This is a genomic window from Methylobacterium sp. HJ2 (assembly GCF_056431005.1).
Map to the genome: position 1 here is coordinate 1 of NZ_JBWJYM010000015.1, position 52,867 is coordinate 52,867.

The window sequence follows — 52,867 nt, forward strand, 5'->3', positions numbered from 1 at the left end:
GTCCGTGAACGCGTAGTAGGGCGCGGCGAGTTCCTCCAGCCAGAAGCCGGTCTTGCGGCCGGTGTCGCCGAGGCGGTCGTGCGAGGTCAGGACGATCAGGATCTTCATCGGGGGTCTCCGGGGCGTGTCTGGGTCTGCCGTTCGCACGCTCGCGCGGGGGGCGGTCGTGGCGGCACGCCACCCCGTCCGTGGAGCGCTCGACGATCCTCTCGCGCACGCGCGCGAATTCGGTTCGGGGCCACCATCGATCGCGCCCCGAGGCCCTCCCGCCGCATCGCGACCCGCTGCGGCGGGCATGCCCCGACGACGTCTCCCCGGTCGCTGCGGTTGCCGTCATCGCCCCCCGGTGCCGATCGAGCCCGGCCCCGGGTCGGCATGGCATCCTCAGGGATGCTGCGGCAGCGGGCCCTTGCCCGCCTGGGCCAGGCCCTTGCCCGCCTGGGCCAAGCTGTTGCCCGCCTGGGCATCGAACTCGTCCCGCAGATACGGCGCCGTGCGACTCTCCCGCGCCTGGGCCACGATCTCGGGACGGCCGGCCGCCACCACGGTGCCGCCCAGGCTTCCGGCGCCGGGCCCCACGTCGATGACGTGATCAGCCGCAGCGACGACGCGCATGTCGTGCTCGACCATGACGACCGTGTTGCCCGCATCGACCAGGCCGTTGAGCTGGGCCATGAGGCGATCCACGTCGGTCGGGTGCAATCCTGTCGTCGGCTCGTCGAGGACATAGAGCGTGCCCCCGCGCTGCCCCCTCTGCAATTCGGTCGCGAGCTTGATGCGCTGGGCCTCCCCGCCGGAGAGTTCGGTCGCCGGCTGGCCGAGGCGCAGGTAGCCGAGGCCGAGATCCCGCAGCACGGCGAGCGGCCGCAGTACGGAGGGCTCGTCCGCGAAGGCCGCGCAGGCGCGCTCGACGGTCAGCCCGAGCACGTCCGCGATGGTCAGCCCGTTCCAGGTGACCTCCAGCGTCGCCGGCGCGTAGCGGGAGCCGTGGCAGGTCGGGCAGGGGGCGTAGACGCTCGGCATGAACAGGAGTTCGACGCTGACGAAGCCCTCGCCCTCGCAGGCCGGGCAGCGGCCCTTCGCGACGTTGAAGGAGAAGCGGCCGGCATCGTAGCGGCGTCGGCGTGCCTCGGGCGTGGCGGCGAACAGTTTGCGCACGGCGTCGAACAGGCCGGTATAGGTCGCGAGGTTCGAGCGGGGCGTGCGCCCGATCGGTTTCTGATCGACCTTCACCAAGCGACGAATCGCGTCCATGCCGCCGACGATGCGCCCCTCAGTCGGGCCCGGCGCATCGTCGTGGGGATCCTCCGGCTCGTCTCCGGTGTCGACGGGCCTGCCGAGGCGGTCGCCGACGAGTTCCAGCAAGGCCTGGCTGACGAGGCTCGACTTGCCGGAGCCGGAGATGCCGGTCACGGCGGTGAGACAGCCCAGCGGGAACGAGGCCGACACGCCGCGCAGGTTGTTGCGGACGATCCCCTCCAGGTGCAGCCATCCCGAGGGCTCGCGCCGCAGGCACCGCGGCGGTTCGGCGAGTCCGAACAGGTGCAGGCGCGTGCGCGACGCCTCCACCGCGCGCAGGCCCTCCGGCGGGCCGCTGTAGAGCACAGTGCCCCCGTGCTCGCCCGCATCCGGGCCGACATCGACCAGCCAGCCGGCGCGACGCATCGTGCCGAGGTCGTGCTCGACGACGAACAGCGAATTGCCCGCCGCGAGCAGCCCGGCGAGGGCGTCGTGCATGGCATCCCCGTCGGCGGGGTGCAGACCCGCCGTCGGCTCGTCGAGCACGTAGGCCACGCCGAAGAGTTGGGAGCGGAGCTGGGTGGCCAGGCGCAGGCGCTGCAATTCGCCCGACGACAGGGTCGTGGTCACCCGGTCCAGGGGCAGGTAGCCGAGGCCCAGATCCGTGAGCGTCCCGATGCGGTCGATGAGATCGGCGGCGATGCGCTGGGCGGCGAGCCGCTTCTCGATCGAGAGGTTCGGCGTCGCGCGCACGTCCGGCGCGCCGGCATGGGCCGACGCCCCGGAAGCGGCCCGCCGCGCCCGATCCCGCCGGCCCACTTCGCGATCGAGCGTCCCGGGATCGGCGGTCTCGCCGGTGCCGTCATCGGGCAGCCGGTCCTCGGCGACCGGCCGCAACACCGCGGCGAGGTCGGAGAGCGGCAGGCGCGACATGTCGCCGATATCGAGACCCGCGAAGGTGACCGAGAGCGCCTCGGGCTTCAGGCGCTTGCCGTGGCAGACGGGGCAGTCCTCGCTGACGAGGTAGCGCGCCGCCCGCCGACGCATGAGGGCGCTCTGCGAATGGGTGAAGGTGCCGAGCACGTGGCGGCGGGCGCTCGTGAACGTCCCCATGTAGCTCGGCTCCAGGCGACGCTTGCGGGCGGCCCGCGTCTGCTCCGGGGAGAGCCCGGCATAGACCGGCTCCTGCGGCTGGTCGTCCGTGAACAGGATCCAGTCCCGGAGTGCTCGCGGCAGGTCCTTCCAGGGCGTGTCGACGTCGACCCCCCGGCTCACCAGGATGTCCCGCAGGTTCTGCCCGCCCCAGGCCTGCGGCCAGGCCGCGACGGCGCGCTCGCGGATCGTCAGCGACGGGTCGGGCACCATGGACGCTTCCGTGGCCCGGTAGATCCGTCCGAGCCCGCCGCAGGATGGGCAGGCGCCCTGGGGCGTGTTGGGCGAGAAATCCTCCGCGTAGAGCATCGGCTGGCCCGGCGGGTAGGTGCCGGCGCGCGAGTACATCAGCCGCACGAGGCTCGACAGGGTGGTGACGCTGCCGACCGAGGAGCGGGCGCTGGGCGTGCCGCGCTGCTGCTGGAGGGCGACGGCCGGGGGAAGGCCCTCGATGGCGTCGACGTCGGGCACGCCGACCTGGTCGATCATCCGCCGCGCGTAGGGGGCGACCGACTCGAAGTAGCGACGCTGGGCCTCGGCATAGAGCGTGCCGAAGGCGAGGGAGGACTTGCCGGAGCCGGAGACCCCCGTGAACACCACGAGGGTGTCGCGCGGCAGCTCCACGTCGACGTCGCGCAGGTTGTGCTCCCTGGCGCCCGTCACCGTGACATAGCCCGGCCGTCCCGCGCCTGATCGCGTCATCCCGACCAGGTCTCTGGGCTTCGGCTGGTCCATGACACCTCCTCTCGACGGGCCCTCTCCCGCCGGACACCCGATCGGATTGCGCCCCGTCAGGAGATCCGGGAGCGCGGCTGCTCCTTGCTGCCCTCCTGTCGGATCGCTCCTCCGGACGACGGCCGACGCGGCGTGGCCGGAGCGCGGGGGGCCCGGATCCGCATCGTGTGGCCGACATCCGCCTGCCGCCGCTCCGGCCGGGCGACACCCCCGTGAGGCACAACCGCGCTTGCCCACAGGGTCGCCAGCCGCGTCGACGGAACGGCGCGCACCGGCCCTACCTGCCGCCCCACGCCCCGACGTCAACCCGATCGGCAACGCCGTCGCGACGCCGCAGGCCCGTTCCGTTGCCGACGACCCAATCCGAGCGGCCACAGCTCCGATGCGACGGGCCGGAGTTCAGACGTCTGCGGGCCCGGCGACCGGATCCCGGCGACCGGATCAGGCGGACGAAGCCACCCGGGGGCGGCCCCGCCGCACGCTCGGGCACGGTCAGGCGGCCGGAACGCGCTTGGACACCGCGGCGAGGGGCGGGGCGTGTTTCAGGTCGGGGGGCGTTTTGAAGTCCCGAGCCGCACCGCGGGACGCCTTGACGCCACGCGGAAAGCCGCTGCGATCCCGATAGGAGCGTCGACGCCCCGCCCCCCGGCTGTGCCGCGCCGTGGTGGCCTGGGCGTCCATCAGGTCGATTGCGGTGATGCCGAGCAGCAGAGCCAGTGCGACCACGACATTGTCGCGCTTCGGGTTGTCCGACCGCAGCGCCGTCATCACGGTCGCGATGTCGAGGCCGTCGCCGGCAACCCGGCTCCAGAGCCCGAGCGTCTTGTCGACCGACAGCGAGAGGACGCCGCTGCCGATCTCGCGCGCGCCGTAGGCGCGCACCAGGGCCTCCTTGCCCTCCATGCCGAGCGCCGCCGTGATGCGCCGGGGTGCCAGGAGTTGGGTGAGACCCAGGCCGATGCTGAACCAGCCGAGCCCCTTGGCGAGGCTGTCCGGGATGCCGCGCGAACTCGGCCCGGACTGTAGGACCTTCGGATCGCCCTCGGACCGCGCGATGTTCGAGAGGCTCGTCATGTTCATCATGCTCCCTCCGCAAAGTGTCAGGGTTTGAGAACGACCTTGATGCAGCTGTCCTGCTTGTCCCGGAACATCCGGTACATCTCGGGACCCTTCTCGAGCGGGACCTCGTGCGTGATGACGAAGGAGGGGTCGATCTGCTCCTCCTCGATCCGGCGCAGGAGATCGCCTGTCCAGCGCTGAACGTGGGTCTGGCCCATACGGAACGTCAGGCCCTTGTTCATCGCCGCGCCCATCGGGATCTTGTCCGCGAGGCCGCCATAGACCCCCGGGATCGAGATCAGGCCGCCCGGCCGGCACACGTAGATCATCTCCCGCAGCACGTGCGGCCGGTCGTTCTCGGCCAGGACGATCTGCTTGGCCCGGTCGTAGACCGTGTCCGGCATGGTGGGGCTGACATGGCTTTCCATGCCGATGCAGTCGATGCACTTCTCGGGACCCTCGCCGCTCGTCAGCTCGTTCAGGCGCTCGACGACGTTCTCCTCAGTGAAGTTGATGGTGACGGCACCGCCCGCCTCGGCCATCTCCAGCCGCTCCGGCAGGTGGTCGATGGCGACGACCTGCTCGGCGCCCAGGAGCACGGCCGAGCGGATCGTCATCTGGCCGACCGGTCCGCACCCCCAGATCGCCACGGTGTCCGTGGGCTGGATGTCGGCCTGTACGGCCGCCTGCCACCCGGTCGGGAAGATGTCCGAGAGGAAAAGCAGCTTCTCGTCGGGGATGCCCTCGGGCACCTTCTGGACGGTCGCATCGGCGAACGGCACCCGCAGGTACTCGGCCTGGCCGCCCGGGTAGCCGCCGGTGAGATGCGAGTAGCCGAACAGGCCCGCGGTGGTGTGCCCGAAGACCTTGTCGGCAAGGTACTTCTTGCGGTTGCTCCGCTGGCAGACGGAGAAGTAGCCGCGTTTGCACTGATCGCACTCGCCGCAGACGATGGTGAACGGGACCACGACGCGGTCGCCCGTCTTCAGCGTGCCGTTGAGCCCGCGCCCGGTCTCGACGACCTCTCCCATGGTCTCGTGACCCAGGACGTCGCCGGGGAGCATGGCGGGAATGAAGTTGTGAAAGAGGTGCAGGTCCGAGCCGCAGATCGCGCAGCTCGTGACTTTGACAATGACGTCGCGTCCGTCCTCGATCGCCGGATCGGTGACGGTGTCGCAGCGGATATCCTCTTTCCCGTGCCAGACCAGGGCGCGCATGCCTTTCTCCCGTTGATTGAGTGCGGAACGCCTCGACAGACCCGCAGAACCCGTTCGATCCGGACCATCCGAGGACGTACGGACCGAGGTTCCGTCCGAAGAATTCAAGCTTCCATGGGATTTCGCCCAAAATAGATCCCGTTAAGTCCTCAATCCGTTCAATAACGATGCAGATATCTCCATCGATCGTCTGGTGAATTCATCGTCCGGCAATCAAGGCGGAGCGAGCGCAGCCGCCGGTCCTGGCTGGTCATCCGCCCCTCATCGTTCAGGGGCGCGAGGCAGCGAGAACAGGGTGTCCGATCTGCCGTCGCCGTTTCGATCACCGCCGTCCCTGTGACGAGCGTGGAAAGACGCGGTCCATCTTCGAATAGGCTCCGCGTAATCTTGAGCGGGCCGTGTTCCTGGCCAGGATTTACGGCTCCTGTGGTCGCCGGATCGGCAAAATACTGGAAATGCTCTGGCCGACTTAGGTACGAACCGAGACGACCGACACCCGTTTCCCGCGGACGAATCCTTAGGACACCTCCGGTGCGCGCCTCTTTCTCAGGCCCGGACAGGACCTGCGCCGCTGGCGAGCGGGATACCGGAGGAGGCCTAGGGACATGCCCGGATCCCCCGGCGCGACGCGCGACGTCACCTTCGCGCCGACGAGGGTGGCCGGGCTGCCCGCCGGATGGGAGATCCGCCGTGAGTGATGTGCTTTCGCAGGACGACCGCGACGCCTGCGCGCGCGCGGCCTTCGCCGAGATCGAGGCCGTGCTCGATCGTCGCTGTCCCGAGATGAAGGGCGTCTTCTGGACCGCCGTCGATCGGTACTATCGGGCGAACGCCCCACCCGGTGAACAGCCTCAAGCGTCGGCGGAGCCGAGGCGGGACATGCGGGGATCCGCACGCGTGGAGGGATCCGCACGCGGTTGACAGGGATCGTCCTAAGGACATGTCCCCGGAACGGCCACCGCAGCGGGCCGGTTCGCGATAGGAGCGGCGCCCGTCGGGCCCGGAGCTTCGCGGACGGCTCATCCATGCTGGCGGCCTTTGAACGCGCGTCGGGCGCCATCGTGATGGCCGTAATCCTCCTCGACGTGTTCCTCACCGTCCTCTACGCCCGCATCGGCACCGGGCTGATCGCCGAGCGCGCCGCACATCTCACCTGGATCGCTCTGCGCCACGTCGCGGAGGCGGTTCCCGCGCGTCGCGGCCCGGTGTTGTCCCTCTGCGGCCCGATCATCCTTCTGCTCTACGTCCTGCTCTGGGCCATCGGTCTGACGCTCGGCGCCGGGCTGATCATCCATCCCAGCCTCGGCACGGGCGTCCAGGCGAGCAACGGCCCGACACCCACGGACTTCGTCGCCGCGCTCTATGCCGGGGGCAGCAGCATGGCCCTCGTCGGCGCTAGCGACTTCAAGCCGACGACCGAGGCCTACCGGCTCTGCTATCTCGTGAACTCGCTGATCGGGATGTCGGTGACCTCGTTGGTCCTGACCTACGTCATGCAAGTCTACGGCGCCCTTCGGCAGCGCAACGCACTCGGATTGCAGCTCTACGTCCTCTCCGGGGAAACCGCGGATGCGGGCGCGTTGCTGGCGCGGCTGGGGCCTCGCGGGCAGTTCAGCGCCGGCTACAGCCATCTCGTCACGCTGGCCGACGAGATCGCCGCGATGAAGGAGACCCACCACTTCTACCCGGTGCTGTTCTATTTCCGCTTCCGGCAGCCGTACTATTCGGTCTCGGCTCAGGCGCACCTCATCCTCGATACCGTGTCGCTGATCCGCAGCACGCTCACGGGTGCGGAGACGGCCTGGCTCAAGGACGCCGCCGCGGTCGAGGCACTCTGGCGCGTGGCGCTGAAGCTGGTCGTCACGCTCGAAACGGCCTTCCTGCCGGGCGACGCGTCGGCGGCGGCGGCCGATCCCGAAGAGCGGCAGAGGTGGCGGGCCCATTGGCAGCGGGCGGCGTCCCGGCTCGCCGAGCAGGGGGTCGCGGTCGCGCAGGCGGAAACCGGGGAGCCCGCCTACCTCGACCTGCGCGCGCGCTGGTCGCCGCACATCGCGCGACTCGCTCCTGCGATGGCCTATCGGAGCGCGGACATCGACCCCCACGGATCGGAGGACCCCTAAGGGACAAGCCGGATGTGCCGGTGTCGCGCCGTCGGGAGAATGAGGCGACCATTCTGGAGGAAGCCCATGGCGATACTCGCCTCAATGACCATGACGGATCCCGCCGCATCCGGGGCCATTCGGGTGCCGCGGCATTCGGACTGGATGCCGGAAGCGCCGAGCGCCGCCTGTGCGCTGACGCGGAAGCTCGATGGCTTCGTCGCGCTGACGCATCAGGATCGCGCGGCACTCGAGGGTCTGATCGTCTACGTTCGGCCGTTCGAGCGGCATACCGTCCTGATCGAGCAGGACGGCTTGGCCGACCACGCGATCATCGTGTTCTCCGGGTTCGTGGCCCGTTACAAGCGCCGCGCGTCCGGTCAACGTCAGATCGTGGCCTACCTGATCCCTGGCGATCTCTGCGACCGTGGCGCCCTCCACGGCTACCCGCTCGACCACGCGATGGAGGCGCTCACCCATTGCCGGATCGCCAAGGTTCCGCGCGCGGCCTACCTCGATCTGCTCGGTCGGCATCCCCGCATCGCCCTGGCCTTGCAGCATGCGCGGTTCGCCGAAGAGGCGACAGCCCGCGAGTGGCTGGTCAGCATCGGCATGCGCTCGGGTCTCGAGCGCACGGCGCATCTCCTGTGCGAATTGCTGGAACGTCTGGGGGCGATCGGCCAAGTCACCGACGGCCAGTACGGCCTGCCGCTGACGCAGATGGATCTCGCCGACACGCTCGGACTCTCGACCGTGCACGTCAACCGGGTGCTGCAGGCCCTGCGGCGCGACGGGCTGATCGCGCTGCGCGGACGCCGCCTGCAGATCCTCGCACCGCAGCAGCTGCGCCAGCTCGCGGAGTTCGAGTCCGGCTACCTCTGATGCCGGGCGGGCTTTCCGGCTGGCCGAGGTGGCCAGGTCCCGGGTTCCGGCCACGGGCGGCCTGCACATCGCCCCCGGATGGGCGCATGCCGGCTGTGGCCGCAATCGGCACCACCGTGTCGTGCGAGAGGGTGAAGGGGCAGCCTGCCGAGCCCGTCGAGGATCCTGCGCCGCCTCGCTCCGACCAGGGCCGGAGGGCGGCCTATGCGTCGAGCCGACGGGCGGGCTGCACGCCCGCCGCCGCCGCGATGAGGATGGCTTCCGGTAAGGTGCGCGCACCGAGCGCCTCCATGACCCGAGCGCGGTGGATCTCCACCGTACGCGGGCTCAGCCCCAGGGTTCGCCCGATGGTCTTGTTGGTGCCGCCGGCCAGCAAACCCTCCAGCACCTCGCGCTCCCGCGCGGACAACGCCGCGATCCGGTCGCGGGCTTCATCGCGCCCGCGCGCTTGATCGGCCTCGGCATGGATCTCGGCCAGCGCCGTCCGGACGGCGAACAGCAGCGCCTCCGGCGTCCAGGGCTCTTCGAGGAAGTCGACCGCTCCCGCCTTTGGCGCGGACCCCGAAGGCGACCTCGCCCCGGCTCGCACCGGTCGCCACCACGGGCAGGTGCGCGCGTGCGGCCTTCAAGGCGCTCGCTGCGACCAAGTCGCCGGGCTCCTTGACCTGGAGTACGACGCAGCCCGGCATCAGCGAGCCCGCCACGACGAGGAAGGCCTCGCTGCTCGCGAAGGCCTGCGCCTCGTAGCCTGCGGCCTGCAGAACTCCGACGAGGCTTCGCCGGGCGTCGTCTCCGGCGGCGATCACATAGGCGCGCAGGCCCGTCTCGGTGGTGACGTCCTGCGCGATCCCGCCGACCAGTCGGATGTGGCCGTCGATCGGGGGAATCGGGAACAAGGTGTCGCGAATGCGGCGCACGGCGCGGTCCGCGGCGCGCAGGATGCGGTACTCCAGGACCAGGGTCTCGCCGCTGCCGACCCGCTCCAGCGCCCGTGCGGCGGCATCGCGGTCCTCCGGATGGACGCTGGCGAGCCAGCCCGCGACATCCGGCATATCCTCGATGGGCATGCCCCAGACCTGCGCGAAGGCCGGGCTGAGATAATCGAGCCGCCCACTCTGCAAGTCGGCGAGCCAGAGCACGTTCGTCGAGTGCTCGGCGAAGCGCCGGAAGCGCTCCTCACTCTCGCGCAGGGCGACCTCGGCGCGCTTTTCCCGATCGATGTCCTGCACCACCACGATGGCGCCGTTGATCTCGTGGTCGACGTTGTGAAACGGAGCGGCGCTCACGCGCGTCCAGCACTCGCGGCCATCCGGGTGGGTGAAGATAAAGTCGACGCCCGGAACGACGGTCTCACCCCGCAGGCCCCGGGCTCCGGGATAATCCGCCGCGTTCAGCCGTCGCCCGTCCGGCGTGTAGGCCCTCCAGCGCTCACTCGCCCCCGACTCCGCGGAGGGGATCCGTTCGAGCGCGTAGTGATCGAGCACTTGGTTTGCCAGCGCGATGGTGCCGTCCGGATTGACGAGGCCGACTCCGATCGGCAGCTGCGCCAGCGTCGCTGAAAGCCGGTGCTCGCTCTCGCGCAGCGCGGCCTCGGCGCGCATCTGCGCGGTGATCTCGACCACGACGCCGACGAAAGACACCGGCCGACCGTCCTCGAAGCCGGTCCGGCCATGGGTCGAGACCCAGCGCACGACACCGTCGCGGATGCCGATGACGCGGTACTTGATGTGGTAGACGCCGTCGCCGGCCGGGTCCGTACAGCCTGCGACGGCCGCCTCCACCCGCGAGCGGTCGTCCGGGTGAATGGCGGAGCGCCAGACCTGTTCGTCGACCGGCGCCTCGGGTGGCAGGCCCCACAGCGCCTTCAGATGGGCGCCCCAGTCGAGCGCGCCGCTTTGCGGATCCCAGGAATAGGCCGAGAGACCGACGAGATCGATGGCGGCCTGAAGCCGGGTCTCACTCGCGCGCAGCCGTGCCTCGGACTGCTTGCGGGCCGAGATGTCCGTCCCGATCATCGCCGCGCCAATGAACATCCGCGCGTCATCGTAGAGGGCGAAGGCCCGCCACAGGACCGTCATTCCGGCGCCGCCGCTGAAATGCCGGAACCGTACCTCCGCCTCCCAGTACCCGTCTCGCAGCAGGGCCGGCAGCGCGACGTCGTGGATGGCGTCTTGGTCGACGGCCTGGAAGAAGTCCGCCACCGCGAGGCCCGCGATGTCTTCGTCAGGCTGGAGCCCGACCATGCTGCGTCCGGCCGCGTTCAGGAAAACCGGTCTGAGCTCGGTATCCACGATACCGATGAACACCCGTGACTGCCGGATAACAGCCGCGAACAATTCATCGAGCTGAGGCGCTCGTACAGGTTCAGAATAATCTCGCAGGCCGTCAATGCTCGGGCCAAATCGAGCCCGTCTATCGGCGTTGCTGGGAGATCCATCCTGGCACATTCACGCTTGGCTTTCTTCAGCTACGGTTGGGCACCGGTTCTGAAGTCCGGGAGGTGGCGTCCTCGGTTGACGATCATACATCGTCAAGCGGCGATATGATCTTCCATTTTTGGGAAAGATACAAACTATGTCAGTGTGTTGCGCTCAATATGGTTGTGGTCAATCGGATACGTATTGCCGCGCTGGGAACAAGTATTGAATTCCGATCGGATCGAACGAGAGAGGATCGAGCAAGACGTCCATCGCTGCGGCGCGCGGGCGCGCGATGATCAGCCCGGCCGACGGGCCTGGGCGGGTCGTGCGGGGCATGGCAGCCGCCTTCCCTCCCGGTCCCGGGCTGGGCCCCGGGGGATCGGGCCGGCCCCCATGCGCGAGCACGCTCGGTTGATGGACGCGCCTCCTCGACCGACCACGCTCGTTGGCCTGCGGGCGAGCCGAGCGGCCTCGCGTCGAGGCTGTGGGGAGCCGTACGGCTGCGAGGACCGCGCTGGCACCGGCAGCGCCGGCCGAGAGGCGCTCCTCAGAAAAGCGGGAACAGCTACAACGTGCGGTCCGTTGCTTGGTGCCACTTCTAGGAGTCACCCTGCATGGACGTTTGGCAGCTCATCGCGCGCGATCACGAGAACATCGCCCAGCTTATCCGCGAGATCCCCTATGCCCTGAACGGCTCGGGCGTGATCCGCAGCCGGGAGCGCATGCTGAGCGACCTCATGGACGAACTCGAGCTGCACGCGATCGGGCTCGATGCCAGCCTCTATGCTCCGCTCAGCCGGGATAGCAGGACGCGGCCGCTCATCGAGGACCTGCACTGCGAGCACGCGGAATTCACGCGCCAGCTCAAGGGCTTGGCACGCTATCGGCGGACGGGTTCGGCCGGCTGGCTGAACACCTTCGAGGATGTCACCTTCCTCATCGACCAACACCTGCACCGCCATGCCCACGAGCTGATCCCGGCCGCCCGCTCGCGGTTCTCGCCGCAGGAGGCCGAGAACGCCATGCGGGCCTTCATCCGGGCGAAGACCAGGGCGTTCCAGGCGCGGCGGCGGAGCGGCACGGTGAGCGGCCTCCTGTCGGACGACACCGGCCGCACGGCCCTGATCGCTGCCGTGTTGGGTGGCGCCGGCTACCTGGCTTGGCGCACAGGGCTCTTCGGCAACGCGAAGCCCCGAGGGGGCCGAGCGGCCGTCAGCCGATCCGGGAGCGAGACGCAGGTCGAGCGCCGCGAGCGTCGGCTCGATGAGGCCGTTGCGGATACGTTCCCGGCGAGCGACCCGATCTCCCCGGGACGATTCACGAAATAGCGGCCCGCGCCGGGCGGGAGCGGGGTGCTGGCGCCCGTCCGGGGCGCGCCGTCGAGGAGGCCCTCCGCCAGTGGCTGCCTCGCCCTCGGGCGGGGCGGCTGCCGGCACCGGGCGGGGGGCCGGCAACGAGGGAGGGCGCCGAACCCTCTCGAGCCTCAAAGATTTTCTCGCCCGCAGGCGTGAATCCGGCGGTTCTATCTCGGATGGCCTCGGTGGCAGACCGGATTAATCCCGATGGCGTGGCTGTAACAGACTGGGCATTAGAAAAATAGCCGGCGGATTAATCCGCCTCACTGTTTGTCGGCGGTCCAATCTGCTTGTGGAACGCTTTCTTCCTGCGGCGAATTTCTTCCGAGAAGTTCCTCAGGAGACGCGCAATGCGCCAGACGCTCACAGCCCTCACTCTGCTCACCCTGCTCGGCCTCAGCCCGGCCGCCGCACAGACCACCGTGACCAGCAAGCCCGCACCCGATGCAGCCACGAGCGAGACCTCAGGCGGCCAGAAGGCCGTCACCCGCCCGAACACCGATCGGCCGGACGCCAGCAACCCGAGCACCACGGGCACCGCCTCGCAGGCCAAGCTGGAGGAAGGCTCCAACAGCTTCACCGAGGCGCAGATCCGTCATCGCCTGGATGAGGCCGGCTACAAGGACGCCAAGGACCTCAAGAAGGACGACAAGGGCATCTGGCGGGGCACCGCGATGATGAACGGCAAGGCCGTGCCTGTCGGCGTGGACTTCAAGGGCAACGTCGCCGCGCAGTGAGCGGCAGCCGCACGCCCGACATCGAGACGAACCGTCAGGAGGCCATCATGGCACAGCAAACCATCACCGCCCTGTTCGACCGCTACGAGGATGCCAGCGAGGCCGTCGCGAAGCTCGAGGCGGGGGGCATCCCGCATTCCGACATCAGCATCGTCAGCAACAACGAAGGCGACCGCCATGCGGGCCGCCTGGGCTCCGGGGACCACCCGCATGCCAAGCACGGTGCCGAGACCGGCGCGGGCACCGGGGCGACGCTCGGCACGCTGGCGGGCGGCGCAGCGGGTCTGCTCGCCGGCCTCGGTCTTCTGGCTATTCCGGGCGTCGGCCCCGTGGTTGCCGCCGGTTGGCTCGTCAGTGCCGTCACGGGCGCGGGGATCGGCGCGGCAGCGGGCGGGCTGGCCGGGGGGCTGGCGGGCGCCGGCATGAGCGAGGGCGATGCCCACGCCTATTCGGAGGGAGTGCGCCGGGGCGGGACGCTCGTGACGGTGCGCGCCGACAGCGCCCGGGCGCCCATGGTCATGGATGCCCTGGAGCAGCACGGCTCGATCGATATGGACGAGCGGACACAGGGTTGGCGTTCGGAGGGCTGGACGGCGCCGACGGCCACCAGCACCACCGAGCTCCAGCCTCCGGTCTCCGGCACCGGCCTGTCGACGGCCGGGATGGTGGAGGGGCGCAACCGTGTGCGTGCCTATCCGAGCGCCGAGAACATGCCGTAGGGCTCCCACGCCCGCACCTGGGCCGGCGGCCCGTTTCGGGCTCGCCGGCCACGGGTTGCCGGTGGATGGCGGGCCGGGAGGACCGGGCGCCGAGCCGAGGTCGGCTCGACCCCTCGAAATCCTCGTGCGGCTGAGGCCGCAGGGCGCGCCTCATGCCCGAGCACGAATCCGGACCCGACGCCAGCGGCTGAACGCCTCCGTGCCGCATCTCTGCGTCCGCCATTCATCGCGCCAACGGATTCAGCCCCCGCTTTCGGCCGCGGGCCTGAAGCACGCGAAAGCTTTCATCGGGAAATCTGCCCGGCTTGCGGATGGAAACGCTGTGCTTCCGCATCGGCTGACGGAGATCGAATACCGCGATTTTTCACCGACATCCGTAATGGCCGCAGCGTGCCCGACACCGACGGCCCGCAGCTGCCAGACCACGCGCAGGCTATTTGGCGGGATTAAAGTACAAGCGCTGATCGTTGCACAGCTAGACCGAAAGCGGGCGGAGTGCGCGATGGCAGCGCGATTTGGCATCACGGGCACCGGACCATCCGGTGATGCCTCGGAAACTCGCCGCCATCCCGCAAGCGCCATCGTGCTGGCCATGAAATGGGAAGAACTTGGCTACCGCCACGTGCAGATCACAGATTCTCGCGGGCGCGCCTATACGATCTCCGCGTTCCGACAGCGCTTCCTGCAATCCAAGACCAACGCGCCGGCGTAGCCTCAGCCGCCGCGGAAATGTCCCCGATCCGGTAGGCCGGCTGCAGGCCGAGGCCCGTCAGCGCCGCCCCCTCGCGCACCCCCGAGCCCTGGACCGATGCCGCCCGCACGGCATCGCACGGCCCTGCCGCCCGGCCCGGGGATGATGCCGGAATTCGATATCGGCTTCGGGGCCGAGGCGGAGGGCGCGGCCAACGAATTTGGCGCCCAAGGCGCAGGCGCGAAACGGTGCCGGGCCGCGCCCAATCCGGCGGATCGACAGCCCCGGCGATGCGCGTCGGATCACGAACGTCGTCAGCGACACCTGGGCGGGGCTCCTCCTGACCGTTGGGGCGGAGTCTTTCGCTGGGTCGCACGCACGGCGCGGTCCCGTCTTCGATTCAGGGACGAATTTTTCTTAACATATGTGACGCATTTTCGCTCATGAACCAGAACGTGCATCACGCTGGTCTATGCAATCGGACATGCCGATGATCGCCACGCCCCGCAAACTTCCGAGCTTGTCCCTGGCAGCGCGGGTCGCGCTCACGGGCAGCCTGTTCGTCCTGCTGGCGACCCTCCTCGTGGGCGGCTCCATCCTCTTCGAAGCGCGCACGATCATGCAGGCTCGAGCGGCGGACGTGCTGGACAGCAACCTGCGCCTGTTCAAGGCGACGCTGGTGCCGGCAGGCGAGGCCGCATCCTACACCATCCAGGACGGGCAGCTGCGCGTCGGTCGGAAGGCGATCACCGAGACCGAGACTGCGGTCGATCAGGTCGCCCAGGTCACGGGCGGAACCGCGACCGTCTTCCGCGGGGACGTCCGGGTCGCGACCTCCGTGCGCAAGCCCGATGGCAGCCGTGCGGTCGGCACCAAGCTCGCTGCGGGGCCGGTCTACGATGCCGTCCTCGGGGCAGGGCGAAGCTATCGCGGTGAGGCCGACATTCTGGGCACGCCCTACCTGACGCTCTACGAGCCGATCCGGGATAGCTCCGGGGCGGTGATCGGCGTGCTGTATGTCGGCCTGAAGCGGGCTGATGTTCTGGCCGGGCTCGACCGGATCACCCAGCAAGCCGCGCTGGTCGGCGGCGTGACGATCCTCGCCGCCCTGTCGTTCCTCTGGCTCGGCGTCCGGCGTGCCCTGCGCCCGCTCGACGACCTGCGCACCGCGATGCGCCGTCTGGCCGAGGGTGATCTGGCCGCTCCGGTCCCGAGCCTCGGGCGCCAGGACGAGATCGGTGGGATGGCGTCCGCCGTCCAGATCTTCAAGGACACTCAGATCCGGGCGAGGGCGCTGGAGGAGGAGACGGCCTTCGCCCGCGCCTCGACCGAAGAGCAGCGCAAGCGCGCCATGCGCGACATGGCGGACGGGTTCGAACGGGCGGTGGGCGGCATTGTCGGCCAAGTCTCGGCCTCGGCGAACGAGCTGCAGGCGACGGCGGGAATCATGACGACGACAGCCGACGAGACCACCAGCCAATCCACCACCGTCGCGGCCGCCGCAGCGGACGCCGCTTCCCACGTCGAGACCGTAGCGGCCTCGGCCGAGGAGCTGGGCGTCTCCGTCCAGGAGATCGGCCGACAGGTCTCGAATTCGGCCGACCTCGCGCAGTGCGCCGTCCGGGAGATCGATCGCACCGGCACCCTGGTGCAGGACCTCAGCGGCGCCGTGGCCAAGATCGGGGATGTCATCGGCCTGATCTCCTCGATCGCGGCGCAGACCAACCTGCTCGCGCTCAACGCCACCATCGAGGCGGCGCGGGCGGGCGAGGCCGGCCGCGGCTTCGCCGTGGTGGCCAGCGAGGTCAAGGAGCTCGCCAGCCAGACGGCGCGGGCGACCGAGGAGATTTCCGGTCAGATCGGCCGGATCCAGGGCTCGACGGGCCAGGCGGTGAGCGCCATCGAGGCGATCGCGACGCGCATCCAGGAGATCAGCGGGGTGGCCAACGCCATCGCGGTCGCGGTCGAGGAGCAGGGCGCGGCCACCCAGGAGATCGTCCGCGGCGTGGCCGAGGCCTCGAAGGGTACGGCGGAGGTGACGCGCAATGTCGGGGGCGTGGCGCGAGCGTCCGAGGCGACCGGCGCGGCGGCAGGCCGCGTTCTGTCCTCGGCCTCGGAGCTCTCGCATCAGTCCGGCCACTTGACCGCCGAGGTCGCTCGCTTTCTTGCCACGGTGCGCGCGGCCTGACGATCAGCCATCGTTCGTCGGACACGGTCCGGGACGGGTCCCGGCGCTCGTTGCGATTGTCCCACGCAGGGTCAGTCCCTCGCGCCGGGATCGCATCGCGGGAACGGGCGCTGCGAGAGCGTCATCGGCAAGCTGCGCGACGCGTGCCTGCGCCAGCCGATCCTCGCCTCCCTGGAAATTTCGAAGGTCGTGTTCGGGCTATGTCGGAACACGGACAGCGGCGTCAGACCCTGAGGCGGTTACGCCCTTCCGACCGGCATGCTCTCGCAAAGCATCGTGTTGTCTAATCCTTCTCCGGCGCGGTTGTGGGGGCGGCCAAGGCGCCTGCTCCGCCACCGAACTGCGCTCCCGCCTGGAACGGGATCCCCTCCGGGACCAGAGGAAGCGCCGATGCCCCCGCATCGCCAGCGCCGATCTCCGCTTCGACCGCGCGCATCAGTTCCGCAAAGCCGAAGGGCTTCCGAATGAGACGCGTGCCGGGCGGCAGCTCGCGGCGCAGGTCGACGGCGGTTCCGGCCGTGAGGATGATGCCGAGGGAGGGCCATCGGGCGCGCACGCGGTGGGACAGATGGATGCCGCTATCACCGCCCGGCAGGGTGCGTGCCGTGATCATCAGGCGCACCGCGGCAGGGCCATCCAGAGCCGCCAGGGCTTCGGCGACCGTGCGGGCTTCGACGGTATCGAAGCCGGCGTCCGACAGCATGTCGGCAGTCACCATGCGCACGAGTTCATCTCCGTCTACGATGAGGACGGCGGCAGGTTGGCTGCCGAGGCTCACGGTCCATTCTCCTGATCTCGACGCCGCAGCCATTCGGCTTCCTCAATGGCCGCTAGGCCATCGGTGGGTGTGTGAACGTCCAGACACAATGCGTTACACGCAGCGGTTGCGGGCACAATGCGGTACCCAGGAGATAACAGTTAGGTGGCCGTGCTCCGCATATTGTGATCGCGCGCGTTCGGCGCACGCATTGCCCGCCGTCCGACGTAAGAATTCAGCTCTTTCCGAAGATAGTCTGGATACCGGTCCCGTATTGCCGGAAACAAAGTTTGCCTGAGGACATGGGGTGAGCAGAGACAGTCCTCATGCGTGTCATCTGGCGAATACAAACACTACTATGAGAATAAAATAAAATATTATTATGCAGATGAAAGATTTTTGCACCAATTAATCTTGGCATAAATTTAATATATGGTTCATAAATAGATTCGAAATATCGAATTGATCCATCATTTTAGAGTGATTGCTCGGATTTGATGCTGTTGCGCTGCAGACGGTGACGCTGGGTTGGTCGGGACGAAGAGTGAGAGTGGTGTATCGCGGATCCTGCGCTGTGAGCTGAGGTGACCGGGACAACGCCCCTCCATCCCCGTGTGAGGCTTATGACCGGAGGAGGGGATGGGATGACCGCGGCGGCTCCGCCGCTCCCCGGTGGTCCGGGTCGAGCCCAGGCGGGTCCCGTGTCACGGCAGGCCAGGATATCGGCCCGCTTGCGGGCCAGCGGCTCGACCCGCTTGCGAGCGCAACGCTGGTCGCGCCTCGTCCCCGTTCTGGTCGATCGCCGGCCCTGGCGGAAGGAATCGACGTCATCCTGAATCCGTCAAGGCCGACATGGCCATCGAATGCGACCATCCGTGTCCGCCCAGATAATTCGAGGCGATCTGAATTTTATGCCGACATCCCATAAAGTCGGCGCTGTGCTCCCGCTGTTAGATGTTGTCTTTTGCCGACTGCTTGGAGCACGCGTCGTAGACTTCAGAGATCATCAGATTGGAATGCGCTGTCATGTTGCCGGCGTCGTCCATGCAAACCCGCACATCTTTGCGTAACGATGTCTCCGGCTCGGATTTTGCCAATCGCTCGAGCAACTGGCCTTTGTCGGAGGATGTTGCTGTGCTCCAGGCTTGCATAGTGTCAGCCACGTCCAGTGCGAGGGCGGACGTCGCCAAGAGGAGGGAAACTATCCCGGCACAGATCAAGCGCATCGGCAGACTCCTCTCCAGAGTAAAGCAACGGCCTGCCTGTTCGCGCCGCCGGACGTGAATTTAGGCGTCGTGCTCGGCTAGGAAGGGGGCGTGCCTTGAGTCATAACCGCACAGCGCCGAAGCTCGGTGTGGCCACATAGTGTGCGACGTGGGCGGACGATACCGAACGGTGACATCCCAATTCCTGGCCGGGATCGTTGGCGCCTGCATCGTCGGGAGTTTGTGCTGCGGCCAGACCTCCGCCCAGCAACCGACACCCCCCGCTGAACCCTCCCTCGACGCCGTGATCGAGGATCTCGTAACGGCCAACCACATCCTCGCCGACCAGGGTGTGGTGGATGGCTTCGGACATGTCAGCGTCCGACATCCCACGAGACCTGACCACTTCCTGATGTCGCGCTCTCTGGCGCCCGCCCTGGTTCAACGCGATGACATCCTAGAGTTCAACCAGGACGGCGAGCCGGTTGATGCGAAAGGCCGGCCGGTCTTCCTCGAACGCTTCATTCACAGCGCTCTCTATACGGCGCGCCCGGATGTCCGATCGGTGGTCCATACCCACTCGCCGGCCGTGATCCCCTTCAGCGTCAGCCGGGTGCCGATGCGGGCGACCTTCCACCTCGCGGCCTTCCTGAGCTTCGGGGTTCCGGTCTTCGAGATCCGCGAGGCGGCCGGGATCACGGACCTTTTAGTCCGCAACGATCAACTCGGCCGTGCGCTGGCGACGGCAATGGGTGAGCACTCGGTCGCCCTCATGCGCGGGCACGGCGACGTCGTCGTAGGGCCCACGATACCGATGGCTGTGTTCCGCGCGGTCTACACCGAGGTCAACGCGCGGATCCAAGCGCAGGCGATCGCTCTGGGGAGCGCGGTGACCTACCTGGAACCGGAAGAAGGGCGGCAGGCCAGCAGAGCCGTCGACCAGATCCACCTGCGTGCCTGGGATCTGTGGAAGCGCAAGGTATCCGATCCGCCTCGCTGACCGCGATCCGACCCGATCGCGTCGGCCGATCGGAATCCTCAGGTCAAAGATTTTTCGGCTCGCTGGGCAGCTTGATAGAGTGTGGGTCTGGTCTTTCGACGCTCGAAACTTCTGGCTGGACGCATGACTGCAGCGCACGGGGCCGGCGATTAACGCCAGTGCTCATCCCTGCAGGATGACGCCGCTGTCGGAATGACGGTTTGGCTGGACTCTGGACCGGACGGCGATGACGGCGGCCGGAGCGACGGCTGAGGCGTCATGCAGGTGCGTTGAGAGCGGCCAATCTCGGGTGCCCCTGGCCCTCCGGCGGTTTCTCGACCGTTCCGCCGTCCGAGACGGCAGGGTGGCCGGTGCGATGCGTGGGGCCCGCTTAGCCGGCAAGGGGCCCGGACTCCGTCTCCCGCCTCATCGGCACATCGCATCGAATGCGGAAGGCGGCGGTCCGTACGGCACCGATTGATTTGTACAATCTGCGCGCGAAACGCTACGCTTCGACACCAGAGCACGACCGCGAGTCGTGCCGGGTCGGGAGGAACGCACGATGGGATGTGCGAGCAGGAGCGCCCTCGGTGGCGCTCCATGCTGGTCTGCATTCGTTGCGCCGGCCGGTTCCGAGACAGCGGTGTCGGGCGATGAGGGTGCGGCGACGCTGGCCGGGTGCGTGCGGGTCGTGGCGGCCGCGACCGTGCCGGACACCGCCATCGGCCTGAACGCCGAGCCCCCACGGAGGGTGACCACGATCTCCGTCGGCGAGACGCCTCTGGGCCGGACGATGTCGCCGGACGGTACCTACCGCGCGGTGCCGGCCACCGACGGCTCGAACAAGGCCATCGCCTCGCCCCTCGACCATGGCCCGCACAGGTTCCACCGCGTCGCAGGCCACGCGCCGGCCCAGGTCGCGAAGGGCCCGGTTGGGCCCTGGTGCCACGGCATCGCCTGGAGCCCCGACAGCCGCGCGCTGGTGCACGGGGCATGATCCGAGCCCGAGTTCCTGTCCATCGCCTGCGAAGGCGGGTCGCTGACGCCGACGGGCACCCTCTGGATGATTCATGGCCCTGCGGGCATCCGCCCCGCGGAACCCTGAGCCGGGACGACGAGGCAGGCTGGAGACGATGGATGGGTGGATCGAGGGTGAGAGGCCGCTGGGCACGGGCACTGCGTGCGTCCCTGGGCCGGGCGATGCTCGCCGCACTTCTGTGCGGGGTACCGGCGGCCTGGGCGCACGGTCCTGACGCGCCCCCGCACCAAGTCTACCAGATCGGCGACCTGCCGCTGGAGAACGGCGGGACGATCAAGGATTTCGCGATCTCCTACGTCACGCACGGTACGCTGAACGCGGACAGGTCCAACGCGATCCTCATGGTCACGGCGATCGGCGGCAACCACCACCGGATCGACTTCCTGATCGGACCGGGCAAGGCGCTCGACACGAACCGGTACTTCATCGTCGCCACCGACGCGATCGGCAACGGCCTCACCACCAGCCCGAGCACGAGCGCGAGCCAGCACGGCACGGCTTTCCCGCACTTCACGATCCGCGACATGGTCCAGAGCGAGAAGCTGCTGCTCGATCACCTCGGTCTCACGCATCTCGTGGCGGTGGCCGGCGCCTCGATGGGCGGCATGCAGGCGCTGCAATGGGGCGTGAGCCACCCGGACGCCATGGACGCGCTCGTGGCGCTGACGCCGATGGCCCGCACCGCGCCGTGGTCGATCGCGGTCAACGAGGCGACCCGCAAGGCGCTGATGCTCGACCCCACCTTCAAGGACGGTGCCTACGACCGGCAGCCCGAGATGGGCTGGCGCCTGCGGGCCGACATCCTGCAAGTGCTCGCCGCCCGCACGCCGGACGCCCTGCGGGCGATCGCTCCGGTGCCGCTCGACATCCTGCCCTGGATGAAGGGCCAGGAGGACGCCGTGCTGAAGACCGGCTTCGACGCTAACGATTGGATCGCGCAGACCTGGGCCTACGACCGGCACAATATCGGCGATACGCCGGGCTTTTCCGGCGACCACCTGAAGGCGCTGGCCGCGATCAGGGCGCGGACGCTGATCGTCACCGGCGGCAATCTCGACCTCTACAATCCCGTCGAGGAGGCACGCGAGGCTGGCGCCGCCATCCCGCAGGCGCGCGTCGTCGCCGTCCCGTCCGTCCAGGGCCACACCACGGCCAGCGCGGCGAAGGCTGCGGACGTGGACTTCATGAACCACACCATCCGCGAGTTTCTCGATAGCGTCGCCCTGCGCGGCCGCTGAGAAAGGCAGAGTGAGGCCGATGACCACGAGGACGCGAAACCTGATCGGCGCGGCGATGGCGGTCGCGCTCTTCGCCGCCCCGGCCGCGGCGCAGCAAGCCGCCCCGCTGCAAGTGCCGGCCAAGGTTGTGCCGGTGCCTGCCGACGTCAGTCCGCAGATGGCCAAGATCATCGGCCAGCCCCTGCGCACGAACTGGGACATTCATCCGAAGGACGGCGCGGCGTGGAAGCCCGTCGCCGAGGCCGGCGCGGAGGCCCTGAAGAAGCTCGTGCCCGGCATGATCGAACGCCTTCACGTCACGGTCGAGCGCACGACCATCGACGGGGTGCGCGCCTTCATCGTGACGCCCGACACGATACGGCCGGAGAACCGCGACCGCGTCCTCGTTCATGTCCACGGCGGCTGCTACGTGCTCAATCCCGGCGAGGCCGGCCTGCCGGAGGCGCTGTTCATGGCCGGCATCGGCGGCTTCCGGGTGATCTCGGTCGATTACCGCATGCCGCCGGAGGCGGTCTATCCGGCCGCCCACGACGACGCCATGACGGTCTGGAAGTCCGTGACCAAGACGACGGACCCGCGGAAGACGGCGATCTTCGGCACGTCGGCCGGCGGCGCGCTGACGCTGGCGATGGTCATGCGGGCGAAGGCGGAGGGGCTGCCGCTGCCCGCCGCGATCGCGCCGGGCACGCCGATGTCGGACACGACGAAGGTCGGCGACAGCTTCGTGACGAACGCGATGCTCGACAACGTGCTCGTCTCGCCGGACGGGTTCTGCGACGACGGCGCCAAGGTCTACGCGGACGGCCACGACCTCAAGGACCCGATGCTCTCGCCCGTCTACGGCGACTTCAAGGGGTTTCCGCCCACCATCCTGACCACCGGTACCCGCGACCTGCTGCTCTCGAACACCGTGCGCGTGCACCGCCGCCTCCGCGAGGCGGGTGTCGAAGCCTTTCTCCAGGTGGGCGAAGGCCAGTCCCACGCTCAGTACATCCGCGACGACACCGCGCCCGAGACCAGGGCCGTGTTCGAGGAAATCGCAGGCTTCTTCGACAGGCATCTGGCGCGTTAGGCCGCGCGGCGGGGCAGGGGCCCACGCACAAGAGAGGGAGGTTGTTCTCATGAGCCGGCGCACGACTCTGCTGGGTGTTCTTCTGCCGATCCTCCTGTTCGGAATGGCCGCGCAGGCGCAAACCGTCACGAAGGAGGATCAGCAGATCGACGGCGCCGATCCCGGCATCCGCCTGTTCGTGCGCATGAAGATGGTCGAGGGCAACACGCGCTTCACCGACGACAACCTCGTCGTGTTCGTGCACGGCGCGACCACCCCGTCCACTCCGGATTTCGACCTCTCCTACAAGGACTATTCCTGGGCCGACCGGCTCGCCCGGCTGGGCTACGTCGTCTACATGTTCGACAAGCGCAACTACGGCTTCTCGTCCCGCGAGCCGGCGATGGACAGGCCCGCGACCGAGAACCGGCCGGTGACGCGCTCCTACCTGGCCGTGCGCGACATCGAATCGGTGGTCGACTACGTGCGCAAGCGCCACGGCGTATCGAAGGTCACGCTGATCGGCTGGTCGTGGGGTGCCATGACGACCGGCTACTTCGCATCGCTGCATAGCGAGAAGCTTCGCCGGATCGTGCTCTACGCGCCGGCCTACGCGTTCGCCCAGCACACCAATCTCGGGGCGGGCACGTCCCTGCAAAACAAGCGCCGGCCCCTCGAATTCAACTACGCGCTCGGCGCCTACCGCCTCGGCACGGCCGCAGCCAACACCGCGCGGTGGGACGGTGAGATCCCGGTCGAGAACAAGGCCGAGTATCGGGAGCAGGGCGTCGTCGATGCCTTCAACACCGAGATGCTGGCGACCGATCCGGCGAGCGGAAGCCGCACCCCGCCGAGCTTGCGCGCGCCGAACGGTGTCCTGGAGGACAGCTTCATGCAGGCCACCGGCCGGCGCATGTGGAATGCCTCCTCGATCTACGTACCCACGCTCGTCATCGCCGGGCAGTACGACACGTGGTCGTACCCCGAGGACCGCGAGGGGCTGATGCGCGACCTCACCAATGCACCGCTCAAGAAGACCGTGCTGATCCCGGACGCGACGCACTTCGTTCTGTTCGAGAAGAATCGCGAGGTGTTCTTCCAGGCGATCGAGGACTTTCTGAAAACGCCCGTCGACGGGACGCCGAGGCCGTGAGCGCCCGCGCCGTTTCGTCGGGGCGCCTCGCGCCGTCAGGGCGGCGCTTCCGGTCGGCCCGTGAGCCCGCATCCGCCTGACCCCGCAACCGATCATCGGTCACACGGCCGTCGCTCACAGTCACGGCGCATCGCGCGCATGGACGCTTCGGAGGGGTAGGTTTCTGCCGGTCCGCTCTCGAGCGCCGACCTTCGCGAGCGGACGTTCGACCTTCGGTCGGCTCCAACCGACGGCGGTCCGTTCGGCTCGGGACCGCTCCGCCGCAGATGCGCTCGATTCGTGCGGCTTCCCGTGAGCCGTCGATGGCTTGCAGGACTGAGCGGACGGGACCTTTTGCAAGGCTCGGGACTTATGTGCCGATGACCGACCCAGTTGATCCCGCGACGCCTTACGCCCTCGTCGTTGACGACGACGGCCTCATCCGCATGGATGCGATGGACATCCTGCGCGATGCCGGGTTCCGTACCTTCGAAGCCAGCGACGGCGATCAGGCCATGGTGCTGCTCGCGCGGGAGCAGGCCGTGATCGTCCTGCTTTTCACCGACGTCCAGATGCCCGGCACCCGCGACGGCTTCGCCGTGGCCCGCGAGACCGCGCGACGATGGCCCCACATCTCCATCGTCGTCGCCTCCGGCCGGGCACATCCGGGACCCGACGATATGCCCGAGGGCGCGCTCTTTATTGGCAAGCCGTTCACCGCCGAAATGGTACACGACCATCTCAAGGAAATCCTGCCCGACGGACGCAAGCCCGCCCCGTTGCGCGACATGGCTTGACCGGCTGGCCCCGCGGCCTGTCGGATACCTTTGCCGGTGTTCCGCATTATTGGAGGGTTGAAGGTCGGGTGTCGGCCGGGATCCTCGGGACGACGCGGAACGCATGGACGCGAGCACGGAAGACCCGGGACCGCCGGTAGACCTCACCTCGTGCGACCGGGAGCCGATACATGTGCTCGGCGCGGTGCAGCCGTTCGGCTTCCTGCTCGGCGTATCGCCGGACTGGATCGTGGTGCGCGCCAGCGCCAACGCCCAGGAATGGCTCGGACGTCCCCCGGAGGACCTGCTCGGGCTTCCCCTCGATACCCTCATCGACCGGGAAGCCATCCACCTGTTGCGCGGCCACCTGCAGACCCTGCGCGGCCCCGACGCCGTGGATAGGGTTTTCGGGCTCCGCCTCATGCCGGACAGGCCCGTCTTCGACATCGCCCTGCACGTGTCCGGAGGCGCCATCGTCATCGAGGCCGAGCCCAGCGCGCCCGAGCACCTCAGCGCCGGCAACCTCGTGCGCAACATGGTCTCCCGCCTGCAGCAAACCGTGCAGTTCGAGCCGCTCTGCCGCGAGGCCGCGCGGCAGATGCGCGCGCTCACAGGCTTCGACCGGGTCATGGTTTACCGCTTCGCACGCGACGGCTCGGGCGAGGTCATCGCCGAGGCCGTGCGCTCGGGTCTCGACCGGTACCTCGGCCTGCACTACCCCGCCTCGGACATACCCAAACAGGCGCGTGCGCTTTACGAGCGCAACTGGCTGCGCATCATCGCCGACGTCGACGCCCCAGCCATACCGGTGGTCCCGACGCGCGACCCGGCGGGCGAGCCCCTCGACCTGTCGCTCTCGACCCTGCGCACGGTGTCGCCGATCCACATCGAATACCTGCGCAACATGGGCGTGGCCGCCTCGCTGTCGGTCTCCATCCTGCGCGACGGCCGGCTCTGGGGCCTATTCGCCTGCCACCACACCGAGCCCCGCCACATCTCGTTGGAGCGCCGCACCGCGGCCGAGCTGTTCGGGCAGATGTTCTCCTGGATCCTGGAGAGCCGAGAGCGCGAGGTCATCGCCGCCCAGGAGGCGCTGGCGCGCGAGACGCACAACCGTCTGATGAGCGCCATGGCCTCGGGCGGCACCGGTTTGGGGGCGCTGGCGGATTTCGCCGACGAGCTCTCCAGCATCGTGGCCTGCGACGGGCTGGGCCTGTGGGTCGACGGCGAGGTCACCCTACAAGGCATGACGCCCACGCGCGAGGAGTTCACCGGCCTCGTGCGCTTCCTCAACCGCACGGCGGCGAGCCGGGTCTACGCCACGGACGAGATCGGACGTTTCCACGAGCCTGGCCGCGACTTCACCGAGCGGGCGGCCGGGATGCTGGCCGTGCCCGTGTCGCGTACGCCGCGGGACTTCCTGGTGTTCTTCCGCAAGGAGGTGGCGCGCACAGTGACGTGGGCGGGTAATCCGGAAAAGCCCGCGAGCCTCGGCCCGAACGGCATCCGCCTGACCCCGCGTAAGAGCTTCGAGGCGTGGGGCGAGATCGTGCACGGCCGGTCGCTCCCTTGGTCGGAGGCGGAAGCCCGCACCGCGGAGGCGCTGCGGGTCACGCTGCTCGAGGTGATCCTCCGGCTGAGCGACACGGCCGAGCGCGAGCGCAAGGAGGCGCAGGAGCGGCAGGAGCTCCTCATCGCCGAGCTGAACCACCGGGTGCGCAACATCCTCAACCTGATCCGCGGCGTGGTCACCCAGAGCCGCGCCAGCGCGGGGGAGGGGGAGGACTTCACGACCGTGATCGGCGACCGGATCCAGGCACTGGCTCGGGCTCACGACCAAGTCACCTCCGCCAATTGGGGCCCGGGATCTCTCGCCGAGCTCCTCACCGTCGAGGCCGCGGCCTATCTCGGCGCGAAGTCGGACCGCGTCGTCCTCGACGGCGTGGACGTCCTGCTGGAACCGCAGGCCTTCACCACGATGGCGCTCGTCGTGCACGAGTTGGTGACGAACTCGGCGAAGTACGGCGCACTCAGCGACAGCGGCGGCCGGGTCGACGTGCGCTGGGAGCGGGACGGCTTCGACAGCCTCGTCGTGCATTGGACCGAGACGGGCGGCCCCGCCGTCAAGGCTCCGACCCGGCGCGGCTTCGGCTCGACCATCATCGAGCGCTCCGTGCCCTATGAGCTGAAGGGCGAGGCCGAGGTGCGTTACGCGCTGACCGGCCTGACCGCGCGGTTTTCGATCCCGGCCGCCTTCGTCCGCGCCGCGCCACCGCGGGCGGTGCGGGTCGTCCAGCCCGAAGCGATCCCGTCCCTGTCGTTCGGCGGGACCGTGCTGGTGGTCGAGGACAACATGATCATCGCCCTGGAGGCCGAGGAGGCGCTTACCGCGCTCGGTGCCGAGGCGGTCGACATGGCGGCCTCGGTTCGGGAGGCCCTCCGGGTGATCGACGCGTCGCCGCCGGACCGAGCGCTCCTCGATGTGAACCTCGGGTCGGAGACGAGCGTCGCCGTTGCCCGTCGCTTGGCGGAACTCGGCATCCCGTTCGCGTTCGCGACCGGCTACGGCGAGAGCTTCCAGGTCCCAACCGATCTCGGCGACGTGCCGGTGATCAAGAAGCCCTACGGGGCGGACAGCTTGCGGCAGGCCTTCGGCCGTCCCCGCGCCCACGGGATCCGCCCTTGAGCAGGCGGAAGCCGCGCGAGCCGTACAACATCGCCGGTAGGGCGTCGCGCTGCGGTATGCGGCGGCGGTGGGCGCCGTCACGATCCGCACGGCCGCGCGGGAATCCCGCGTCGGGTCGGTTGCGAGAGGGCCGGACGGGGTGGGTTTCGGCCGGTCGGCTCTGGAGGATCGGCGGTGCAGACTGGGACGTTCGCCTGATCCGCCTCAGGAGCCTCGGCAGGCGGAACCGGCTAGCGCCTTCATCGACATCTCAGGCTTGCAGACGGGCGGTGGGCTTCCTGACCTCGTAATCGCGCATGCCCGGTCCCGGTCCCCTGATCGCAAGACCGCCTGCATCTCCGAGAGCCTGGATACGACCGAACAGAATGACGTCGCTGACGACCTGACCGGGTGGGTCAACCTCGACGGTCAGATGTTGCAAGGTGCGCCCGATGACGCTTGCCGCGACCTCCCAGTCTCGTGTGACTTGGGAGATGATCACGGCGTCGAAGTGCGTCAGTGGGGCCGACACCAAGCGGCCGTCGCGCACGATGCGCAGCGGTGCATCCTCGCGCCTCAAGGCCGCCCACGCAGCAGCGGCAGCGTCGCCCTCGGCCCTGGAGAAGGTGCGTCGCTTGTGCCTCAGGCCAGACGCGACGATGTCTTCGCAGCGCATGATCCCGAGCGACCACGGCCTCCGGACGCCGTCGCGCGTGACGAAGTCGAGAGCCGTGGCGTCGACGATGTCGAAGGGGCGGCCATGCATCCGGAACGCGAATTCGAGAAAACTGGCGTGTTCGGTCGCGTCGCTCATGCAGACCCAGTAGACCGGATGCACGCGGGCCGATGTGGCTTCCATCCAGGGCTCTTCCGCCTCGCGCTGGTCGGCGTAGGGATCGGGTCGCAGGACGGCCCTCAGCCACGCGTGGCGAACATCCGGGTCAGGCGGATTGATGGGGCCGACATCCAAGGTGCCCGAGAGCCCGATGACCCGCGCGTCGTCGCCCTGCGACCGGAGAGCGTCACGAAGGGTGTCCGCCCTGCTCACGCCCCACGCCACGTGGACGATTTCGGCCTCACCGGGCATCTGTGATCCCCATTCGCCGCATCGTGGTCAGGGCGGCCGGAAGCTTTGTCACCACTCGACGTGGCTGCAATGTGATCCTGCTGGGCTGCTGTGTCTCGTTCGGTCACAGCACCCCGACGGGATCGTGATCCCTCCTCGCAAAGCGTCGGTTCCGCGTCCGGTCTCCGGCGAGGGGGAAGACGAGCGTGGGCGACCATGTCGGCGCGCTCTGGGGCCGTCTGCTTTTCCCGCGGCTCTTCTCTAAAAGCAGGCCGGCGGCTTTCGGCCAGCCTCAGTCATCGATCGGCGCATGCTGAAACGTCTCGGATCGGTGGATCTCTGCCGGCCCGCGGTGAATCGAAGTCGCGAGAATGCGGACGTCGCCGTCGCGCCCGCTCTGCGCCCTGAGCAGAGGCGCCGAATGCCCACGCGGAGGGTTGTTTGGTGAGGTAAGGCGTTCCAGCCGCCACGGATCGGCGAGCGGCTGGCGCCGAAAGATGGAGGCAGCAAGCTGTTTACGAATAAATTTCACCTTCCGTCATGAATTAAGGCGCACAACCCTCGGCGGTCGAGGATCGTTCAAGATGTTCAAGCGGCTCGCGGACCGCGTTTCATTGCGGCGGCAGATCAGTCTGCTTGCCGGCACCATCGGTCTTGCCATTGTTGGGGTGACCACGATCGGATCTGCTCTACTGGCGCGCGGGCAGGCTACCGATATGGCCCATGCCGCGCTCCTCCAGGTTGCCCAGTCGATGGCCGATCGGCTCGATCAGGACATGGCCGAGCGCCTGCGGGAAATCCGTAACGTCGGGGCGCTTGAGCTGCTGCAGCCCCACTGGATGGAGAACACCGGCAGCCTGCGCAAAGTGCTCGAGACCATGCAGAGGACGCTGCCGGATTACGCCTGGATCGGGTTTGCCGATCGCGACGCACGGGTGCGCGCCGCAACCGGCCGGGTTCTCGAAGAGGCGAGCGTCAGCCAGCGGCCATGGTTCAACAACGGCCTTCGGAAGGCCACGGTCGAGGACGTCCACGCCGCACCTCTGCTGGGATCCAAGCTTCCTCCCTACGGCGACGGCACGCCGTTCCGGTTTGTGGATGTGGCGGTCCCGGTCGATGATGCGTCGGGCCAGAGCGTCGGTGTCCTCGGAGCGCACCTCAGCTGGCGCTGGGCCGATGTCGTTCGGCGCGAGGTGCTGTCGTCTCGCAGGCCCGAACTGAAGGAGGAGGTCGTCGTCCTCGATCGCGCCGGCCGGGTCCTGCTCGGATCCGACCTCGAAGCCACGCCGTACACGGCCGCAGACCTCGCCTCCGGGCATTTCATCGTCCGGAGCGCTGAGGGGGATCGGCTCGCCGCGGTCGCCGCCACGCGCGGGCGCGGCGATTACCCGGGCCTGGGCTGGATCGTCGTCGCTCTCCAGCCCGTCGACACTGCGCTGGCGGGCGCGAACCGTCTGACCGGCCTGATCCTCCTGCTCGGGCTTGTCACGGCTGTCCTCGGCGTCGGCGCGATCTGGTGGGTCGCCGCGCAGCTGACACGGCCGTTGGCGCAGCTCACCGAGGCCGTCGACCGCATCGGCCGTGAACCGGATGCGCGGATGACCCGCCATGTCCACGGCTCGCCCGAAGTTCTGCGGCTGTCGGCCTCGGTCCGATCGCTGCTGAGGCGCATCGGCAGCGTCGAGGCGGATGCACGCCACATCGAGGCTGAGGCTTCGAGTGCGGTCCACGCCGCGGAGGATCGCGTCCGGCGTTTGGGCGCCGATCTCCATGCCATGCAGGTTCTGGCCGACACAGACGCGCTGACCGGCCTGCTCAACCGGCGTGCGTTCCTGCCATTGGCCACCGATGCGATGAGCTACTTCAAGCGCTATCGGCGCGCGATCTGCATCCTGATGATCGATATCGATCACTTCAAGCGCGTCAATGATCTCTACGGGCACGCCGCGGGCGACGAGATCATCCGTCAGGTCGGACACATCATCAGCGACGCGATCCGGACAACTGACAAGGTGGCCCGGTTCGGTGGCGAGGAATTCGTGGTCCTGCTTCGCGAGACCGATCTACAAGGGGCGGCCATATTCGCGGACCGAATCCGCCAGACGGTGGCCAACACCGTGTTCGAACCCGACGGTCAGTGCCTCAAGGCGACGATCAGCATCGGCATGGCCGAGGCTGATGTCACAGACCGTGACATCGACCACACGATCGAACGGGCCGACCGCGCGCTCTATGCGGCCAAGTCGGGCGGACGCAACTGCGTGCGATCGTTCGCGGCGTCCGTATCGGTGGATCTGCGAGCGGCTGCCTAGCACGGCGACGATCGGGGGGACGGGCCGGGCCGAAGGACAAACCAGACAATGAGCGTTTGCCCATGCTAGCTCTCATTCTCGACGACGACGAGATGAACAACCTGCTGATGGTCACCGCCTTGCGGCCCATCAGGGGGTGCCTGCCGCACGACTTCACCAGTCCGGCAGAGGCGCTTGCCTTTGCCCGGACGCACGCGTCCGAGATCGGTGTCGTGATCACCGACTACGAGATGCCCGGCATGAATGGGATCGCGTTCATCTGCGCGGTCCGACGCATTCCCGAGCTCCGGAATGTTCCCATCGTCATGGTCACAAGCCGTGACCAGCGCAGCCTGCGCCAGGAGGCCCTGGAAGCTGGCGCGACCGACTTCCTGCCAAAGCCCATGGACGCGGACGAGGTCCGGGCGCGTGTCGCCAATCTGCTCGCCCTCTCGCAGGCGCATCGGGCCCTGCGGGACCAGGCTGCGCAGCTCGCCCGCGAGGTCGCGGCCGCAGTCGCCCTCGTGGAAGAGCGTGAGCGCGAGATCGTCTCCACGCTGATGCGCGCCGCCGAGAACCGTGACGAGGACACCGGCGACCACATTGCCCGGGTTTCTGCCTACACAAGCCTGATCGCGGAAGCGCTGGGTCTCGACCCGGCCGAATGCCGGCTGATGGGGCTGGCCGCGACGATGCACGATGTCGGCAAGATCGCCGTTCCGGATGCCATCCTGCTCAAGCCGGGGCCCCTCACGCCCGGAGAGCGCCAGGAGATGGAGCGCCATGCCGAGCGCGGCTACCGCATCCTGGGTGGGAGCGCCTCACCGGTCATGCGTTTGGCCGCCGAGATCGCTGCCAGCCACCACGAGCGTTGGGATGGGACCGGATACCCGAACCATCTCAAGGGTGAGGCGATCCCCTTGGCGGGACGGATCGTTGCGGTGGCGGACGTCTTCGATGCGCTCACGACCGAGCGCCCGTACAAGCAAGCCTGGCTGCCGGAGCGCGCCCGGGCTCACATGGCCGAGAATGCCGGTGCTCACTTCGACCCCCGCGTCGTGGAAGCGTTCCTCAGTCGCTGGGACCAGATCGAGACCTTCCTGGATGCCGGACACCAGCAGCGGCAGGTGCCCCACGCAGCTTGAATGGGCAAACCCGCGTGCCGGGTGCTTCCGTGACGGCTCACCGGTTCTCTTGCGGAACGTCAGCGTTCGAGCGAGACGCTCAAGCAAGCACATTCGTGATGAATAAATCTATGACGGGCATAACAATTTATCCTGAAGCTTGGATACGAGCTCGGCGACGCGATACGGTTTCTGTATAAGATCGAAATTGCTGACATCCTGCTCGTCCTTGATATACCCGGAGGCAAGGAGCACATAGATGTTCGGCCATTTCTGTCTGACGACATTGCCTAAATCGATGCCGTTCAAAGAACCCGGCATGTTCACATCGCTGAACAGGAGTGTGACGCCCGGCTCCTGCTCGAGAATCTGGAGGGCTTCACCTGCGTCACCGGCTTGACGGACTTCAAACCCCAGGGTCTCCAGGGCCGCGACTGCCGTCCGGCGTACGTGCTCGTCATCCTCGACGACGAGAATGATCCGGCCACCACCCTGCAGGGTTTCGAAAGGATCCGTGAGCGGTAATTCGCCGCGATCACGGTCTTGCTTCTCGGCCGCCGGCAGGGAGAGCGTGATGCTGGTGCCCTGCCCGATCACGCTCTCAGCCGCGATCGAGCCTCCGCTTTGTTGAACGAAGCCATGCACCATGCTGAGGCCGAGGCCCGTACCCTTGCCCGCCTCCTTGGTCGTGAAGAAGGGCTCGAAGACCCGGGCCAAGACGGAGGGCGGCATTCCGGTCCCCGTGTCCGAGACTGTAATGGCGACGAGCCTGTCCGCCGAACTCTTTCCGGCGGTGGCATCCGGGGTTCCGACGTGGTCGCGGAGCCGGACCGATATGGTCAGGGTGCCGCCTTCCGGCATGGCATCGCGGGCATTGACGGCGAGGTTGATCAGGGCCGCCTCCAACTGGGCATGGTCGACGCAGATTGTCGGAAGCGCTTCGTCCATCGCCAGCGACAGGCTGACACGCTCGCCCAAGGTCCGCTTCAGCAGCTTCACCAGCCCGGGCATGAAGACGGTGAAATCCAGGGCCGAGGGCTGCAGGGGCGAACGCCGCGAGAAGGTCAGCAGCCGGCTCGTGAGTTCGACGCAGCGTTGCGCGCCCTCGATCGCGTTCTCGACGCGTTGTCGGGCCTTCTCGTCGGCCCGAACCGAGCCCTGCAGCAGATCGAGGTTGCCGATCACGATGCTCAACATGTTGTTGAAGTCGTGCGCGATGCCGCCGGTGAGCCGCCCGACGGCCTCCAGCTTCGAGGCATGCAGCAGGCTGAGCTCCAACTCCTTGCGTTCGGTCACATCAAACCACATGCCGAACACATCCGAGTCCGTGCCGTCGTTGCTGCGGTTGACGACGATCTGATCGAGAATGTGCCGCTCGGTCCCGTCGGCATGACGCCAGCGGTATTCCAGCGCTGCCGTGCCGGTCTCGGCGACCGACTGGAGCGCGTCGAGAACGGGGCCCCGGTCCTCGGCATTCAGCTGCGCCTGCCAGAGGCCCGGCTCCAGGAAGGCTCGCCGGGGAAAGCCGGTGATGCGCTCGATGCTGTCACTCGTAAACTGCAAGACGCGGTCACTGTCATCCAGCGAGGCTGTGTAGAGCGCGATGGGAAGGCTGCGGAGCACGGCGGCCTGATGCTGTTCGCCCCGGCGCAGGGCCCGCTCGGCGTCGAGCTTTTCGCCGCGCACCCGTAGATTGTCGAGCAGCAGCTGCTTCTCCGCGGCAGCCTTGCGACGGATTTCCTCGGTCTTGCGGTACAGGTCGACAAAGACTCCGACCTTCGATTTCAAGATCAGGGGCTGGATCGGCTTGAAGACGTAATCGACCGCGCCCGCCGAGTAGCCACGGAAGATATGGATGTCGTCCTTGTTGTGGGCGGTCAGGAACAGGATCGGGACCCCAGAGGTCCTGGGGCGGCTCCGGATCAACGCCGCGACCTCGTAGCCGTCCATGCGGGGCATCTGCACGTCGAGGAGAATCAGGGCGAAGTCCTCGCGCAAGCTCCGTCGCAGGGCCTCCTCCGGCGAATCCACCAGGACGAGGTCGAGACCGGGCTCGTCAAGCACCTCCGAGGCGGCGAGCAGGTTGCGCCGGTCATCGTCGACGATCAGAATCTTCGCGCGGATAAGGGGCAGGGTCCCCATCTCCGCCACCGCGTCCGACGGCTCGGAGCCTGGCGGAGGATGCTGAGGAAGATCCGTCATCGGGCGGCGCCCGCCGCTGGCGCTGCCCCGTTGAGACCGGATCCGTCCCGCTCAGCCGCAGAGGCGCGCTGCTCCAACTGCACCCGCAGCACGGCGAGGAGCTGGTCCATGTCGATGGGCTTCGACACGTAGTCCGAGGCCCCAGCCTCCAGGCACTTCTCCCGATCGCCCTTCATGGCCTTCGCGGTTACGGCGATCAGCGGCAGCGCCCGAAAGGCGTGGTGGCTGCGAACTGCGCGCATGGTCTCGTAGCCGTCCATGCCCGGCATCATGATGTCGACCAGCATCGCGTCGACGTTGGGATGCGCCTTCAGGAGTTCGATGCCATCGCGACCGTTTTCCGCAAACAGGACGGTCAACCCATATTCCTCGAGGGCACTGGTCAAGGAAAAGATGTTGCGCAGGTCGTCGTCGACGAGGATGACCCGGCATCCTTCAAGCGAGGCCGGCTCGCGCCGCTCCACGACGATGGCGTCGTGGACGGGCACGTTGCCGATGGCGCGGTGCAGGAACAGAGCCGTCTCGTCCAGGAGCCTCTCGGACGACAGGGTGTCCTTGAGGATGATGGTCGAGGCGGTCTGCTTCAGCCGGTGCTCCTCCGCGGGGGTCAGTTCCCGGCCCGTGTAGACGATGATCGGAAGCTCATCGCCTCCCTGCAGCCCGCGGATCTGCTGGATGAGATCCGACCCGTTCATGTCGGGCAGACCGAGATCGACGATCGCGCAATCGAAGCGGCCGCCATTCACCGCCTCGAGGGCGGCCGCCGCGGTGCCGACCCCGAACACCTCGACGTCCTCCACGCCGAGCAGCGCCGTGATGCTGGCGCGCTGGTTGTCGTCGTCCTCCACGAGAAGAAGGTTACGGACCGGCCGGGTGATGAACTCCTTCGAGCGCTCCAGAGCCTTCAGCAGGCCTTCACGGTCCACCGGCTTTTCGAGGAAGCCGAAGGCGCCCGCCTTGAGTCCGCGCTTCTTCTCGTCGTTGACCGAGATGACGTGGATCGGGATGTGTCGCGTGCGGGAATCGTTCTTGAGGAGGTCGAGCAGCGCCCAGCCATCCATGTCGGGCAGCCCGATATCGAGGGTGATGGCGTGCGGCTTGTAGCGGTGGGCGAGAGCCAGGGCCCCGGCTCCGTCCTGCGCGATCAGTCCCTTGAAGCCCCGCTCACGGGCGAGTTCGAGGAGGACGGAGGCGAACATCGCGTCGTCCTCCACGATCAGGACGATGTGATCCCCCTGCCGGATGATGTGTCGGTCGTCGGCCGACGCTGACAGCGCCATCGCGGCGGAGGGCTGGCGGCTGTGCGGAGGCAGCGATGCGGTGGCTTCGCCAGCGTCCACCGGGCCGGTTGCGCCGGTGGTCGCCGGGGGTTCGAAGGGCAGGAACAGCGTGAAGGTGCTGCCCTGTCCGGGGCGGCTTTCAAGGACGATCTCGCCCCCCAGCAGCCGGGCGATCTCGCGGCTGATCGCCAAGCCGAGGCCCGTTCCGCCGTATTTCCGGCTGGTGGTTCCATCCGCCTGCTGGAACGCCTCGAAGACGATGCGCTGCTTCTCCTCCGGGATGCCAATCCCCGTATCGCGCACCGAGAACGCCATCCACTGGCTGCCGGAGCGCAGCGGAGACCCTTCGGCCGACCCGATCTGCAGGGTGACGCTGCCGGTCTCGGTGAATTTGAACGCGTTCGAGAGCAGGTTGCGCAGCACCTGCTGCAGGCGCTTGGAATCGGTGCGCACCGCCGCCGGCAATCCCGGCGCGACCTGGATCATGAAGCCGAGCTCGCGCTCCTCGGCGACCTGCCGGAAGGTGCGATCGAGGTGATCGACGAGGTCCTGCAGGGCGACATTGCCGAGTTCGAGGGAGACGGTCCCGGACTCGATCTTGGAGAGGTCGAGAATGTCGTTGATGAGCGACAGCAGGTCCGAGCCGGCCGCGTTGATGGTCTTGGCAAATTCGCGTTGCTTGTCGGTCAGGTTCCCGTCCTTGTTCTCGGACAGCAGCTTGGACAGGATCAGAAGGCTGTTGAGCGGCGTGCGCAGCTCGTGGCTCATGTTGGCGAGGAATTGCGACTTGTAGCGAGAGGTGAGCGAGAGCTGCTCGGCCTTCTCCTCGAGCGCCGTCTTGGCAATGGACACCTCGCGGTTCTTGCCCTCGACTTCCTTCTTCTGAATCTCGAGCAGGCGGGCCTTCTCCTCCAACTCTTCGTTTGTCGTCTGAAGGCGCTCACGCTGGTTCTTGAGCAGGTCCTCCGATTGCTGCAGAGACGCCGCCTGTAGCTCGAGCCGGTCGTTCGTCTTCTTAAGCTCGTCCTGCCGGCTCTGCAGCTCTCCGGTCAGCAGCTGCGACTGCTTGAGCAGGCCCTCGGTCTGCATGTTGGCGGCAATCGTGTTCAACACGATGCCGATCGACTCGGTGAGCTGGTCGAGGAACGATTGGTGGGTCTCGCTGAAGCGGCTGAACGAGGCGAGCTCGATCACCGCTTTGACCTCCTGCTCGAACAGGACGGGCAGCACGATGATGTTGAGGGGCGAGGCCTCGCCGAGGGCGGAGCCGATCGTGATGTAGTCGCCGGGCACGTTGGTGAGCAGGATACGCTTCTTCTCGAAGGCGCATTGTCCGACGAGGCCCTGCCGCAAGCGGTAGCGATTGGAGAGATTCTTGCGCTCGGTGAAGGCGTAGCTCGCCATAAGGTCGAGGACGGGCTCTCCGGCGTCATTCTCCACCATGTAGAACACGCCGCGCTGCGCGTTCACCAGGGACGCGATCTCGGACAGGATCAGGTTCGAGACCGTGGCGAGGTCGCGCTCGCCCTGCAGCATCCGTGTGAATTTCGCCAGGTTCGTCTTCAGCCAATCCTGTTCCGCATTCTTCAAGGTCGTGTCCCGCAGGTTGCGGATCATCTCGTTGATGTTGTCCTTCAGGGAAGCCACTTCGCCCGAGGCTTCCACCGAGATCGAGCGGGCGAGATCGCCCTTGGTCACCGCGGTGGCCACCTCGGCGATGGCGCGCACCTGGGTCGTCAGGTTCGCGGCAAGCTGGTTCACGTTGTCGGTCAGGTCGCGCCAGAGGCCAGCTGCGCCCGGGACCCGGGCCTGCCCCCCGAGCTTGCCCTCGACACCCACCTCGCGCGCGACGTTGGTCACCTGGTCCGCGAAGGTGGCCAGGGTCTCGATCATCTTGTTCACGGTGTCCGCCAGGGCAGCGATCTCACCCTTGGCGTCGACCGAGAGTTTGCGCTTGAGGTCGCCCTGGGCGACCGCGGTCACCACATCCGCGATGCCGCGCACCTGACCGGTGAGGTTGGCCGCCATCATGTTCACGTTGTCGGTCAGATCCTTCCAGGTGCCGCCGACGCCGCGAACCTGGGCCTGACCGCCGAGCTTGCCTTCCGAGCCGACCTCGCGGGCGACGCGGGTGACTTCGGAGGCGAAGGAGTTCAGCTGGTCCACCATCGTGTTGATGGTGGACTTGAGCTCCAAGATCTCGCCGCTGACATCCACGGTGATCTTCTTGGAGAGATCGCCGTTCGCCACCGCCGTGGTGACATCGGCGATGTTGCGCACCTGACCGGTGAGGTTGGCCGCCATCATGTTCACGTTGTCGGTCAGATCCTTCCAGGTGCCGCCGACGCCGCGAACCTGGGCTTGGCCGCCAAGCTTACCCTCGATGCCGACCTCGCGGGCCACGCGCACCACCTCCGACGCGAAGGAGTTGAGCTGGTCCACCATCGTGTTGATGGTGGATTTGAGCTCCAGAATCTCGCCTTCTACAGCGACGGTGATCTTCTTGGAGAGATCGCCGTTCGCGACCGCCGTCGTGACTTCGGCAATGTTGCGCACCTGACCGGTGAGGTTGGCCGCCATCATGTTCACGTTGTCGGTCAGTCCCTTCCAGACACCGCCGACGCCCTTGACCTCGGCCTGGCCACCGAGTTTGCCCTCCGTCCCGACCTCGCGCGCCACACGCGTCACTTCAGAGGCGAAGGAGTTCAGCTGATCCACCATCGTGTTGATGGTGGATTTGAGTTCCAGAATCTCCCCCTTCACGTCGACGGTGATCTTCTTTGAGAGATCCCCGTTCGCGACCGCCGTGGTGACATCGGCGATGTTGCGGACCTGACCTGTAAGGTTCTCGGCCATCAGGTTCACGTTGTTTGTGAGGTCGGCCCAGGTGCCGGCAACGCCTTCCACCCGCGCCTGGCCCCCGAGCTTGCCCTCCGAGCCCACTTCCTTGGCAACGCGCGTCACCTCGGAGGCGAAGGAGTTCAGCTGGTCCACCATCGTGTTGATGGTATTCTTCAGCTCCAGAATCTCGCCCCGCACGTCGACGGTGATTTTCTTCGACAGGTCGCCGTTCGCCACCGCCGTGGTGACGTCGGCAATGTTGCGCACCTGGCCCGTGAGGTTGGCCGCCATGAGATTCACGTTGTCGGTGAGGTCGGCCCAGGTGCCGGCGACCCCGCGAACCTGGGCCTGACCGCCGAGCTTGCCCTCCGAGCCGACCTCACGGGCAACACGGGTCACCTCCGAGGCAAAGGAGTTCAGCTGGTCCACCATGGTGTTGATGGTATTCTTCAGCTCCAGAATCTCGCCCCGCACGTCGACGGTGATTTTCTTCGACAGGTCGCCGTTGGCCACCGCCGTGGTGACGTCGGCGATGTTGCGCACCTGACCGGTGAGGTTGGCCGCCATCATGTTCACGTTGTCGGTCAGATCTTTCCAAGTGCCGCCGACCCCTTCGACCTGGGCCTGACCGCCGAGCTTGCCCTCCGTACCGACCTCGCGGGCGACGCGGGTCACTTCGGACGCGAAGGAGTTGAGCTGGTCCACCATGGTGTTGATGGTCAGCTTCAGGGCCAGGATCTCGCCCTTCACGTCGACGGTGATCTTCTTGGAGAGGTCGCCTCGCGCCACGGCCGTGGTCACCTCGGCGATGTTTCGGACCTGGCCGGTGAGGTTCTCAGCCATCATGTTCACGTTATCGGTGAGATCCTTCCACACACCACCGACGCCCCTGACCTGGGCCTGCCCCCCAAGCTTGCCCTCGGAGCCCACCTCCTTGGCGACGCGGGTCACTTCGGACGCGAAGGAGTTCAGCTGATCCACCATCGTGTTGAAGGTGGATTTGAGGTCGAGGATCTCGCCCTTCACGTCGACGGTAATCTTCTTCGACAAGTCGCCGTTGGCCACCGCTGTGGTGACTTCGGCGATGTTGCGGACTTGGCCCGTGAGGTTGGCCGCCATGAGATTGACGTTGTCGGTGAGGTCCTTCCAGGTTCCGCCGACACCCTTGACCCGGGCTTGGCCCCCGAGCTTGCCCTCGGAGCCGACCTCGCGGGCGACGCGGGTTACTTCGGACGCGAAGGAGTTCAGCTGGTCCACCATCGTGTTGACCACTTTGCCGATGCGCAGGAACTCACCCCGCAGGGGTCGACCCTCGATCTCGAGCTGCATGATCTGGTTGAGATCGCCCTTGGCCACGGCACCGATGACGCGCGCGACCTCCGTCGTGGGCTGGACGAGGTCGCCGATCATCGTGTTGACCGAGTCCACGCAATCGTTCCAGTTGCCGGTCGCGGCCGGCAGCTTGCCGCGTTCACCGATCCGACCATCCTTGCCGACGGCCCGCGCGACCCGGTCAAGCTCGCGCGACAGGCCCTGATTCAACTCGACGATGTCGTTGAAGGCCTCCGCGATCTCGCCGTCGATGCCGGTCAGGTCCAGCGGAAGGCGGGTCGTGAAATCGCCTTTGCGGAAGGCGCGCAGACTCTTCAGGAGGAGTTTCGGCTCAAGCTGCGACGTGGTCAGCGTCATTCGGGAATACCTCCGGCGGAAGAGCCTGAGACCGGACGATCCGGCTGGCGGCCTCGGAACTCTGCAACCTCAAGACAGCATCAGATTTTAAGCTAGCGCCGAACTGGGCTTCAGGTTGAGCTGGGGCATAATCGCTTGACCGGGCAAAAGCGAGCGAATTAGGGAGAGCAAGGCCATCCCCAGCTACTCGCTGAGATCTTGGTCAAAAATTTTTGCGATGCGAAAAGATGGAACTAATCTAGGTTTTATTTTTGGCAGCGCTCTGTGAACACGAATGTATGCGGTTAAGTCCCGAATCGGAATCCGGGCCCGGAGATGAGGGCCTGCGGTACACGACGGCACGCACCATCGCCGCATTCCCGCTGACTTCGCCGTTGACTGTGAAGGTGTCGCGGCGGCCTTGGTCCATCGCAAGAGATCTGGCCTCGTGTATGACCCGAAAAGCCAATCGATGAGATGCCCCGTTAGTCTCTGAAACTCGACGCGCCCGAGGGAGCTGAGAAGTCTCTCTGATGCACGAGGTCCCGGGATGTGCGCCGGCACCGTGACCGATTGCTTCTATCCGCCCTGCGAAAACTGTTTTGTGACGTTGTCAGGCGCCCCCGCGTAGCTTCGTGGCCGAGACCCCAAGGGTCGTGCACAATCTGCGCGTCCACCATCTCGCAGAGCGAAACAATGCGGTCGTCACTGGCGAGGGACCACCTCCGGCCTGATCGTACAGGGCGGCAATTGTCTGCTTCGGAGCGACGGCGAAGGCCCTGGCTCCGACGGGGCTGGGTCGCGGGCACGCCGTCCGCTTCTTCCCGCCGTCGGCCTTGGCGTCAGTTTTAGAGGTCATCTCGCCTCGTCGGCCTGGGCCGACGAGGCGATGGGACATTCCGCAGACGATCCGGCTTCGAAGGGGCAGCAATCCCGGCCCGCCGGCCGCAAACTCGGCGCCCAGCGCTCAAACCTCAGCAGGTCTGGGAACGTGATGTCCGGTGGGCTGCCGCGGCGACCGCCTTTCCCGGATCGGTCGCCGCGGTCCGGAACTCGCGGATGACCATACGCACCGCGAAGAGTCCGGTATCACATGCTTCCCATTGCACTGAGTCCGATCAGGAACGTCGGACCTATGGGCCGGTTGGTGGAGAGATCTTCCTTCCGGGAGAAACGCATGAGCACCAAGCCGCCACCCGTTCCGCCCGCCAACCGCTCCGACAAGGGCCCCGGCAGTTCCCCTGCGGCTCCGCTCTCGCAGGGGCAGGGTGGATCCCAGAGCCAGAACCCAGACAAGGTCGGACAGGCCGGGAACGCGAAGGTCAACACCGTCCATCAGGGGTATCAGCAGGACCGATGAGCACCGCGGACAAAACGCCCGCCGCCAACCGGCACCACGGTGGTCCTGGAAGCAGCCATCAGGACGCTACGAAACCGCCGCCGGACGAGCACGGCGAATCCGCTGCGGGCGGATCGACCAACCCCGACACCTCGGCCGTCTCGGGCGGAGGCGGGCAGCGAGATGCCCATCATCGCCACAGCAACAGGAAGGGCCTCGCCCCGGATCGGTCCGACCGCTCGCATTGAGACGCGCTGACGAGAAGGTATACCATGGCAAACGCGAACAAGCACAAGATCGGCCCTGGCGCGCAGGGTAAGCGTGACGGGTCAGGAGCGATGACCGATCTTCCGGACGGCATTCTCCCCGACAACATGGTCCTGAGTAACCGGGACAAGTCGCATCACACCGACCAGCGTGGCCTGGACAGCAAAACGGTCCAGACGGAGCAATATCAGGATCATGCGGCCAACCGACAGGTCGACGGTGAACGGACGGGCGAGGGCAACACCAGCGGCTCGGCGAACCCAATGACCGATCGGGCAGGCGATCAAAGCAGCCTCAAACGCCAGAGCTCGTAGCACCGCGATGCTTCCGTCCGGAGGAGTCAATCCGGACGCCGCTGAGATGCGGTGCGTGTCGAGGGTGAGGAGAAGGGTTCAGCAGATGTGGGCAGGCTGGACGACCTGCCGAGCATAGCGATCCGGACGATATGATCCGCGTCCGGCCCCCAGCATTGTACGTGCAGGTCCGCTCCGGGATGAACGATGCCGCCTGCCCCTTACCTTGATCGCACGCCACGTTCCGATGGCGCTAAGCGCCATATCGTCATCATCGGGGGTGGCTTCGGCGGTTTGGCGTGCGCGCGCGCGCTTGCCGGCGCCGATGTGCACGTCACCGTCATCGACAGGCGCAACCACCATCTGTTTCAGCCGCTTCTCTACCAAGTGTCGACAGCGGCGCTCTCGCCTGCTGACATCGCCGCTCCGATCCGGCGCGTGCTCGCTCAAGCACAGAACGTCGACGTCGTGCTCGCCGACGTCCAGGCGGTCGATACAACGCGACGCCATGTCCAACTCGCAGACGGCGGCTACATTCCCTTCGATCAGCTCGTGGTCGCCACCGGTTCAGCCTACAATTACTTTGCCCATCCCGAATGGGCTGAATCCGCGCCGGCGCCCAAGACCATCTCGGATGCGCGGAACATTCGTGCGCGTCTCCTGAAGGCCTTCGAGGATGCCGAGAGTTGCGCCGAGGCAGCGCGTCGCTCGGCGCTTATGACCGTGGTGGTCGTGGGCGGCGGACCAACCGGCGTCGAGATGGCCGGCACGGTCGCGGAATTGGTGCGATACACGCTGCGCGGAGACTTCCGCCGCATCGATCCGACCGAAGCCCGCGTGATCCTTGTGGAGGCGGGCCCCCGGCTCCTTGGAGCCTTCCCGGAGGTCCTGAGCGCCTACGCCCATCGTGCGCTGGTTAGACTTGGCATCGAGGTGCGGCTGAACACGGCTGTCCAGCGGATCGATGCGGGAGGCGTGCACCTTGCTGACGAGCGGATCGAAGCGGCGAATGTCATCTGGGGCGCGGGGGTTCGTGCTGCGGCAGGGGCTGCGTGGTTTGGCGAAACCGAGGATCGGGCTGGGCGCATCCAGGTCGACGCGCGCATGGCCATCATCGGTCAGACGGACATCTACGCGCTGGGTGACGTGGCTCTCTTCCTGCAGCAGGGGAAGCCGCTACCGGCACTGGCCCAGGTTGCTCAGCAGCAGGGTTATCACCTCGGGCGGGCACTGCGCCAACCGGGACCGCCTGCTCCATTTCGCTATCGCAGCAAGGGTGACACGGCTGTCATCGGACGCCACGCCGCCGTGTACAGCTTCGGGCGCTTCAACCTGACAGGACGCGTCGCGTGGCTGCTCTGGGCGATCGTGCACGTGTACCTCCTGATCGGCTTTCAGAGGCGCACGCTCGTCATGGTGCAGTGGGTCTGGCGCTACTTCACCTTCGAGCGTGGCGCCCGACTGATCGATTGAACTCTCTTCGCCCGGGATCGCTGTTCACCCCGAGCCGAGGGATGTCCTGGGCGGAACGCTCGACGGCTCTGCATGCCCAGGCAGGCTCAACGGCGTTACGCACATCAGCACCCGGCGGTATTCACGGTTGATCGACGACTGAATCATCGATCCGCTCCCATTGAAATGGTCCACTCCTTGGTATGGCTCCCGAGCCTATGGAGTTGACCCGGTTTGTGGTCCGCGAGCTATGCAAGTTCTCGGGCTTTGACCGCTTGGTTGGCGAAGGCTCGGGGCGTCAAGCCGTCCAGGGCCGTATGGGGTCGAGCGCCAAGATTACACCGCAATATCCATCTCGGATTTCTTCGTGCAACATATTGTATTCCAGCTGCATCTGCAAATTTATCGATACTATTCAAGATATATTCGCGATCTGCTCGCGAGCGATCAGATTGGAGCCGGCACGTCTCGCTCTACGCCCAGCGCCTGCTGGAGGGCTACGGTGTCGATGAGACGCTGGCTCTGGGCGGCCAGGCGCGTCAGGGTCGTAGCGGCGTAACGCGTCTGGTTCAGAAGCAGGTCGGCATAGCTGAGAGCGCCGGCCTTGTACTGCACCTGGGAGGCGGCGAGGGCTTCGCGGGCGAAGGCCTCCGCCTGCATCGCCGCGGTCAGGATCCGCGCGTCGGCCTCGAGCGCGGTCAGCACGTCCGCGACGTTCTGGAACGCTGCCAGCACCGTCGATCGGTAGCTGGCGGCGGCCGCCTCGTAGCCCTCGACCGCCGCCTGCCGCCGGGCGGCCAGGGCGCCACCGTCGAAGACTGGCTGCGCGAGGGCGAGCCCGGTCCCCCAACTGCTCGATGCCGCCAGTGCTGCGAGGGTGGCGGCGTTCGCGCGCAGATTGGCGCTCAGACTGACGCGGGGCAGCAGGTTCGCGCTCGCGACGCCGATCTCGGCGGAGGCGGCGTGGAGCTGCGCTTCGGCCGCGCGGATGTCCGGTCGCCGATCGAGCAGGCGGGACGGCAGGCTGAGCGGGACCCGCCCTGGAAGCGCCAGTTCACCGAGGCGGAAGCCCGGGATGTCGTAGGCGCTCGGCGGCAGGCCGACGAGCACGGCGAGGCGGTGGCGCGTCTGCGCGCGTGCCGCGCGGCTGGCGATGATCGTCATCTCCTGCGACCGGATCAGGCTCTCCTGGCTCAGCACGCTGGCGATGGGCTCGGTGCCCGCAGCATGGCGCACCGTCACCAGGGCGAGCTGCTCGCGGTACTGCCGCAGGATCGCCTCGGAGATGCCGATCTGCTCCGACAGGGTCGCCTCCTGGATCGCGGCCGTGACGATGTTGCCCGTGAGAGCCAGCGTCGCGGCCCGCAGCTGCTCGTCCGCGACCGCCTCCAGGGCGGCTTGAGCCTCGACCGCGCGCCGGATGCCGCCGAACAGGTCGGGCGTGTAGCTCGCTGAGACGCTGGCCCCATACAGCCCGTAGAGGGCCGACCCGACCTGTCCCAGTCCACCGCCGCCGGTCCGTGCAAGACCGAGCGACAGGTTCGGCAGGAGGTCGGCTTGGGCGGCCTGGGTGAGGCTCTGGGCTTGGTGCAGGGCGGCCTCGGCCTGCTCGACGGTCGGGTTCGCCGATAGCCCCCGACGCACGAGACGGTCGAGCCGGCGGGACCGGAACAGACGCCACCACGCCGCCGGCACCTCGGCTCCGGACAGAAGGAGCTGCGTCCCTCCGGCTTCCGGCGGTGCGACGAGCCGGGTCGGGTCCGCCTCCTCCCCGTACTGGGGCAGGGCGGACCGGGCCGGGGGTACGAAGTCTGGCCCCACCATGCATCCGCCGCACAGGAGGAGGGCGGTCATGGGGGCTAGGACGAGCGGTCTCATCGCGCCAGGGCCTCGACCGGATCGATCAATGCGGCACGGCGCGCCGGCACGAGCCCGGCTGCCAGGCCGGCGAGGCTGGCGCTGAGAATCGCGGCGGCCACCGTGCGCCAGCCGAAGACCAGGATGAACGGCAGCTTGAGAGCTTGGGCCGCCTCGCCGAGCCCAAGCGCCAGCCCGGTCCCGAGCGCCCCACCCAGGGCGCACAGGGTGAAGGCCTCGACGAAGAACTGCAGCATCACGTCCGAGCGGCGCGCGCCAAGTGCCATCAGCAGGCCGATCTCGCGGGTGCGCTCGGTCACCGAGACCAGCATCATGTTCATCACGCCGACGCTCGCGATGACCAGGGCGATGCCGGCGATGGACACGGTCACCAGCCCGAGAACCACCTTGGTCCGCAGCGTCGCCGCGCGCTGGGCCTCGGCGTCGAACAGGATGAAATCCTTGACGCCGTGCCAAGCCAGCAGGAACTTGTCGATGGCGGCGAGCGCCACGTCGTGATCGGCCTCCTCCGCAATCTGCAGCGTCAGGCTTCCGAAGAACGACTGGCCGGAGACGCGGGAGCCGAAGGTCTTGTAGGGTATCGCCGCGAACGGCCTGCGTCCGAACCGGGACGAACTCGCGACCTGCGCGATGCCGACGACCCGAGCCGGCACCGTCCCGACGAGGACGACGGCGCCGAGCGGATCCTGATCCGGCGCGAACAGGGCCGCGCGGACGTGGGGATCGATGACGATCTCGACGTCCGAACCCTGAACGGTCTCCTCGGTGAAGTTCCGACCCGACGTGATCGGGAACTCGTGGATGCGGAAGAAGGCCGGTGCCACACCGTGGACCGACGCCTGTATCATCCGGTTCTGGTGGCGGAGGACGGCCGGCTTCTGCTCGCTCGAGGTCGCCCCTGAGAGGAACGGGAACGTCGCGAAGCGTTCGAGGTCGGCTGGGACCAGCGCCCCTCTCTGCGCACCCGTGCCGGTGCTGTAATAGGATTGCGACAGGATCTCGGTGACGTTGTTGCCGAGGCTCTTCATGCGCTCCAGCACCTCCTGCTCCGAGCCCTGGCCGATCGCCACGGCGAGGATCACCGCGGCGATGCCGATCACGATTCCCAGCATGGTGAGGAGATTGCGCAGCCTGTGGGCCAGAAGCGTACCGAGGGCGCTCCTGACCGCTTCCACGATCTGACCGGCTCGGCGTCGCGTCCCATCGGGAGCCCGCAGGACGAGGGGCCGGCCGGCCCGGCGGACCCGCTGCATCCGGTCCGCCCGGATGCGCCCGTCGGCGATCTCGATGACCCGGTCGGCCGTCGCGGCGACCTGGAGATCGTGGGTGACGATCACCACCGTGTGGCCCTCGTCGCACAGGGCCTGGAACAGGGTGAGGAGTTCCGCGCTGGTGCGGCTGTCGAGGGCGCCGGTCGGCTCGTCGGCCAGGATGACCCGACCGCCGTTCATCAGCGCGCGGGCGATGCCGCCGCGCTGCTGCTGACCCCCGGACAGCTGGGCCGGGCGGTGATCCAGGCGCTCGCCGAGCCCGAGGCGGGTCAGCAGGGCAGTCGCACGCGTCCTGCGCGACGTAGCGGGCTCACCGGCGAAGATCGCGGGCACCGCGACGTTGGCCCAGGCGGGGAGACGCGGCAGCAGGTTGTGACTCTGGAAGACGAAGCCGAAGGTGTGGCGGCGCAGAGCCGCCATCGCGTCGGGATCGATCCCGACGGTGTCGCGCCCGTCGATGCGGTAGCGGCCGCGGCTCGGCCGGTCGAGGCAGCCGAGCAGGTTGAGCAGGGTCGACTTGCCCGAGCCGGACTGCCCGACGATCGCCACGAACTCGCCGGCCCGGATCGTGAGGTCGACGCCGTCGAGCGCGGCCACGACCTGGTCACCCATCCGGTAGGTGCGGTGGACGTCCTCCAGCTGTAGCAGCGCGGGGGCTTCGCCACTCTGGGTGCTATCCGTGCCGCAGGGGGGGGCGGGCTGCCTCATCGCGTACGGTCCCTCGACGCCGCGAACCGCGCTCCATCCGTGGGGCTGGCGATGATCACCACCTCTCCGGGGCTGACGCCGTCGAGGATCTGGACCTCAACCCCGTTGGCCACACCCGTGCGGACCCGCCGCTCCTCCGGCTGGCCGTCACGGCTCAGGATCCGCAGGCGCGCTTGTTTGGCGTCCGTCCGCTGCAGGGCGGCGGCCGGAACGAGGATCGCGTCCCTGGCCTCCTCCAGCACGAAGCTGACCAGGGCCGTCATCAGGGGCCTGAGGGCACCGTCCTCGTTGGCGATCTCGAACCGCGCGTTGAAGTAGATGGCCGGGTTCTCGGTTCCGGAAGCCCCGTTGCCGGCCGTCTGGTTAGTTGCGTTCGCCTCGATCGCGATCTGGTCGGGGGCCGGATCGATGGTCTTCAGGGTCGTCTCGTAGCGTCGATTGGGCTGCGCGAGGGTGCTGAGATAGACCGGCATGCCCGGCCTGAGGCGGCCGATATCGGCCTCGGAAACCTTGGCCTTGACCGACATCGTGCCGAGGTCGGCGAGCCGGACGATCGTCGGTGCGATCTGGGACGAGATGACGGTCTGACCCTGCTTCGTGACGATGGCCACGACGGTGCCGTCGATCGGCGCGGTGATCTGCGTGTAGGCGAGTTCGGTGCGCGCGTTGCGGACGTTGACGGCCGCCCCCTCGATCTGCGCGTCGAGGGCGGCGAGGTCGGCCCGGGCGCCTGCATAGGCCGCCTCGGCGGCTTCGTAGTCCTGACGTGTCCCGGCCTTGCCGGCGACGATGTCGCCCTGGCGGCGAAAGGCGGACTCGGTCTGCCGGAGAACGGCCTTCGTCCGGTCGCGCTGCGCTTGCAGGGTGCTCAGGGCCGCTTGGCTGCGCTGCACGGCATTCATCTGGGGCATGGAGTCGATCTCGGCGATGCGCTGCCCCTCGGCGACGCGCTGGCCGAGTTCGACGTGAAGGGCGACGACGCGTCCGGAGACCTGGGCTCCGACGCTGACGAGGTTGACCGGCTCGATCGAGCCGCTCGCCAGGATGGTCGATGCGATGCTGCCGCGCCGCGCCGGCGCGGTGATGAAGGAAGTTGTATCGGTATTGTCCCGCAAGAACATCAATCCCATCGCAGCAGCGCCGATGAGGACAGGCGGGAAGATGAATTTCGGCAGAAACTTCATTTTATAAATCATCGGATGGAACAATGTCGCATCCATTATCGATTGTTTTTATTCTCGACATTGCACAGGTGAGAACCGATTGCGCAATCAGATCTGCGGAATTTTTACTTCCGGAATGAATTTTCAAAAACAGATTAGACGCGATAAAATCCGATATATCGTAATTTAAATATCTGTTATGAATATCTGAACAGGTATTTGCATTCGAAAATCTCAGAATTTTTCTAATGGATGACGCTTTAAATCTGAATAGATTAATTTGCCGAGCAACAAAATAGTTATCGGTGTTTCGCTGGGAATGTTTATGGAGGTCGTCGATGCCGATCGCTGAAGCACGATCATCGCACAAGACTTCTCCGCCACCGTCACCGCTGTGACTCGTGTGCGGGCAGTAATCGCGCGTCGTATGGTTGAATAGGGTTTTCTCACGTTCGAATGAATGTTGCACGTATTAGCGAATCATGTTTGTGACATGGAGCGAGTGGTTATTGCTTTTGGCGACATATCCGCCTTTCTCTAGACTAGATATGCCGTTTATCAATGGCGGAGTGCTGAATTGTGTAATACTTGAAATTCGCCTTCTGCAGATTTGCTGCTCTGGGACAGGTAAAAGATCTAAGATCGTTTTTCTTATTTCTACGTATTCCGCGTCCGATTTCGATGGTTTCGAGATCCTGCTCATGATGCCGTCTCGGACACACGAATCGCCTGCGGATGCTCATCGCGAGGGCGAAATCGCGATCCGTGAGCCCCTCCATGAGCTTGTGCATCGACACCGAACGAAGCCTACGATTTTCAGCACGAGTTCGATCAGGCCCGGCCTCTTGCGGAAACGGCGAGCCAGAGGTTCGCAGATGGTAGGCTTCGACCTACCTTGCCGTGACCTCGGGACCGCTGCTCTGGTGAGCGTGACAGGAGCGTGACAGGAGCGTGGCTGCGGTCGGGTATCTCCCACGGTACGGCTAGGTAGGGGCGAGCGGCGATCCTCGGCTAGCCCGAGGAGCGTGCTCGGGGAGACGCCTTGCCGGCTAAATGAGACTGATTGTCTCCAGAAGATGTGCTGTCCGATGGAAGGAATAGCGCACGTATTTCGCAGAATCGGCATCAAAGATCGAATTTTGATCGTCCAAGGGCGAACTTTAACCTGGATTGTTTCTTCGGGACGGGATTCCCAATCTACATAGCTTAAAGTCCTTGCAGGAGAATGTGACGCCTCGTGCCGGAATTCGTACTTGTTACCGGCGGAGCCGGCTTCATCGGTCGCCACCTCTGCGTCGAACTACTGCGCCGCGGCTACCGTGTGCGGGTGCTCGACAGCCTGATTGGGTCTCGGAGGTCGGCGTCTCGTCCTTCGGCGCCGAGGAGGTTCAGGATTGGGGGCTGAGCCGAACCCTGGACCTGCTCTCCGGCCGGGCGCCCCGGATCCACTGGTACAGCCTCTACGATTTGCCACGGGAATGGGAGGCCACCACCCGCCACAAGTAGGCCGAGGGCTCCTCCTACTACCGGCACTTCCACATGGGCCTGCTGCGCCAGGACGGCACGTCGAAGATCGCCCTCGAGAGCTTCGCCCGCCACACCCCCGAGATCGGCCTATGCCAGTGGTTCCACTTCGAGGATCACCGGCTCGACGATGCGGTGGCGTGGATGAGGCGCCTCGGCGTCCGCTACCTGCGCACGGGCCTGTCCTGGGCCGATAGCTTCCGCCCCGGCGCCCTCGACTGGTTCGACCGTCAGATGGCCGCGCTGGAAGAGTTCGACGTCACCGTCACCTTCTGCTTCACACCCGAGCACCGGGGCATCTCGCCCTATCACACCAGCGCGCCGCTGGTCCGCGCCGAGTTCGCGGAGTTCTGCACCGCCATGGTCCAGCGCTACGCCCCGGGCGCACCCACATAGATCGGCGATCGATTCCGGGGACAGCGGCTATTCGTGAACCGGACCTGCAGCACGCGGAATCGCGCAACGCTTAGAACGGGTCACCGCCGTGGGAGAGGGACACCCGATATGGTGCGGGCCCCAGGATTGACCGCCGCTCCGTCCACAGCTCCATGGAGGAAGCCGCCTTCTCAAACCGCGCGGTCGCGCGCGATCGACGGCTTTGGGTCTCCATGAGCACGTCCGATCTTCCGGCAGCCTCCCTCCGAAGCGGATGGGCTGCAAACGGCCAGTTTCGGTCGGTCCGTTTCGATCCGCCTTCCCGGAAGCGGACCTCCCAGCGCCTGCTCTGGGTCGACACCCGACAGTCGCTCACCTGAAACTGAATGTCTGCTGCCGGGCGGTGGCCGGATGTTCGCTCATGGCGCGACGCCGAGGCAGCCATCCTTTCACCGCCATCCGAGTGCCGGAGCGACGGACTTGAGTAGGCTCTCGATGATATGGGCGTTGTAGGCCACGCCCAGTTGGTTCGGCACCGTCAGCAGGAGGGTGTCGGCCTCCGCGATCGCTTCGTCGGCCTTGAGCTCCTCGACCAGCCGCTCCGGCTCCGCGGCGTAGGAGCGGCCGAAGATGGCCCTCATCGTGTCGATGATACCGACCTGATCGCTGCTCTCGCCACGTCCGAAATAGGCGCGGTCGCGGTCGTTCATGAGCGCGAAGATCGATCGGGAGACGGAGACCCGCGGCTCGCGCGCGTGGCCCGCCTCCGTCCAGGCCTGGCGATAGCGGCGGATCTGCTTGGCCTGCTGGATATGGAACGGTTCGCCGGTCTCGTCCGCCTTGAGCGTCGAGCTCTGCAGGTTCATGCCTTGCTGGGCGGCCCAGACCGCGGTGGCGTCGGAGGCCGAGCCCCACCAGATCCGCTCGCGCAAGCCCTCGGAATGCGGCTCCAGACGCAGAAGCCCCGGCGGGTTGGCGAACATCGGCCGCGGGTTGGGCTCGGCAAAGCCTTTCCCGGCCAATAGGTCGAGGAACACCTCGGCGTGCCGGCGGCCCATGTCGGCATCGCTCTCGCCGTCGCGCGGTGCGTAGCCAAAGTGTCGCCAGCCGTCGATGACCTGCTCCGGCGAGCCGCGGCTGATCCCGAGTTGGAGCCGCCCGCCCGAGATCAGGTCAGCCGAGCCCGCATCCTCGACCATGTAGAGCGGGTTCTCGTAGCGCATGTCGATGACGCCGGTGCCGATCTCGATGCGCCTCGTCCGGGCTCCGACGGCTGCGAGCAGCGGAAACGGCGAGGCGAGTTGGCGCGCGAAGTGATGGACCCGAAAATAGGCGCCATCCGCGCCGAGCTCTTCCGCCGCGACCGCGAGGTCAATGGATTGCAGCAGGGTCTCGCCCGCCGAGCGTGTTCCCGACCGTGCCGTCGGCGCCCAGTGCCCGAACGAGAGGAACCCGATCTTCTTCATGATCACACTCGCTTTGGACGATGCCGATGCGCAGGAGGTTGGCAGGCCATGGAGAGCGGGCGGCAGATGCGGGCTGCCGCCGCGATCCCGTCACGCGGCCTTCTGCAACCCCTCCGCAGCCATCGCCGCCTGGACGGCGGCGCGCGTTGCGACGCGCTGGCTGAAGCGGGTGAGATGCGGCCAGCGGGCGAGATCGACGCCGAGCTTCGGCGCCCAGCTCAGGACCACGAAGAGATAGGCGTCGGCCACGGTGAAATCGGGACCGGTGAGGTGGGGGCGGCCGTCTGCGAGCACGGCCTCGACGATGTCGAGCTTGCGATCGAGATTGGCCAGCGCGGCCTCCCGCGCTTCAGCCGCGAGCGCCGGGTTGAAGAGCGGGCCGAAAGCCTTGTGGAGTTCGGCCGAGATGAAGTTCAGCTGCCCGTTGAGCCGTGCGCGCTCGACCGTGCCGGCCAGCGGCGCGAACGTGCCCGGGGCGTGCTTGTCGACCAGATGCTGGACGATGGCGGCGCCTTCGGTGAGGACCTCGCCGTCGTCGAGCTCCAATGCCGGGACGTAGCCCTTCGGATTGATGGCCCTGAAATCCGCACCGGAGGCGGTTGTCTTCTTCTGGAGATCGACGGCTTCGATCGCGAAGGGCAGGCCGAGCTCACGCAGCACGATGTGGGGCGAGAGCGAGCAGGCGCCGGGGGCGTAGAAGAGCTTCATGGAGTGACTCCGAGGCGGGATGCCCGGAGAGGTAGACGGAAGCGTTACCCATGGGAACCGGGTAACTTTCGGTGACCGGCGCTTTCGGGTATCGTCGGAGAAACCAAGTTGCCGTCGGGATGCCGGGAGCGTGTCGTGGTTCTGAAGCTGCGGAAACAGGTACCGCCTCCGCCGGGCTGCCCGATGTCGGCATGCATGAGCCTGCTCGGTGGCGTCTGGACGCCGGAGATCATCTGGAACCTGAGCGAGGGCGCGCGTCGCTTCTCCGAATTGCGGCGCGCGATGCCGAAGATCTCGGCCAAGGTGCTGAGCGCGCGGTTGAAGGATCTCGAGGGCCGGGGCGTCCTTGCCCGCTCCGTGCTGGCGACGACCCCGCCGAGCGTGGACTACGCGCTGACCGACCTCGGCGAGGAACTCATCCCGGCCATCCGCGCCATCGTCGAGGTCGGCTCGAAGCTCCATCTCCGGATGACGCCTCAGGCGCGCGACCGCGCAGCCTAGAGGCTGTTATGGACCTGCGGCTGCGCCAGTTTCGGAAGGATGCAGTCACGTCACGCCTATCCGTCTGATGTCAGCGAAGAAGAGTGGGCGCTGGTCGCCCCCTACCTGACCCTGC

36 protein-coding genes and 3 pseudogenes are annotated in these 52,867 nt (G+C 67.1%); 23 read left to right on the forward strand and 16 right to left on the reverse strand.

Annotation, left to right across the window (positions count from 1 at the left end):
• From ACS5RC_RS25125 to ACS5RC_RS25140, 4 genes and pseudogenes are all read right to left on the reverse strand, one after another.
• Nucleotides 1-108 (reverse strand): annotated as a pseudogene (locus tag ACS5RC_RS25125) (type 1 glutamine amidotransferase domain-containing protein); the annotation flags it as partial.
• A gap of 276 nt (nt 109-384) precedes the next feature.
• Nucleotides 385-3,126, reverse strand: a complete 2,742-nt coding sequence (locus ACS5RC_RS25130; RefSeq protein ID WP_478346658.1) for an excinuclease ABC subunit UvrA — start codon at nt 3,124-3,126, stop codon at nt 385-387.
• 492 nt (nt 3,127-3,618) lie between these two features.
• Complete coding sequence (locus ACS5RC_RS25135) at nt 3,619-4,209, reverse strand: hypothetical protein (RefSeq protein WP_478346659.1); 591 nt, start codon at nt 4,207-4,209, stop codon at nt 3,619-3,621.
• 17 nt (nt 4,210-4,226) lie between these two features.
• Nucleotides 4,227-5,402 (reverse strand): zinc-dependent alcohol dehydrogenase, encoded by a 1,176-nt coding sequence (locus ACS5RC_RS25140; RefSeq protein ID WP_478346660.1) that lies wholly within the window; start codon nt 5,400-5,402, stop codon nt 4,227-4,229.
• Nucleotides 5,403-6,427: 1,025 nt separating this feature from the next.
• Here ACS5RC_RS25140 and ACS5RC_RS25145 point away from each other — a divergent pair.
• A complete protein-coding gene (locus tag ACS5RC_RS25145) occupies nt 6,428-7,522 on the forward strand; it encodes a two pore domain potassium channel family protein (protein WP_478346661.1) in 1,095 nt (364 codons plus the stop codon).
• A gap of 66 nt (nt 7,523-7,588) precedes the next feature.
• Nucleotides 7,589-8,383, forward strand: a complete 795-nt coding sequence (locus ACS5RC_RS25150; protein ID WP_478346662.1) for a Crp/Fnr family transcriptional regulator — start codon at nt 7,589-7,591, stop codon at nt 8,381-8,383.
• A gap of 202 nt (nt 8,384-8,585) precedes the next feature.
• Here ACS5RC_RS25150 and ACS5RC_RS25155 read toward each other — a convergent pair whose 3' ends face one another.
• Together ACS5RC_RS25155 and ACS5RC_RS25160 are read right to left on the reverse strand one after the other, a co-directional pair.
• Nucleotides 8,586-8,771 (reverse strand): LuxR C-terminal-related transcriptional regulator, encoded by a 186-nt coding sequence (locus tag ACS5RC_RS25155; protein ID WP_478346663.1) that lies wholly within the window; start codon nt 8,769-8,771, stop codon nt 8,586-8,588.
• 43 nt (nt 8,772-8,814) lie between these two features.
• Nucleotides 8,815-10,830 carry a PAS domain-containing protein gene (locus tag ACS5RC_RS25160; protein WP_478346664.1) on the reverse strand — a complete coding sequence of 672 codons (2,016 nt, stop codon included), beginning with the start codon at nt 10,828-10,830 and terminating at the stop codon, nt 8,815-8,817.
• A gap of 587 nt (nt 10,831-11,417) precedes the next feature.
• On the opposite strand from ACS5RC_RS25160, the gene ACS5RC_RS25165 reads away from it, so the two are divergent.
• The 5 genes from ACS5RC_RS25165 (at nt 11,418) to ACS5RC_RS25185 (ending at nt 16,493) form a co-directional block, all read left to right on the forward strand.
• A complete protein-coding gene (locus tag ACS5RC_RS25165; protein ID WP_478346665.1) occupies nt 11,418-12,131 on the forward strand; it encodes a hemerythrin domain-containing protein in 714 nt (237 codons plus the stop codon).
• A gap of 377 nt (nt 12,132-12,508) precedes the next feature.
• Nucleotides 12,509-12,895: a hypothetical protein gene (locus ACS5RC_RS25170; RefSeq protein WP_478346666.1), complete on the forward strand. Its 387-nt coding sequence runs from the start codon at nt 12,509-12,511 to the stop codon at nt 12,893-12,895.
• 47 nt (nt 12,896-12,942) lie between these two features.
• Entirely contained in the window at nt 12,943-13,614 is a 672-nt protein-coding gene (locus ACS5RC_RS25175) for a hypothetical protein (protein WP_478346667.1), read from the forward strand.
• A gap of 199 nt (nt 13,615-13,813) precedes the next feature.
• On the forward strand, nt 13,814-14,326 hold the full coding sequence (locus ACS5RC_RS25180; RefSeq protein WP_478346668.1) for a hypothetical protein: 513 nt from the start codon (nt 13,814-13,816) through the stop codon (nt 14,324-14,326).
• 469 nt (nt 14,327-14,795) lie between these two features.
• Nucleotides 14,796-16,493: a methyl-accepting chemotaxis protein gene (locus tag ACS5RC_RS25185; RefSeq protein WP_478346669.1), complete on the forward strand. Its 1,698-nt coding sequence runs from the start codon at nt 14,796-14,798 to the stop codon at nt 16,491-16,493.
• A 283-nt stretch (nt 16,494-16,776) separates the two neighbouring features.
• Here ACS5RC_RS25185 and ACS5RC_RS25190 read toward each other — a convergent pair whose 3' ends face one another.
• Nucleotides 16,777-17,271 (reverse strand): response regulator, encoded by a 495-nt coding sequence (locus ACS5RC_RS25190; RefSeq protein ID WP_478346670.1) that lies wholly within the window; start codon nt 17,269-17,271, stop codon nt 16,777-16,779.
• 929 nt (nt 17,272-18,200) lie between these two features.
• Nucleotides 18,201-18,476, reverse strand: coding sequence for a hypothetical protein (locus ACS5RC_RS25195; RefSeq protein ID WP_478346671.1), 276 nt, complete (start codon nt 18,474-18,476; stop codon nt 18,201-18,203).
• A gap of 169 nt (nt 18,477-18,645) precedes the next feature.
• Between ACS5RC_RS25195 and ACS5RC_RS25200 the strand changes: the two genes are divergently transcribed.
• From ACS5RC_RS25200 to ACS5RC_RS25230, 7 genes are all read left to right on the forward strand, one after another.
• On the forward strand, nt 18,646-19,455 hold the full coding sequence (locus ACS5RC_RS25200; protein WP_478346672.1) for a class II aldolase/adducin family protein: 810 nt from the start codon (nt 18,646-18,648) through the stop codon (nt 19,453-19,455).
• 622 nt (nt 19,456-20,077) lie between these two features.
• Nucleotides 20,078-20,431, forward strand: a complete 354-nt coding sequence (locus ACS5RC_RS25205; protein WP_478346673.1) for a hypothetical protein — start codon at nt 20,078-20,080, stop codon at nt 20,429-20,431.
• Between the two features lie 203 nt (nt 20,432-20,634).
• Nucleotides 20,635-21,711: an alpha/beta fold hydrolase gene (locus ACS5RC_RS25210; RefSeq protein ID WP_478346674.1), complete on the forward strand. Its 1,077-nt coding sequence runs from the start codon at nt 20,635-20,637 to the stop codon at nt 21,709-21,711.
• A 19-nt stretch (nt 21,712-21,730) separates the two neighbouring features.
• Entirely contained in the window at nt 21,731-22,783 is a 1,053-nt protein-coding gene (locus ACS5RC_RS25215) for an alpha/beta hydrolase (protein ID WP_478346675.1), read from the forward strand.
• A gap of 49 nt (nt 22,784-22,832) precedes the next feature.
• On the forward strand, nt 22,833-23,915 hold the full coding sequence (locus tag ACS5RC_RS25220) for an alpha/beta hydrolase (protein WP_478346676.1): 1,083 nt from the start codon (nt 22,833-22,835) through the stop codon (nt 23,913-23,915).
• A gap of 359 nt (nt 23,916-24,274) precedes the next feature.
• Entirely contained in the window at nt 24,275-24,691 is a 417-nt protein-coding gene (locus ACS5RC_RS25225; RefSeq protein ID WP_478346677.1) for a response regulator, read from the forward strand.
• A gap of 103 nt (nt 24,692-24,794) precedes the next feature.
• On the forward strand, nt 24,795-27,356 hold the full coding sequence (locus tag ACS5RC_RS25230) for an HWE histidine kinase domain-containing protein (RefSeq protein ID WP_478346678.1): 2,562 nt from the start codon (nt 24,795-24,797) through the stop codon (nt 27,354-27,356).
• Nucleotides 27,357-27,606: 250 nt separating this feature from the next.
• Here ACS5RC_RS25230 and ACS5RC_RS25235 read toward each other — a convergent pair whose 3' ends face one another.
• Nucleotides 27,607-28,422: a DUF3658 domain-containing protein gene (locus ACS5RC_RS25235; RefSeq protein ID WP_478346679.1), complete on the reverse strand. Its 816-nt coding sequence runs from the start codon at nt 28,420-28,422 to the stop codon at nt 27,607-27,609.
• Between the two features lie 563 nt (nt 28,423-28,985).
• On the opposite strand from ACS5RC_RS25235, the gene ACS5RC_RS25240 reads away from it, so the two are divergent.
• Both ACS5RC_RS25240 and ACS5RC_RS25245 read left to right on the forward strand, forming a co-directional pair.
• On the forward strand, nt 28,986-30,713 hold the full coding sequence (locus tag ACS5RC_RS25240; protein WP_478346680.1) for a sensor domain-containing diguanylate cyclase: 1,728 nt from the start codon (nt 28,986-28,988) through the stop codon (nt 30,711-30,713).
• 62 nt (nt 30,714-30,775) lie between these two features.
• Nucleotides 30,776-31,837: an HD-GYP domain-containing protein gene (locus ACS5RC_RS25245; protein WP_478346681.1), complete on the forward strand. Its 1,062-nt coding sequence runs from the start codon at nt 30,776-30,778 to the stop codon at nt 31,835-31,837.
• A gap of 108 nt (nt 31,838-31,945) precedes the next feature.
• Here the strand turns inward: ACS5RC_RS25245 and ACS5RC_RS25250 are convergent, their stop codons facing one another.
• Together ACS5RC_RS25250 and ACS5RC_RS25255 are read right to left on the reverse strand one after the other, a co-directional pair.
• Nucleotides 31,946-34,018 (reverse strand): response regulator, encoded by a 2,073-nt coding sequence (locus ACS5RC_RS25250; protein ID WP_478346682.1) that lies wholly within the window; start codon nt 34,016-34,018, stop codon nt 31,946-31,948.
• On the reverse strand, nt 34,015-39,828 hold the full coding sequence (locus ACS5RC_RS25255; RefSeq protein WP_478346683.1) for a HAMP domain-containing protein: 5,814 nt from the start codon (nt 39,826-39,828) through the stop codon (nt 34,015-34,017). Before ACS5RC_RS25255 ends, ACS5RC_RS25250 begins: the two co-directional genes overlap by 4 nt.
• Nucleotides 39,829-40,984: 1,156 nt before the next feature.
• Here ACS5RC_RS25255 and ACS5RC_RS25260 point away from each other — a divergent pair.
• The 4 genes from ACS5RC_RS25260 (at nt 40,985) to ACS5RC_RS25275 (ending at nt 43,179) form a co-directional block, all read left to right on the forward strand.
• Nucleotides 40,985-41,167: a hypothetical protein gene (locus ACS5RC_RS25260; RefSeq protein WP_478346684.1), complete on the forward strand. Its 183-nt coding sequence runs from the start codon at nt 40,985-40,987 to the stop codon at nt 41,165-41,167.
• Nucleotides 41,164-41,394: a hypothetical protein gene (locus ACS5RC_RS25265; RefSeq protein WP_478346685.1), complete on the forward strand. Its 231-nt coding sequence runs from the start codon at nt 41,164-41,166 to the stop codon at nt 41,392-41,394. Before ACS5RC_RS25260 ends, ACS5RC_RS25265 begins: the two co-directional genes overlap by 4 nt.
• 24 nt (nt 41,395-41,418) lie before the next feature.
• Nucleotides 41,419-41,727 (forward strand): hypothetical protein, encoded by a 309-nt coding sequence (locus ACS5RC_RS25270; protein WP_478346686.1) that lies wholly within the window; start codon nt 41,419-41,421, stop codon nt 41,725-41,727.
• Nucleotides 41,728-41,913: 186 nt separating this feature from the next.
• Complete coding sequence (locus tag ACS5RC_RS25275; RefSeq protein WP_478346687.1) at nt 41,914-43,179, forward strand: NAD(P)/FAD-dependent oxidoreductase; 1,266 nt, start codon at nt 41,914-41,916, stop codon at nt 43,177-43,179.
• A 426-nt stretch (nt 43,180-43,605) separates the two neighbouring features.
• On the opposite strand, the gene ACS5RC_RS25280 is transcribed toward ACS5RC_RS25275, so the two are convergent.
• Genes ACS5RC_RS25280 through ACS5RC_RS25290 form a run of 3 tightly spaced genes read right to left on the reverse strand, consistent with a single transcriptional unit; the run spans nt 43,606 to nt 48,199 of the window.
• Nucleotides 43,606-45,036, reverse strand: coding sequence for an efflux transporter outer membrane subunit (locus ACS5RC_RS25280; RefSeq protein ID WP_478346688.1), 1,431 nt, complete (start codon nt 45,034-45,036; stop codon nt 43,606-43,608).
• Nucleotides 45,033-47,015, reverse strand: coding sequence for an ABC transporter permease (locus tag ACS5RC_RS25285; RefSeq protein WP_478346689.1), 1,983 nt, complete (start codon nt 47,013-47,015; stop codon nt 45,033-45,035). Before ACS5RC_RS25285 ends, ACS5RC_RS25280 begins: the two co-directional genes overlap by 4 nt.
• Nucleotides 47,012-48,199, reverse strand: coding sequence for an efflux RND transporter periplasmic adaptor subunit (locus ACS5RC_RS25290; RefSeq protein ID WP_478346690.1), 1,188 nt, complete (start codon nt 48,197-48,199; stop codon nt 47,012-47,014). The genes ACS5RC_RS25285 and ACS5RC_RS25290 overlap by 4 nt, the downstream gene beginning before the upstream one ends.
• Nucleotides 48,200-49,415: 1,216 nt before the next feature.
• On the opposite strand from ACS5RC_RS25290, the pseudogene ACS5RC_RS25295 reads away from it, so the two are divergent.
• Together ACS5RC_RS25295 and ACS5RC_RS25300 are read left to right on the forward strand one after the other, a co-directional pair.
• Nucleotides 49,416-49,523: pseudogene (locus ACS5RC_RS25295) on the forward strand (NAD-dependent epimerase/dehydratase family protein); the annotation flags it as partial.
• Nucleotides 49,517-50,098: pseudogene (locus tag ACS5RC_RS25300) on the forward strand (beta-xylosidase); the annotation flags it as partial. The pseudogenes ACS5RC_RS25295 and ACS5RC_RS25300, both read left to right, overlap by 7 nt.
• Nucleotides 50,099-50,526: 428 nt before the next feature.
• Here the strand turns inward: ACS5RC_RS25300 and ACS5RC_RS25305 are convergent.
• Nucleotides 50,527-51,543: an LLM class flavin-dependent oxidoreductase gene (locus ACS5RC_RS25305; protein WP_478346691.1), complete on the reverse strand. Its 1,017-nt coding sequence runs from the start codon at nt 51,541-51,543 to the stop codon at nt 50,527-50,529.
• A gap of 90 nt (nt 51,544-51,633) precedes the next feature.
• Nucleotides 51,634-52,251 carry a glutathione transferase GstA gene (gene gstA / locus ACS5RC_RS25310; protein ID WP_478346692.1) on the reverse strand — a complete coding sequence of 206 codons (618 nt, stop codon included), beginning with the start codon at nt 52,249-52,251 and terminating at the stop codon, nt 51,634-51,636.
• 195 nt (nt 52,252-52,446) lie between these two features.
• On the opposite strand from gstA, the gene ACS5RC_RS25315 reads away from it, so the two are divergent.
• Complete coding sequence (locus ACS5RC_RS25315; protein WP_478346693.1) at nt 52,447-52,752, forward strand: winged helix-turn-helix transcriptional regulator; 306 nt, start codon at nt 52,447-52,449, stop codon at nt 52,750-52,752.
• Nucleotides 52,753-52,867 lie beyond the last annotated feature (115 nt).

Excerpts from the sequence above, each read along its gene's own strand:
- ACS5RC_RS25130 (WP_478346658.1), bottom strand. The coding sequence starts at position 3,126 with ATGGACCAGCCGAAGCCCAGAGACCTGGTCGGGATGACGCGATCAGGC.
- ACS5RC_RS25135 (WP_478346659.1), bottom strand. The coding sequence starts at position 4,209 with ATGATGAACATGACGAGCCTCTCGAACATCGCGCGGTCCGAGGGCGAT.
- ACS5RC_RS25140 (WP_478346660.1), bottom strand. The coding sequence starts at position 5,402 with ATGCGCGCCCTGGTCTGGCACGGGAAAGAGGATATCCGCTGCGACACC.
- ACS5RC_RS25145 (WP_478346661.1), top strand. The coding sequence starts at position 6,428 with ATGCTGGCGGCCTTTGAACGCGCGTCGGGCGCCATCGTGATGGCCGTA.
- ACS5RC_RS25150 (WP_478346662.1), top strand. The coding sequence starts at position 7,589 with ATGGCGATACTCGCCTCAATGACCATGACGGATCCCGCCGCATCCGGG.
- ACS5RC_RS25160 (WP_478346664.1), bottom strand. The coding sequence starts at position 10,830 with ATGTGCCAGGATGGATCTCCCAGCAACGCCGATAGACGGGCTCGATTT.
- ACS5RC_RS25165 (WP_478346665.1), top strand. The coding sequence starts at position 11,418 with ATGGACGTTTGGCAGCTCATCGCGCGCGATCACGAGAACATCGCCCAG.
- ACS5RC_RS25170 (WP_478346666.1), top strand. The coding sequence starts at position 12,509 with ATGCGCCAGACGCTCACAGCCCTCACTCTGCTCACCCTGCTCGGCCTC.
- ACS5RC_RS25175 (WP_478346667.1), top strand. The coding sequence starts at position 12,943 with ATGGCACAGCAAACCATCACCGCCCTGTTCGACCGCTACGAGGATGCC.
- ACS5RC_RS25185 (WP_478346669.1), top strand. The coding sequence starts at position 14,796 with ATGATCGCCACGCCCCGCAAACTTCCGAGCTTGTCCCTGGCAGCGCGG.
- ACS5RC_RS25195 (WP_478346671.1), bottom strand. The coding sequence starts at position 18,476 with ATGCGCTTGATCTGTGCCGGGATAGTTTCCCTCCTCTTGGCGACGTCC.
- ACS5RC_RS25210 (WP_478346674.1), top strand. The coding sequence starts at position 20,635 with ATGCTCGCCGCACTTCTGTGCGGGGTACCGGCGGCCTGGGCGCACGGT.
- ACS5RC_RS25215 (WP_478346675.1), top strand. The coding sequence starts at position 21,731 with ATGACCACGAGGACGCGAAACCTGATCGGCGCGGCGATGGCGGTCGCG.
- ACS5RC_RS25220 (WP_478346676.1), top strand. The coding sequence starts at position 22,833 with ATGAGCCGGCGCACGACTCTGCTGGGTGTTCTTCTGCCGATCCTCCTG.
- ACS5RC_RS25225 (WP_478346677.1), top strand. The coding sequence starts at position 24,275 with ATGACCGACCCAGTTGATCCCGCGACGCCTTACGCCCTCGTCGTTGAC.
- ACS5RC_RS25230 (WP_478346678.1), top strand. The coding sequence starts at position 24,795 with ATGGACGCGAGCACGGAAGACCCGGGACCGCCGGTAGACCTCACCTCG.
- ACS5RC_RS25235 (WP_478346679.1), bottom strand. The coding sequence starts at position 28,422 with ATGCCCGGTGAGGCCGAAATCGTCCACGTGGCGTGGGGCGTGAGCAGG.
- ACS5RC_RS25240 (WP_478346680.1), top strand. The coding sequence starts at position 28,986 with ATGTTCAAGCGGCTCGCGGACCGCGTTTCATTGCGGCGGCAGATCAGT.
- ACS5RC_RS25245 (WP_478346681.1), top strand. The coding sequence starts at position 30,776 with ATGCTAGCTCTCATTCTCGACGACGACGAGATGAACAACCTGCTGATG.
- ACS5RC_RS25250 (WP_478346682.1), bottom strand. The coding sequence starts at position 34,018 with ATGACGGATCTTCCTCAGCATCCTCCGCCAGGCTCCGAGCCGTCGGAC.
- ACS5RC_RS25255 (WP_478346683.1), bottom strand. The coding sequence starts at position 39,828 with ATGACGCTGACCACGTCGCAGCTTGAGCCGAAACTCCTCCTGAAGAGT.
- ACS5RC_RS25260 (WP_478346684.1), top strand. The coding sequence starts at position 40,985 with ATGAGCACCAAGCCGCCACCCGTTCCGCCCGCCAACCGCTCCGACAAG.
- ACS5RC_RS25265 (WP_478346685.1), top strand. The coding sequence starts at position 41,164 with ATGAGCACCGCGGACAAAACGCCCGCCGCCAACCGGCACCACGGTGGT.
- ACS5RC_RS25270 (WP_478346686.1), top strand. The coding sequence starts at position 41,419 with ATGGCAAACGCGAACAAGCACAAGATCGGCCCTGGCGCGCAGGGTAAG.
- ACS5RC_RS25275 (WP_478346687.1), top strand. The coding sequence starts at position 41,914 with ATGCCGCCTGCCCCTTACCTTGATCGCACGCCACGTTCCGATGGCGCT.
- ACS5RC_RS25280 (WP_478346688.1), bottom strand. The coding sequence starts at position 45,036 with ATGAGACCGCTCGTCCTAGCCCCCATGACCGCCCTCCTCCTGTGCGGC.
- ACS5RC_RS25285 (WP_478346689.1), bottom strand. The coding sequence starts at position 47,015 with ATGAGGCAGCCCGCCCCCCCCTGCGGCACGGATAGCACCCAGAGTGGC.
- ACS5RC_RS25290 (WP_478346690.1), bottom strand. The coding sequence starts at position 48,199 with ATGAAGTTTCTGCCGAAATTCATCTTCCCGCCTGTCCTCATCGGCGCT.
- ACS5RC_RS25305 (WP_478346691.1), bottom strand. The coding sequence starts at position 51,543 with ATGAAGAAGATCGGGTTCCTCTCGTTCGGGCACTGGGCGCCGACGGCA.
- gstA (WP_478346692.1), bottom strand. The coding sequence starts at position 52,251 with ATGAAGCTCTTCTACGCCCCCGGCGCCTGCTCGCTCTCGCCCCACATC.
- ACS5RC_RS25315 (WP_478346693.1), top strand. The coding sequence starts at position 52,447 with ATGAGCCTGCTCGGTGGCGTCTGGACGCCGGAGATCATCTGGAACCTG.